Source organism: Acidaminococcales bacterium, assembly GCA_031290885.1.
GTDB lineage: Bacteria > Bacillota > Negativicutes > Acidaminococcales > JAISLQ01 > JAISLQ01.
The window spans coordinates 1-57,671 of sequence record JAISLQ010000075.1 but is presented as its reverse complement, the minus strand read 5'-3'; the positions used below and the strand labels follow the sequence as shown (position 1 = coordinate 57,671).

General features: G+C 56.4%; 52 protein-coding genes. 28 read left to right on the top strand and 24 right to left on the bottom strand.

The window, feature by feature from the left end; all coding sequences use genetic code 11:
- Window positions 1-229 precede the first annotated feature (229 nt).
- The 10 genes from LBO03_09480 to LBO03_09435 all read left to right on the top strand — a co-directional run bounded on the left by LBO03_09480 (window position 230) and on the right by LBO03_09435 (window position 13,822).
- A complete protein-coding gene (locus tag LBO03_09480; GenBank protein MDR3349805.1) occupies window positions 230-817 on the top strand; it encodes a DUF975 family protein in 588 nt (195 codons plus the stop codon).
- A gap of 263 nt (window positions 818-1,080) precedes the next feature.
- On the top strand, window positions 1,081-2,406 hold the full coding sequence (gene tig, locus LBO03_09475) for a trigger factor (protein MDR3349804.1): 1,326 nt from the start codon (window positions 1,081-1,083) through the stop codon (window positions 2,404-2,406).
- A 3-nt stretch (window positions 2,407-2,409) separates the two neighbouring features.
- Entirely contained in the window at window positions 2,410-3,009 is a 600-nt protein-coding gene (clpP, locus tag LBO03_09470; GenBank protein MDR3349803.1) for an ATP-dependent Clp endopeptidase proteolytic subunit ClpP, read from the top strand.
- 22 nt (window positions 3,010-3,031) lie between these two features.
- On the top strand, window positions 3,032-4,330 hold the full coding sequence (clpX, locus tag LBO03_09465) for an ATP-dependent Clp protease ATP-binding subunit ClpX (GenBank protein ID MDR3349802.1): 1,299 nt from the start codon (window positions 3,032-3,034) through the stop codon (window positions 4,328-4,330).
- A gap of 313 nt (window positions 4,331-4,643) precedes the next feature.
- On the top strand, window positions 4,644-6,983 hold the full coding sequence (lon, locus tag LBO03_09460; protein ID MDR3349801.1) for an endopeptidase La: 2,340 nt from the start codon (window positions 4,644-4,646) through the stop codon (window positions 6,981-6,983).
- Window positions 6,976-7,599 (top strand): ribosome biogenesis GTP-binding protein YihA/YsxC, encoded by a 624-nt coding sequence (gene yihA / locus LBO03_09455; GenBank protein ID MDR3349800.1) that lies wholly within the window; start codon window positions 6,976-6,978, stop codon window positions 7,597-7,599. The genes lon and yihA overlap by 8 nt, the downstream gene beginning before the upstream one ends.
- A 92-nt stretch (window positions 7,600-7,691) precedes the next feature.
- Window positions 7,692-8,771, top strand: coding sequence for an AbrB family transcriptional regulator (locus tag LBO03_09450; protein ID MDR3349799.1), 1,080 nt, complete (start codon window positions 7,692-7,694; stop codon window positions 8,769-8,771).
- A 37-nt stretch (window positions 8,772-8,808) separates the two neighbouring features.
- A complete protein-coding gene (locus LBO03_09445) occupies window positions 8,809-11,472 on the top strand; it encodes a valine--tRNA ligase (protein MDR3349798.1) in 2,664 nt (887 codons plus the stop codon).
- Window positions 11,473-11,666: 194 nt separating this feature from the next.
- Window positions 11,667-12,968, top strand: coding sequence for a bifunctional folylpolyglutamate synthase/dihydrofolate synthase (locus tag LBO03_09440; GenBank protein ID MDR3349797.1), 1,302 nt, complete (start codon window positions 11,667-11,669; stop codon window positions 12,966-12,968).
- 221 nt (window positions 12,969-13,189) lie between these two features.
- A complete protein-coding gene (locus LBO03_09435) occupies window positions 13,190-13,822 on the top strand; it encodes a tyrosine-type recombinase/integrase (protein MDR3349796.1) in 633 nt (210 codons plus the stop codon).
- 173 nt (window positions 13,823-13,995) lie between these two features.
- Here LBO03_09435 and LBO03_09430 read toward each other — a convergent pair whose 3' ends face one another.
- The 20 genes from LBO03_09430 to mfd form a co-directional block, all read right to left on the bottom strand.
- The gene (locus LBO03_09430) at window positions 13,996-14,943 is read right to left on the bottom strand and encodes a nitronate monooxygenase (protein ID MDR3349795.1); all 948 of its coding nucleotides are present in this window, start codon (window positions 14,941-14,943) and stop codon (window positions 13,996-13,998) included.
- A 41-nt stretch (window positions 14,944-14,984) separates the two neighbouring features.
- On the bottom strand, window positions 14,985-15,860 hold the full coding sequence (locus LBO03_09425) for an enoyl-CoA hydratase/isomerase family protein (protein ID MDR3349794.1): 876 nt from the start codon (window positions 15,858-15,860) through the stop codon (window positions 14,985-14,987).
- A 16-nt stretch (window positions 15,861-15,876) separates the two neighbouring features.
- A complete protein-coding gene (locus LBO03_09420; protein ID MDR3349793.1) occupies window positions 15,877-17,187 on the bottom strand; it encodes a hypothetical protein in 1,311 nt (436 codons plus the stop codon).
- Between the two features lie 14 nt (window positions 17,188-17,201).
- Complete coding sequence (locus LBO03_09415; GenBank protein ID MDR3349792.1) at window positions 17,202-17,981, bottom strand: enoyl-CoA hydratase/isomerase family protein; 780 nt, start codon at window positions 17,979-17,981, stop codon at window positions 17,202-17,204.
- A gap of 25 nt (window positions 17,982-18,006) precedes the next feature.
- Window positions 18,007-19,212 carry a thiolase family protein gene (locus tag LBO03_09410; protein MDR3349791.1) on the bottom strand — a complete coding sequence of 402 codons (1,206 nt, stop codon included), beginning with the start codon at window positions 19,210-19,212 and terminating at the stop codon, window positions 18,007-18,009.
- Between the two features lie 50 nt (window positions 19,213-19,262).
- Entirely contained in the window at window positions 19,263-20,276 is a 1,014-nt protein-coding gene (locus LBO03_09405; GenBank protein MDR3349790.1) for an electron transfer flavoprotein subunit alpha/FixB family protein, read from the bottom strand.
- 15 nt (window positions 20,277-20,291) lie between these two features.
- Window positions 20,292-21,089 (bottom strand): electron transfer flavoprotein subunit beta/FixA family protein, encoded by a 798-nt coding sequence (locus LBO03_09400; protein MDR3349789.1) that lies wholly within the window; start codon window positions 21,087-21,089, stop codon window positions 20,292-20,294.
- Window positions 21,090-21,244: 155 nt separating this feature from the next.
- Window positions 21,245-22,096, bottom strand: a complete 852-nt coding sequence (locus LBO03_09395; protein ID MDR3349788.1) for a crotonase/enoyl-CoA hydratase family protein — start codon at window positions 22,094-22,096, stop codon at window positions 21,245-21,247.
- A gap of 95 nt (window positions 22,097-22,191) precedes the next feature.
- On the bottom strand, window positions 22,192-23,583 hold the full coding sequence (locus LBO03_09390) for a hypothetical protein (protein ID MDR3349787.1): 1,392 nt from the start codon (window positions 23,581-23,583) through the stop codon (window positions 22,192-22,194).
- 57 nt (window positions 23,584-23,640) lie between these two features.
- A complete protein-coding gene (locus LBO03_09385) occupies window positions 23,641-24,795 on the bottom strand; it encodes an acyl-CoA dehydrogenase family protein (GenBank protein ID MDR3349786.1) in 1,155 nt (384 codons plus the stop codon).
- Between the two features lie 75 nt (window positions 24,796-24,870).
- Window positions 24,871-25,731, bottom strand: coding sequence for a 3-hydroxybutyryl-CoA dehydrogenase (locus LBO03_09380; protein MDR3349785.1), 861 nt, complete (start codon window positions 25,729-25,731; stop codon window positions 24,871-24,873).
- 59 nt (window positions 25,732-25,790) lie between these two features.
- Window positions 25,791-26,798, bottom strand: coding sequence for an electron transfer flavoprotein subunit alpha/FixB family protein (locus LBO03_09375; GenBank protein MDR3349784.1), 1,008 nt, complete (start codon window positions 26,796-26,798; stop codon window positions 25,791-25,793).
- A gap of 112 nt (window positions 26,799-26,910) precedes the next feature.
- Window positions 26,911-27,711, bottom strand: a complete 801-nt coding sequence (locus tag LBO03_09370) for an electron transfer flavoprotein subunit beta/FixA family protein (GenBank protein ID MDR3349783.1) — start codon at window positions 27,709-27,711, stop codon at window positions 26,911-26,913.
- Window positions 27,712-27,750: 39 nt separating this feature from the next.
- Window positions 27,751-28,536: an enoyl-CoA hydratase/isomerase family protein gene (locus LBO03_09365; GenBank protein MDR3349782.1), complete on the bottom strand. Its 786-nt coding sequence runs from the start codon at window positions 28,534-28,536 to the stop codon at window positions 27,751-27,753.
- Between the two features lie 79 nt (window positions 28,537-28,615).
- Window positions 28,616-29,758: an acyl-CoA dehydrogenase family protein gene (locus LBO03_09360; GenBank protein MDR3349781.1), complete on the bottom strand. Its 1,143-nt coding sequence runs from the start codon at window positions 29,756-29,758 to the stop codon at window positions 28,616-28,618.
- A 254-nt stretch (window positions 29,759-30,012) separates the two neighbouring features.
- On the bottom strand, window positions 30,013-31,425 hold the full coding sequence (locus tag LBO03_09355; protein ID MDR3349780.1) for a sigma 54-interacting transcriptional regulator: 1,413 nt from the start codon (window positions 31,423-31,425) through the stop codon (window positions 30,013-30,015).
- Between the two features lie 73 nt (window positions 31,426-31,498).
- Window positions 31,499-32,878 (bottom strand): hypothetical protein, encoded by a 1,380-nt coding sequence (locus LBO03_09350; GenBank protein MDR3349779.1) that lies wholly within the window; start codon window positions 32,876-32,878, stop codon window positions 31,499-31,501.
- A 199-nt stretch (window positions 32,879-33,077) separates the two neighbouring features.
- The gene (locus LBO03_09345; GenBank protein MDR3349778.1) at window positions 33,078-34,205 is read right to left on the bottom strand and encodes an acyl-CoA dehydrogenase family protein; all 1,128 of its coding nucleotides are present in this window, start codon (window positions 34,203-34,205) and stop codon (window positions 33,078-33,080) included.
- A gap of 1,105 nt (window positions 34,206-35,310) precedes the next feature.
- Window positions 35,311-36,255, bottom strand: a complete 945-nt coding sequence (locus LBO03_09340; protein MDR3349777.1) for a tetratricopeptide repeat protein — start codon at window positions 36,253-36,255, stop codon at window positions 35,311-35,313.
- A 228-nt stretch (window positions 36,256-36,483) separates the two neighbouring features.
- Entirely contained in the window at window positions 36,484-39,603 is a 3,120-nt protein-coding gene (mfd, locus tag LBO03_09335) for a transcription-repair coupling factor (protein MDR3349776.1), read from the bottom strand.
- 283 nt (window positions 39,604-39,886) lie between these two features.
- Here mfd and LBO03_09330 point away from each other — a divergent pair, with 283 nt between their 5' ends.
- Complete coding sequence (locus LBO03_09330) at window positions 39,887-41,236, top strand: UbiD family decarboxylase (protein MDR3349775.1); 1,350 nt, start codon at window positions 39,887-39,889, stop codon at window positions 41,234-41,236.
- A gap of 183 nt (window positions 41,237-41,419) precedes the next feature.
- Here the strand turns inward: LBO03_09330 and LBO03_09325 are convergent, their stop codons facing one another.
- From LBO03_09325 to LBO03_09315, 3 genes are read right to left on the bottom strand one after another with little or no spacing between them, the layout of a single operon-like run.
- A complete protein-coding gene (locus LBO03_09325; protein MDR3349774.1) occupies window positions 41,420-41,743 on the bottom strand; it encodes a cation transporter in 324 nt (107 codons plus the stop codon).
- A 30-nt stretch (window positions 41,744-41,773) separates the two neighbouring features.
- On the bottom strand, window positions 41,774-42,283 hold the full coding sequence (locus LBO03_09320) for a hypothetical protein (GenBank protein ID MDR3349773.1): 510 nt from the start codon (window positions 42,281-42,283) through the stop codon (window positions 41,774-41,776).
- 46 nt (window positions 42,284-42,329) lie between these two features.
- The gene (locus tag LBO03_09315; protein ID MDR3349772.1) at window positions 42,330-42,887 is read right to left on the bottom strand and encodes a helix-turn-helix domain-containing protein; all 558 of its coding nucleotides are present in this window, start codon (window positions 42,885-42,887) and stop codon (window positions 42,330-42,332) included.
- A gap of 177 nt (window positions 42,888-43,064) precedes the next feature.
- On the opposite strand from LBO03_09315, the gene LBO03_09310 reads away from it, so the two are divergent.
- The 16 genes from LBO03_09310 (at window position 43,065) to LBO03_09235 (ending at window position 54,793) form a co-directional block, all read left to right on the top strand.
- On the top strand, window positions 43,065-43,268 hold the full coding sequence (locus tag LBO03_09310; GenBank protein ID MDR3349771.1) for a helix-turn-helix domain-containing protein: 204 nt from the start codon (window positions 43,065-43,067) through the stop codon (window positions 43,266-43,268).
- A 76-nt stretch (window positions 43,269-43,344) separates the two neighbouring features.
- Window positions 43,345-43,578 (top strand): hypothetical protein, encoded by a 234-nt coding sequence (locus LBO03_09305; GenBank protein MDR3349770.1) that lies wholly within the window; start codon window positions 43,345-43,347, stop codon window positions 43,576-43,578.
- Between the two features lie 43 nt (window positions 43,579-43,621).
- Window positions 43,622-44,065 carry a hypothetical protein gene (locus LBO03_09300; protein ID MDR3349769.1) on the top strand — a complete coding sequence of 148 codons (444 nt, stop codon included), beginning with the start codon at window positions 43,622-43,624 and terminating at the stop codon, window positions 44,063-44,065.
- A 205-nt stretch (window positions 44,066-44,270) separates the two neighbouring features.
- Complete coding sequence (locus LBO03_09295; GenBank protein ID MDR3349768.1) at window positions 44,271-44,528, top strand: terminase small subunit; 258 nt, start codon at window positions 44,271-44,273, stop codon at window positions 44,526-44,528.
- Entirely contained in the window at window positions 44,518-45,957 is a 1,440-nt protein-coding gene (locus LBO03_09290) for a terminase (protein ID MDR3349767.1), read from the top strand. Before LBO03_09295 ends, LBO03_09290 begins: the two co-directional genes overlap by 11 nt.
- Before the next feature lie 17 nt (window positions 45,958-45,974).
- Entirely contained in the window at window positions 45,975-46,238 is a 264-nt protein-coding gene (locus LBO03_09285) for a hypothetical protein (protein MDR3349766.1), read from the top strand.
- 3 nt (window positions 46,239-46,241) lie between these two features.
- A complete protein-coding gene (locus LBO03_09280) occupies window positions 46,242-48,014 on the top strand; it encodes a head-tail connector protein (GenBank protein MDR3349765.1) in 1,773 nt (590 codons plus the stop codon).
- A complete protein-coding gene (locus LBO03_09275) occupies window positions 48,011-48,373 on the top strand; it encodes a hypothetical protein (GenBank protein ID MDR3349764.1) in 363 nt (120 codons plus the stop codon). Before LBO03_09280 ends, LBO03_09275 begins: the two co-directional genes overlap by 4 nt.
- Window positions 48,360-49,004, top strand: a complete 645-nt coding sequence (locus LBO03_09270; GenBank protein ID MDR3349763.1) for a hypothetical protein — start codon at window positions 48,360-48,362, stop codon at window positions 49,002-49,004. The genes LBO03_09275 and LBO03_09270 overlap by 14 nt, the downstream gene beginning before the upstream one ends.
- A 20-nt stretch (window positions 49,005-49,024) precedes the next feature.
- A complete protein-coding gene (locus LBO03_09265; GenBank protein ID MDR3349762.1) occupies window positions 49,025-49,996 on the top strand; it encodes a hypothetical protein in 972 nt (323 codons plus the stop codon).
- A 57-nt stretch (window positions 49,997-50,053) separates the two neighbouring features.
- The gene (locus LBO03_09260; GenBank protein ID MDR3349761.1) at window positions 50,054-50,437 is read left to right on the top strand and encodes a hypothetical protein; all 384 of its coding nucleotides are present in this window, start codon (window positions 50,054-50,056) and stop codon (window positions 50,435-50,437) included.
- Entirely contained in the window at window positions 50,438-50,737 is a 300-nt protein-coding gene (locus tag LBO03_09255; protein MDR3349760.1) for a hypothetical protein, read from the top strand.
- Between the two features lie 97 nt (window positions 50,738-50,834).
- Window positions 50,835-51,389, top strand: a complete 555-nt coding sequence (locus tag LBO03_09250) for a hypothetical protein (protein MDR3349759.1) — start codon at window positions 50,835-50,837, stop codon at window positions 51,387-51,389.
- Window positions 51,386-53,692, top strand: coding sequence for a hypothetical protein (locus LBO03_09245; protein MDR3349758.1), 2,307 nt, complete (start codon window positions 51,386-51,388; stop codon window positions 53,690-53,692). The genes LBO03_09250 and LBO03_09245 overlap by 4 nt, the downstream gene beginning before the upstream one ends.
- The gene (locus LBO03_09240) at window positions 53,689-54,237 is read left to right on the top strand and encodes a hypothetical protein (protein ID MDR3349757.1); all 549 of its coding nucleotides are present in this window, start codon (window positions 53,689-53,691) and stop codon (window positions 54,235-54,237) included. The genes LBO03_09245 and LBO03_09240 overlap by 4 nt, the downstream gene beginning before the upstream one ends.
- Complete coding sequence (locus tag LBO03_09235; GenBank protein MDR3349756.1) at window positions 54,152-54,793, top strand: hypothetical protein; 642 nt, start codon at window positions 54,152-54,154, stop codon at window positions 54,791-54,793. The genes LBO03_09240 and LBO03_09235 overlap by 86 nt, the downstream gene beginning before the upstream one ends.
- 139 nt (window positions 54,794-54,932) lie before the next feature.
- Here the strand turns inward: LBO03_09235 and LBO03_09230 are convergent, their stop codons facing one another.
- Window positions 54,933-55,205, bottom strand: coding sequence for a hypothetical protein (locus LBO03_09230; protein ID MDR3349755.1), 273 nt, complete (start codon window positions 55,203-55,205; stop codon window positions 54,933-54,935).
- A gap of 52 nt (window positions 55,206-55,257) precedes the next feature.
- Between LBO03_09230 and LBO03_09225 the strand changes: the two genes are divergently transcribed.
- Window positions 55,258-57,543, top strand: coding sequence for a hypothetical protein (locus LBO03_09225; protein MDR3349754.1), 2,286 nt, complete (start codon window positions 55,258-55,260; stop codon window positions 57,541-57,543).
- Window positions 57,544-57,671: the final 128 nt, after the last annotated feature.

Below are 57,671 nucleotides of genomic sequence, written 5' to 3'. Positions count from 1 at the left end.
CCAAAGCGAAATGGATCGGCTCCGAGGTTAAAAACAGGAGGTAAGCGTGATGCAATGTCAGCCGGATTTTAGGTTGAGGACGGCTTATGAATTGCGCCAGGGCGCTTTGGCTAAACTAAGCGGCAAGTGGCCCGGCGCGGCCGCAGTTGTTTTTTTGGCTGCTCTTGCGGGAAATGCCGTTGGAGGCCTGAATTTTGCGGCGAAGTATGCCGCCGGAGAGCCGGATGTTATGCCCCTGCCGACATTTTCTTTTGCGCTTTTTGTTGTGTCTTGGCTGGTTGCCGCTCAATTTAAAGCGGGCGTCTCGCTATATTTCTTGCGCCTGGTCCGGGGCGATGCGCCGGGCGTAGCGGCCATATTTGCCAGTTTCAGGGATTTTGCCGCTTTTCGCCGAAATGTTTGGCTGCTTTTATTGATTAGCGCGTATACTTTCTTTTGGTCGCTGCTTTTGATCATACCCGGGATAGTCAAAGGCCTTGGCTACTCCATGGCTTGGTACGTCAAAGCCGACGCCCCGCACCTTTCCGCCAACCAGGCGATAGATGCCAGCGCGGAGATGATGCGCGGGCATAAAATGCGCCTGTTTTGGCTTGACCTGAGTTTTTTCGGCTGGATGCTGAGCCCTGTGGTTATATTGTTTATATTGCTGCCCTATGCCCCTTTCTTGGCCTTTCTTGCTGCGGGCATCGCCACGGTCTTTGCCAATGTGTATTTGGAAGCGGCCATGGCCCTTTTTTATCAAAATTTGAAGGAATATAGTGCCGCGAGCTTGCCCAGCGCAGAGGCAGAGGCCGCCCCCGGCGCGCTTTTGCGCTAAACGGGCAGAATCCGGCGCCGAAGCCTGGCAAAAATCGGAAAACGCAATGCCCGTCTTGTCATTGACGGGCGTTTGTGCTATGATATTATAAGCAGTCGTGTAATGTCAATCGAAAAAGCCGACATATAAGTTGAATGCGGCTGATATTGAACGGGAGATTTGACCGCCGCCGGACATTGGTTTGCCGCGCGGTCAGGCGCGCGCGCCGGGTTTCCGTCGTTTTTGGCGCACAGTTCAGCAATTGAGGGGGCCGTTTTTATATAATGAATGTGTCAACGGAAAAATTGGAAAACAACCAGGTAGTTTTAACCATCACCGTGCCGCAGGCCGTCGTGGGGAAGGCTTATGACAAAGCCTGGCGCAATATTGCCGGAAAGTTGTCCGTGCCGGGGTTCAGAAAGGGCAAGGCACCGCGCAAAATTGTGGAAAAGCGCGTGGGATTGCCGGCGATCCAGGAAGAAGCCTTTGATATCTTAGCGCAAAAAAGCTATGTTGAGGCGCTGGAGCAAACGGGCGTACAGCCGGTCAGCCGTCCGAGCGTGGACGTTGAGACGCTGGCGGAAGACCGGGACATGGTTTTTAAGGTAACGGTCGCGGTGAAGCCTGAGGTTCAGTTGGGACAATACAAAGGCCTGAGCGCGAAAAAGGCCGTTCGCGAAATCACCGGCGCGGACATTGACGATGCGCTGGAAAAACTGCGCGAGCGAAAATCTTCCATGGTGGTCGTGGAAGGCGCTAAGTTGGGCAAGGGCGATTTCGCCGTAATTGACTTTAAAGGCACGATTGACGGGCAGCCTTTTAATGGCGGCGAGGGCAAGAGTTATCCGCTGGAAATCGGCTCCGGCAGTTTCATCCCCGGGTTCGAGGATCAGCTTTTGGGCGCGGGGGCGGGCGAGGAGCGCGTGATAAAGGTCAATTTTCCGGGCGACTATCCTGCTGCGGAACTGGCCGGCAAAGAGGCGCAGTTCAGCGTAACGGTGCATGACGTGAAACGCCGCCAGGCGCCGGAGGTTACGGATGAATTTATCAAAGACAACAGTGATTTTTTCACCATTGATCAGTGGCGGGAAAATTGCCGGGAAAACTTGGAAAAAGCGGCGCTGCTGTCCGCGCGGAACGAATATGAAAATAATATCCTGAAAGCTGCGGTGGACGGCGCGGTTTTGACGATACCGGACGCGATGGCGCAGGAGCGCGCGTCCGAGATGATCATGGACACGGCCAACAGCTTGAAACGGCGCGGGCTGAATTTTGACGATTATCTTAAGTATATGGGCAAGACTTTGGAAGAGCTGCGCGAAGAAAAAAAAGAGGCCGCGCTGGAAGACATCAAGGCCGAACTGGTCATGGACGCGATCGCCGAAGCGGAAGGCATTGAAGTAAGCGAAGAGGAATTGACAAAAGAGATTGAGCGGATGGCCGCCCAGTACAAACAGCCGTTGGACGAGGTCAAAAAGGCCTTGGTGAAGACCGGCAACATCAAGCAGCTTGCCGCGTCGGTTTTGCGGCGAAAGGCCGCCCGGTTTATAATTGACGCAAGCGCCGAGGACGCCGGGGAACAGGGCGAAGCTACGGAAGAGGGGCGTTAAACAGTGAACTTTGTGCCGATTGTTGTCGAGCAGTCAAACCGCGGCGAACGGGCTTACGATATTTATTCCCGCCTTTTGAAAGACCGCATTGTTTTTATCGGCGGGACAATACACGACATGATGGCCAACCTTGTCATTGCCCAGCTGCTTTTTTTGGAATCGGAGGAGCCGGACAAGGACATACATCTTTATATAAACAGCCCGGGCGGCTCCGTAACGGCCGGCTTGGCGATTTATGACACTATGCAGTATATAAAATCCGATGTTTCCACGATTTGCATCGGCATGGCCGCCAGCATGGGGGCGCTTTTGCTGACGGCGGGCGCGGCCGGCAAGCGTTATTCGCTGCCTTATTCCAGAATAATGATCCACCAGCCGCTGGGCGGCGCGCAGGGCCAGGCGACCGACATAGACATACAGGCGCGGGAAATATTGCGCCTGCGCGAGGTCGGCAACGAGATATTGGTTAAACATACCGGCCAGCCGCTTGAAAAGATCCGGCAGGACACCGAACGCGATTATTTCATGTCGGCGCAGGCGGCCCAGGAATATGGATTGATTGACAAGGTCATTGCCCGGGGCGAAAAGCCGGGCAAAGCGTAAGCTGAAAATGAGGTGATGCAGTATGATTAAGTTTAACGGCGGCGACGACAAAGGGCAGCTTAAATGTTCTTTCTGCGGCAAGCTGCAGGAACAGGTGAAAAAGCTGGTCGCAGGGCCGAACGTCTATATTTGCGACGAATGCATAGATCTGTGCAACGAGATAATCGACGAAGAGCGGAGCGAGCAGTCCAAGTCCGTCGACAGCAGGGCGCTGCCCAAACCGCGGGAAATAAAGGCGATCCTGGATCAGTACGTGGTCGGCCAAGATGAAGCGAAAAAATCGCTGTCGGTCGCCGTCTATAACCACTACAAGCGGATCAGCGGCGGATACGGCGCCGGCGCCGGCAAACGCGACAAGGGCAAGGCGGACGAGGTGGAATTGCAAAAGTCCAATATAATCATGCTCGGGCCTACCGGCAGCGGCAAGACCCTGCTGGCGCAGACCTTGGCCAGGCTGCTCAATGTCCCGTTCGCGATCGCCGATGCCACTTCTTTGACCGAAGCCGGTTACGTGGGCGAGGATGTCGAGAATATATTGCTCAAGTTGATCCAGGCGGCGGATTTTGAAGTCGACAAGGCCGAGCGCGGCATAATCTACATAGACGAAATAGACAAAATAGCCAGGAAATCCGAGAACCCTTCCATTACCCGCGATGTGTCGGGCGAGGGGGTGCAGCAGGCGCTGCTGAAGATATTGGAAGGCACCGTGGCCAGCGTGCCGCCGCAGGGCGGCCGCAAACACCCGCATCAGGAGTTCCTGCAGATGGACACGACCAATATACTGTTCATCTGCGGCGGCGCTTTCGCCGGCATTGAAGGCATCATCAGCAACCGCATCGGCAAGAAGACCATGGGTTTCGGCGCGGATATAAAAAGCAGGAAAGACGGCAACAAGGACGAGCTTTTGAAATATGTGCTGCCCGAGGATCTTTTGAAATACGGCCTGATACCGGAATTCGTCGGCAGGCTGCCGGTAGTGGTTACATTGGACGCGCTGGACGAAGGCTCGTTGATCAGCATACTCAAGGAGCCCAGGAACGCCCTGATCAAGCAATACCAGAAATTTCTCCGCATGGACAAAGTCGATTTGGAATTTAACGAGGACGCGCTGGCCGCCATCGCCCGGGAGGCTTTGCGGCGCAATACGGGGGCGCGCGGGCTAAGGTCGATCATTGAGAGCATAATGCGCAACGTTATGTATGAAGTGCCTTCGCGCAGCGATATAAACAAGTGCATCGTGACCGAAGAGGTCGTGCTCAAACGCGCCGAGCCTGTTTTGCTTTACGAGGGCAGCAAAAAGAAAAAGGAAGCTTCGGCGTAGCCGCTGGCTTTCGGCGCGGGCCGTGCTTTCTCCGGCGCCGGGCCGGTCGCTGCATGGAAGGGGCGTTCAACGCCGAAAATGAAATAGGGGCTGCGGATATGGAAACGGCGGCATTATTGACAAAGGACAGCCGCAGTGAGCCGCTTGGAGATGCCGCATCTTTCAAATATGGCGCATAAATATATGTTTTTCCTGCGGCGCCCGCTGGGGGAATGCGCCAAAATCTGGCTTTATGGCCGGTTCGGGGGAAGGGCTGCGTCCTTTCCCCCCTTTTTCCGCGTTTTCTGCGGCTATGCATTGGAGATGATTGACAATGACCATTATCAATAACGGAGACAATCAACGCGCTTACCCACTCCTGCCCTTGCGCGGAATATTGGTTTTCCCGACCATGATCATTCATTTGGACGTCGGCCGGGACAAATCGATCAAAGCCCTCGAAGCGGCCATGCTCAATGACCGCCTTATCATGCTGGCCACGCAAAAGGAAGCCCATACGGAAAATCCGGGCCTTGCCGACATTTTCCCGGTAGGTACGCTCATGCAGATAAAATTGCTGCAAAAGCTGCCCGGCGGCGGCACGCGGATATTGGTCGAGGGCATGCGCCGGGCCAGCATCAGGGAGTTTGACGACAGCGGCGATTATATAGCGGTAAAGGTTACGGAGCATTTTGAGGAAGATTTTGCCACGCCCGAAATAGAGACATTGAAAAGGCTGGTGGGCGAGCAGTTTGAGCAATGGGTAAAGAACGGCAAGAAAATACCGTCCGACACACTCCTGTCCATTTTGGGCGTGGAGGAGGCGGGGCGGCTGTCCGACATTATCGCCGGGCATCTCGCCATCAACATTGACGACAAGCAAAAACTGCTCAACGCGATAAATGTAAGCGAACGGCTTAATTTGTTGTATGATATTTTGAGCCGCGAACTGGAAATATTGGAAATCGAAAAGAAAATCTCCCAGCGGGTGCGCAAGCAAGTGGGGAAAAATCAGAAGGAGTATTATCTGCGCGAGCAGATAAAGGCGATAAACAAAGAGCTTGGAGACAAGGACGACCGGCTGGCCGAAACGGCGGAATTCCGCCAGCGGCTTAGCGCCGCCGGGCTGCCGGAGGAAGTGCGCGAAAAGATAGGCAAGGAGATAGGCCGCCTGGAAAAAATGCCGGCAATGACTTCCGAAAGCGCGGTAGTCCGCTCTTATATAGACATCCTGCTCTCCCTGCCCTGGACGGCCGTTTCCGAGGACAACTTGGACATGGCCAGGGCGGAGAAGATATTGGACGAGGATCATTATGGCCTGGAAAAGGTCAAGGAACGCATACTTGAATATCTGGCAGTGCGCAGCTTGACCGCCGACATGAAAGGGCCCATTTTGTGCCTGGTCGGGCCGCCCGGCGTCGGCAAGACTTCCATCGCCAAATCGGTGGCGCGGGCCATGGGGCGCAAGTTTACCCGCGCTTCTTTGGGCGGGATAAAGGACGAAGCCGAAATACGCGGCCACCGCCGTACTTATGTGGGTTCTCTGCCCGGCCGCATCATCCAGGGGATGCGCAATTGCGGCTTTAAAAACCCGGTCTTTCTTTTGGATGAGGTGGACAAGTTGAGCAGCGATTTCAGGGGAGATCCGTCCTCCGCCCTCCTCGAAGTGCTGGATCCGGAGCAGAACAACGCTTTCAGCGACCATTATGTGGAACTGCCTTTTGATCTTTCCAAAGTGTTCTGGATAGTAACGGCCAACATTACCCATCCCATACCCAAGCCGCTGCTCGATCGGATGGAGGTCATATCCATTCCCGGGTACACGGAGTTGGAGAAAAAAGAGATCGCTTCGCGCTACCTCATGCCCAAACAGATAAAGCAGCACGGACTTGACGGCGGACTTATCGGCATTTCGGAAAAGGCCGTCATCCGTATCATCCGCGAATATACGCGCGAAGCCGGCGTGCGGGAATTGGAGCGCGGCATCGCTTCCGTCTGCCGCAAGGCCGCGCGCAGGGTTTTGAAGAAAAACAAAAAAAGCGGCGTGTCCGTAACGGCTTCAAACATCCCCCAATATCTCGGCGTGCCCAAATACACGCAAACCGAAAAACGGGCCGAGCCGGAAACCGGCGTGGCCACCGGCCTAGCCTGGACCAGCGTCGGGGGCGAAGTGCTGGAAGTGGAAACGTCGGTAACGCGCGGCAAGGGCGATTTGCTGCTGACCGGGCAGATGGGCGACGTGATGAAAGAATCCGCCCGCGCCGGCTATACTTATATCAGGCGCAAGGCGGATGAATTGAAGATACCGGGCGATTTTTACAAAGAGCTTGACATACATGTGCATCTGCCGGAAGGGGCCATCCCGAAAGACGGGCCTTCCGCCGGCATCACTATGGCGACTTCCATGGCTTCCGCCCTTACCGGGCGCAGGGTATACGCGGACATGGCCATGACGGGCGAAATTACGCTGCGCGGCCGGGTGCTGCCGGTCGGCGGCATCAAGGAAAAAGTGCTGGCCGCCCACCGCTACGGCGTAAAAAAAGTGGTGCTGCCGGTCGCCAACGAAAAAGACCTTGAGGACATACCGCCCACCATAAAAAAGAGCATTGAGTTTGTGCCGGTAAGTCATATGGACGAGGTGCTCGCCCTGGCCCTGGAAGACGCCAATGCCTGAACAAACATGGGACATAGTCAGTGCGCGCTATGTAATTTCGGCCGTAACGCCCGCCCAGTATCCGCCGGACGGTTGGCCGGAGGCGGCTTTTATCGGCAGGTCGAACGTCGGCAAGTCGTCGCTCATCAACTCTCTTTGCCGCCGCAGCCGTTTGGCCAAGGTAAGCGGATCGCCCGGCAAGACGAGGACCATAAATTTTTTTGCCGCGCAAGCTAAAACGACCGGCGGCGACGCCGCCACCAAAGAGTTTTTCCTCGTGGATCTTCCCGGATACGGCTTCGCCAAAGCGTCCAAGGCGGACAAAGCCGCCTGGGCCGGATTTATCAGGCGATATGTTACGTCCTCTCCCTATTTGAGAATTCTTTGCCAGCTTATAGATATAAGGCACGATTTGATGCAGAACGACCGTGAATGTTACGAGTGGCTCGCCGCTGAGGGCATCCCCGTCATAGTGGCGCTGACCAAAGCGGACAAATTGTCCGCCGCCGCCGCCGCCGCGCAGAAGGCGCGGCTTTGCCGGGCGCTTTCTTTGGATCTGGCGCGGGCGGTTATGTACTCTGCGGTAAAAAATACCGGCCGGACGGAACTTATCGGCAATATCGTCAGGGGATTGTAAACCGGGAGCGGCCGCCTGTGCCGGCCGCCGCCCATTACCGCAGTCGATGCGGCAAATATCGGGGCCGCCGCCTCGCCGGGAAGTGTAAAAAGATGGGCAATGTTTATTTGGCGCGTTTGGCGATGGTAATAGGAGGGCTTGGCAGCGCGCTTCTTTTTTTGCAGTTGGGCATCCCTTTGCCTTGGATTTTAGGGCCGATGCTTTGGACGGCCATGCTGAAATTGCGTTACCCGGCGCAGGTATTTTTCCCCCGCGGCCTGCGCAACCTTTTTTTGATCCCCCTGGGCTACAACATCGGCGCCTATGTGACAAACGAAGCCGCACGGGAAATAATGCACCAACTGCCGGGAATCACCTTGGCTACTTTCGCCGCCATAGCGCTGAGCGTTTTTTTGGCTTTCCTGACTACCCGCACTACCGGCGTAAGCTACGCCAGCAGCGTGATCGGCAATATGCCGGGCGGCCTTACCCCCATGATGCTTATTTGCGAAAATATACCGGGCGCGGATATTGGCGTGGTCGCCGTTTTGCAGACGGTGCGGCTGATGATGTCCATCGCCGTGGTTCCCGTTTTGCTGGCCTATGGTTTCGGCGCAAGCGGCCAGGCGGTGGCGGCGGCCAATCTGCATACGGTGTGGGATTTCGCCTTTTCTTATTGGCAGTTGGCGCTGGCCGCCGTCTTTGGCGCGCTGCTTTTTGAGTTTATGCGTTTTCCGTCCTCTTTCTTCGTAGGGCCGATCGTCGCCGCCAGCGCCTTGTCTATCTATGCGAACGTCCCTTTGCCGGCAGCGCCGGTTTGGCTGGTCAATGTCGCCCAGGTTACGACCGGCCTGTATCTGGGCACTTTTATCGATCCTTTCCAGTTGAGCAAAAATCACCGGCTTTTCCCCGTTTGCTTGCTTGGCGCGCTTATGATCGTCGCCGGCAGTTTGGTTATCGGCTATTTTTTGAGTAATTTGCTGGGATTTAGCCTGGCCACCGCCTTTTTGGCCTGCGCGCCGGGCGGGGCCGCCGAAATGAGCATAACCGGCATGGCGCTGGGGGAAAATGTGCCGATAATATTGGCTTATCAGCTTTTCCGTTTGCTTTTTTTGAATTTTGTCATGCCGCTTTGCCTGAAGTGGTATTTTACCCGTCCGCACGGCCAGGGGCCGCCGCCGCTTTCCCTTTGACGAAGACTTTCCATGGCATTTTTGCAGGAGGCTGCCAATGATAAAAAATATACCCACAGTATACGATCCGCAGTCGGTAGAGGGGAAATGGTACGGGTTCTGGGAAGAAAACCGATTGTTTCACGTGGAGCCGTCGCAAGCTAAAAAACCTTTTTGCATAGTCATACCGCCGCCCAATGTTACCGGGCAGCTGCACATGGGGCACGCCGCCGATGGCACCTTCCAGGACATTTTGATCCGCTGGCGGCGGATGCAGGGCTATAGCGCGCTTTGGCTGCCGGGGACCGATCATGCCGGCATCGCCACCCAGGCAAAATTGGAAGAAACTTTGCGGAAAGAGGAAAATTTGAGCCGTTACGACCTGGGGCGGGAAAAGTTCATCGAGCGGGTCTGGCAATGGAAACAAAAATACGGCGGGCGGATTGCCAATCAGCTCCGCCGGCTGGGTTCTTCCTGCGACTGGGAGCGGGAGCGGTTCACCTTGGACGAGGGGTGTTCCCGCGCCGTGCGCGAGGTATTCGTCCGCCTGTATGAAAAAGGCCTTGTCTATCGCGGCCTGCGCATGACCAACTGGTGCGTGAACTGCCATACCGCTTTGAGCGACATAGAAGTGGAACACGAGGAGCAGGACGGTTTTCTCTGGCAGGTGCGCTACCCGCTGGCCGACGGCGAAGATTCTTTTGTCACGGTCGCGACCACCCGGCCGGAAACCATCCCGGGCGACACGGCGGTGGCCGTGCATCCGGGCGATGGCCGCTACGGGCGCTTCGTCGGCCGGAAATTGCGCGTGCCCGCCTGCGGGCGAATAGTGCCGGTGATCGCCGACGAATATGTCGACCCGGCTTTCGGCACCGGCGCGGTCAAGGTAACGCCCGCCCATGACCCTAACGATTTTGCCATAGGCGAGCGGCATGCCCTTGCGCAAATCGTGGTCATAGACAAAGAAGGTTTCATGACGGCCGCCGCCGGGGAATTCGTGGGCATGGACCGTTACGCCTGCCGCGAAGCCATCGTGCGCAAAATCGAAGCAGAAGGGCTCTTGGCCGGGGTCGAGAAGCACGCGCACGCGGTGGGCCATTGCCAGCGCTGCGGCACGGTGACGGAGCCTTTGGTCTCCTTGCAGTGGTTTGTCAAAATGGCGCCGCTGGCCGCCGAGCCGCTGGCGGCGGTAAAAGACGGGCGAACCCGTTTTGTTCCCGGGCGCTTTGCCAAAATTTACGAAAACTGGCTGGAAAACATCCGCGATTGGTGCATTTCCCGGCAGATTTGGTGGGGACACCGCATACCCGCCTGGTATTGCGAAAAATGCGGGCAGACGGTCGTTTCGGCGTGGGATGTCGCCGCCTGCCCTGAATGCGGCGGCCATACGCGCCAGGACGAGGACGTGCTTGACACTTGGTTCAGTTCCGCCCTGTGGCCTTTTTCTACCTTGGGCTGGCCTGACCGGACCGAAGACTTGTCGTTTTTTTATCCGACCAGCGTGTTGGTTACCGCTTATGACATAATTTTTTTCTGGGTGGCGCGCATGATGGTCATGGGGCTGGAATTCCAGCAAGCCCCGCCTTTCCGCCATGTATTCATCCACGGCCTTGTCCGCGACGGCCAGGGCAGGAAGATGAGCAAATCCCTGGGCAACGGCATAGACCCCTTGGAAGTAATTGAAAAATACGGCGCCGACAGCCTGCGCTTTACTTTGGTTACCGGCAGCGCGCCGGGCAACGATATGCGGTTTTATTGGGAAAAGGCGGAGGCCAGCCGCAACTTTGCCAACAAAATATGGAACGCCGCGCGCTTTGTCCTTATGAACCTGGAAGATTACAAGGCGGGGCAGGGCATCCCCTCTCCCTGCCGGCTGGCGGATCGCTGGATACTTTCGCGTTTTGCCCGCGCGGCAAAGGAAACCACCGCTTTGCTGGAAAAATATGAAATAGGCGAAGCGGCGCGGCTCGTCTATGAATTTATCTGGGACGAGTTTTGCGGCTGGTACATTGAACTGTCCAAACCGGCGCTTTACGACAAAGAAGCCGCAGGTGAACGCCAACGCGCGCAGGATACCTTGCGCGAGGTATGGGAAGGCGCGCTGAAGCTTTTGCATCCTTTCATGCCTTTCATTACGGAAGAAATCTGGCAGGCGCTGCCGCGCAAAGAAGAGGGCGTGAGCATAATGACGGCGGCCTGGCCCCAAGGGGGGGGCGCCGGCCTTGTAGACGAAGGCGCGGAAAGCGATATGCGGCTGATTATGGACAGTGTACGGGCAATACGCAACATGCGGGCGCAGATGGACGTTGCGCCCGGGAAAAAAATCAGCGTCATATTGCAGTCGCCGGACAGTGGGCTGCGGCGTGTTTTGCGGGAGCAGGCCGGTTATATTGAAACTTTGGCGATGGCGGAACAGGTGGAAATATCCCCTGGCGACGCCCCTAAGCCGGAAAACGCCGTAACTTCGGTAATTTCCGGCGCGGAGATATATCTGCCTTTGCGCGGCCTTATTGATGTAGAAAAAGAGGCCGGCCGGCTGGGCAAAGAGAAGGAGGCGCTGGAGAAAGAATTGAGCCGCCTTGTCGACAAACTGGCCAACCGGGAATTTTTGGCGAAGGCGCCAGCTGCGGTGGTGGCCAAAGAAGAGGAAAAACGCCGGGAATGTGGAGAGAGGCTGGCGGCGCTCAAAGAGCGGATGGCATATCTTGCCGGCCTTGCCTGACGGTCGCGGCGGCTTCCAGGGATTGCCGCCCCGGCTGACAAAGCGGCAATTTGCCTTGCCGCTTTGCCCGAAATCGTCGCCAGGCCTTTCCTGAGCGCTTTTTGCGCTTGATGGGGCGAAAAGTTTGCCCGCGCAGCTTGGGTTTAATCGGGGAACGGCGTAAAGGCCATTAATTTTGTTACCGGGGTGAAAACATGAATTACCAGGAAACTTTAAACTATCTGACAGGGAAAGGCAACCACGGGATAAAACCTGGGCTGGAGCGGATAAAGATCTTGCTGGACAAGCTCGGCCGGCCGCAGGAAGGGATCTTTTATGTGCATGTGACCGGCACCAACGGCAAAGGATCGGTAACCAGCATGCTGACCAGCATATTTGAGGCGTCCGGGCTCAAGGTGGGCAAGTTCACTTCCCCGCACTTGGAGAAGTGGAACGAACGCATAAACATCTGCGGGCGCGACGTTACCGACGAGGAATTCGGCGAAGCCGTCGGCGCGGTGGCGCAAGCGGCGAAGGAGGCCGGCGAGGAGCTTGAGGAACCCAGCCAGTTTGAACTGGTTACCGCCGCCGCCTTCCGGCTTTTCCAAAAGGCCGGGATTGCCGCCGCCGTGCTGGAAGTAGGCATGGGCGGCCGGTGGGACGCGACCAACGTGATAACGCCCGAGTGTTCCGTTATTACCAATGTGGCGATTGACCATATAGAATATTTGGGCGAAACGATAGAAAACGTCGCGCAGGAAAAAGCCGGCATCATCAAACCCGGCGTGCCGGTCGTAACCGCGGCGGAAAGCGTCGCGCTCAATACGCTGATAGACAAGGCGGCCTCCCTGCGCTGCCCCATTCATATATTCCGCTCGGATTTTACGGCGATCGGGCTGGGCGGCGACTTGACGCAACAGCGCTTCATTTTCCGAAGCGGCGATTTTGTGGCCAATTTTAAATTGGCACTGGGCGGCGACCACCAAGTGACCAACGCCGCCCTGGCGGTTATGGCGGCAAGGCTTTTGTGCGCCAAACATCCGGAAATAACCGTCGCTTCCATGCAAAAGGGGCTCGAGACGGTAAAATGGCCCGGGCGGTTGGAGCTTTATTCCAAAGCGCCCTGCGTAATATTGGACGGCGCGCATAACCTCAGCGGCGCGATCGCGCTGCGGGCGGCGCTCAACAAATACTGCCCGGGCAAAAGGATTTCTTTCGTGCTGGGCATAATGAAAGACAAAGATATAAAAGGCATAGTCGAAGAACTGGTGGGCGAAGAAGACTCCTTGATCGCGGTGCCGGCGGACAGCAGCGCGCGGGCGGCCAGCCCGGACGAAATCGTAAAATACAGCCGGGGCAAAAATTCGGTAGCCGATGACTTGGAAAACGCCCTTAGGCAAGCGGAAGCCGACGCGGGGGAGGACGGGGCGGTCTGTATCGCCGGCTCTTTGTATCTGGCCGGCCAGGCCAAAAGCATTTGGAAAAGCCAGTCGGCAAGAGGGGATGCGGCGCCCTGAGAAACGCCTCGCAAAAAATCCTCCGGCAGGGGAACAAAGGAAAAGCCAACGCGACACAATGGCCATTGTGTCGCGTTGGCTTTTCCGCGAAAACCGCACTATAATCTAATTTGTTATGTTTGTTATGTTTGTTATGTCGCCGCAGAACTCGCAGCCAATACGCCGTCCTGACTATTTTTTATAATGACATAGTAAAAAAAGAAAAGGATGTGTTTGTCAAAATGAACAAGGCCGACCCAATCAGAAAAAAGCGCGACATACGCAAAATAGCCCTTTATTGCCTGAATAAAGGGCAGCGCCGCAATTATCTCCTCATCGTGCTGGGGATCGCTACCGCGCTCCGCGTCAGCGACCTGCTTTCCCTCACCTGGGAACAGGTCTATGATTTTGCCGGGAAAAGGTTCAGGAGCCACCTTGCCGTAAAAGAAAGCAAAACCGGCAAAGAAAGGCTCATCGCTTTGAACCGGGACGCCAAAGAGGCGCTGAAAACCTGTTTCGCCGGCGGCCGGGCGCATAGCGGAAATTATCTTTTTCCCGGCGGCAGAAGCAAAGAAAAACCGCTCAGCCGCAGCCAGGCCTGGCGGATAATAAAAGACACGGCTTTATATCTTAATATTGCCGGGCGCATTTGCCCCCATTCTTTGCGCAAGACCTTGGGTTATCACGCTTGGCGGGCGCAAAAATCGCCGGTTCTCATTATGGACGTCTACAACCATTCTTCCTATGAGGTAACCAAGCGTTATCTCGCCATAGATCAGGATGACAGGGACAATCTGTACAAGGGCATGGACTTTTTGCGCGCCGGCAGGGAAAGGGAACGAGGCAGGGGCAAGGACAAGAAAGCGTCTGATTGATGCCGGCCCCGGGACACGGATAAGATTCGCAAGAAAAATTGCCGCCCTGCGATAGGCAAAACATAGGGATGATTCTTTCCTCGCCTTCGCGCTTTTCGCGGCTTTTGAGCGAATTGTTTTTAAACAAGACGTAAGCCCCGCGTGTAAAAGCAGGGCTTATGTCTTGCCGCTCTTTAATATAGCGCTATTTTAGGGGCGTCGGAGAGGATTTTGCGCGCGTCGCTCATGATTTCCGCGATGATTTCCGCGCAAGGCTGTATTTTGGTCAAAAGGTTGAGGCTTTGCCCGGCTTGCACGAAACCGTTGTCAACGTCGCCTTCAATAAGCGCCAGGCGGTTCGTTCCTGTGGACAGGGCGTTGAGTTCCTCGATGGGGGCGCCGGATGTTTCCAGCCGCAGGAATTTTTCCGTGAAAGCGTTTTTTAGGCCGCGTACGCCCGCTTTGCGGGAAAACCCCGTAACTGCGCTGTCCGTGTCCGTGGCACCGATAATTTTTTCTTTGGCTTTGGGATGGGCGGGGCTTTCGGCGCTGATGAGAAAACGCGACCCTATCTGCACGCCCGCCGCGCCCATGACTAACGCCGCGGCGAGGGCTCGGCCGTCGGCGATGCCGCCGCCGGCGACGACCGGTATTTTCGTTATTTGCGGTATGACGTTGCTCATCAGGGCCATGGTCGTCAGCGTACCGATATGCCCTCCCGCTTCCATCCCTTCTATGACCAGGGCGTCCGCTCCCGCGTCTTCCACCCGCCTGGCCAGCTTTACGCTCGGGACGACCGGCATGACTTTGATCCCCGCCCGATGGAACGCGTCTATCCAGGGAACGGGGTTGCCCGCGCCGGTAGCCGCGAAAGCCGGTTTTTCCTCACATACGGCTTGGACGAGTTCTTTGACGTTAGGTTCTATCAAGGCGATATTGACGCCAAAGGTTTTGTCGGTCAGGGACTTAGCTTTTCTGATTTGCGCGCGCGCCCAATCGGCATCGCGCCCGCCCAGCGCTATGACGCCCGCGCCGCCGGCGTTGGAGACGGCCGCCGCCAGCGCCGCGTCCGAAACATAAGCCATGCCGCCCTGGATGATGGGACATTTAATGCCCAATAGTTCCGTAAGTTTGTTTGTCATTGACGCCTCGGCTCCCTTTCGCCCGGATACAGAGGCTGAAACTATACCGATTGTATGTTTTTGGGAAATTCCGGCTCGTCAAACCAAGGATATACGGCCGGCATATCATTAAATACGCTGTTTTTGAACGCGGGCGGGCGCTTTTCCAAGAAAGAATTGGCGCCTTCTTCCGCGTCGCTCAACTGCCCGATATGGTAATAGCAGGCGGACTCGATCTTGTGGGCGGTCATGGGATGCCTTGTCCCGGCCATCTGATAAATCATTTGCCGGCAAAGGGCAACCGATACCGGCGCCGCGTTGTCGCGGATTTCAGCGGCAATTTCCACGGCGCGTTCATAGACGCGCTCCGGCGCCACGACGTCATTGACCAGGCCGCATCTGTAAGCTTCGTCCGCTTTGATTAAACGGCCGCTTAACACCCATTCCATGGCCTTGGCCAACCCGACTATTTTTGATAGGTACCAGCTGGAACAAGCTTCGTTTACAAAACCTCTCCGAACGAAAACAAATCCCATTTTTGCCGTTTCGGACATGACCCTTATGTCCATCGAAAGCGGCAATGTCGCGCCAATTCCCACGGCGGCGCCGTTGATGGCGGCAATGACGGGCTTTCGCATTTTATATAAGCTGAGGGCGTTGGTGCCGCCTGTGTCCCTCATAGTGAAAAAATCCGTTTCGGAAAAATTGAACGGATTGCCTTCCGACAGATCCGAGCCGGCGCAAAAAGCGGGTATCTTTGTGTTGGCCGCACCTGTGAAAATTACCGCGCGGATGTTGTCGTCACGATTGGCCACGTCAAGCGCGGCGTTTATATCGGCAGCCATCTGCGGGGTGTAGGAATTCAGTTTTTCCGGCCTGTTCAACGTAATGGTGCAAATCCGATCTTTTACTTCGTACTTAATCGTTGCGTATGCCATAATAAATTCATCCTTCCTATATTATTATATTGAGTTTTTTTCCTTCAAAAATCAGGTTTTCCCGAAATTTCGGGTGGGCAATGGCAATCAGCGCTTTTGCCCGCTGCGACCAAGTTTTCCCTTTCAGGCGCGCTATGCCGTATTCCGTGACGATGCAATCGACTTCGTTTTTGCCGGTGGTAACGACAGAGCCTTTGCCAAGCGTTGCTTTTATGCGGCTTAGTTCCCCGCCTTTCGCGGTGGACGGCATGGTAATGAAGGAACGCCCGCCTTTGGACATTTGCGCGCCGCGCACGAAGTCCACCTGCCCGCCGGTAGAGCTGTACGGACGGCCGTTCAAGGTTTCGGCGCAAACTTGGCCCAAAAAGTCGATTTCCAGGCCCGCGTTTACGGAAACGGCTTTGTCGTTCAGCGCGATTACGCCCGGATCGTTTACATAGTCAACCGCACGGATTTCCACTGCCTGGTTGTCGTCCATGAAATCATACAACTTACGGCTGCCCAAGGCGAAAGCCGTAATGTTTTTGTAGCGGTCAATGTTCTTGCGGCTGTTGGTTACCGCGCCACATTCGATCAGCGAAAGCATGCTGTCGGTAAACAGTTCCGTATGGATGCCGAGATCCTGTTTGTCCGCCAGGGCTTGCCCTGCCGCGCTGGGCACGTTGCCCCAGCCCAGTTGCAGCGTTGAGCCGTTTTCTATTTCCGCGGCGACATATTTGCCGATGCTTAGGCTATCCGCGTCCATCTCGCCCGGCTCCGGCAAAGTCATGACCGCCTCGTCGCTTTCGCAGAGGCCCGTTATTTGCGAAATGTGTATGAAGGCGCTGCCGTGCGTGCGCGGGACGGTGGAGTTTACTTCCAGAAAGCGCAAATCCGCCCTTTCCATTTGCGCTACGGCTTCGCTGCCGGTAAGTCCAAAACTGAAATAGCCGTGTTTGTCCATCGGCGAAACCGCAGCGTAAAAAACATCCGCTTTTACAGTATTTTGCCATAAGCCGGGAATGTCTTTATAATAGCAAGGCATCATGTCCGCCCGGCCTTCATTTACGGCTTTGCGCGAAACGGCTCCGACGAACCAAAGCACGCCGCGCACGTGGCCGCTTATTGTTTCGTCGTCGTAAAGGGGCAGGGGATATTGCGGAAAGGTTATGTTATGCCGAACGTCTTTAAGGTTGGCGCGCAAAGCATGGGCGCAGACAGCCCTTACGATGGAGCGCGGTTCGCCGAGGGCGGAAGGGCAGGCGCAAACAAAACCGGACTTTACATAAGAGGCGATTTCCGCGGGCGTCATTTTTTTGTTTAGGTATTCTTTCTTGTATTTGTCCATAAATTCCGCCTATGTTACTTATTCTTGAATACGGCCGGCCGTTTTTCCAAAAAAGCGGACGAGCCTTCCGTTTTGTCTTCCGTGTCGGCAAGTTCGCCCACGGACTGTATTTCAAATTTAATGCCGTCCTCTAAGGATTCTTCCATGGCGAAGTCCACGCATCTTTTCCCGGCGGAGATGGCCAGGGGAGCTTGCGCGCTTATCCTTTCCGCCATTTTCCTCGCTTCGGCCAGACATTCCCCCGCTTCGGCGAGCACCTCCGCGATCCCTATTCTATAAGCTTCTTCCGCGCCGATGGCTTGTGCCGTGAGAATCAATTTTTTGGCCATGCCCGGGCCAACCAGCCGCGGCAGCCTTTGTGTTCCGCCGTAGCCGGGCACGACGCCCAATCCTGTTTCCGGAAGGCCGACCTGCGCCTTTTTGTCGATTACCCTTATATCGCAAGCCAAGGCTATTTCCAGGCCGCCGCCAAAAGCAACGCCGTTGATGGCGCAGATGACGGGTTTGCTGAAATGCGCGATTTTTCTTAATACCTCGTGCCCCCTGCTGGTAACCATGATGCCGTCTTTTTTCTTCCAAGCGATAAATTGGTTTATATCCGCGCCCGCGATGAAAACTTTTTTTAACGCGCTGGCCAGTATCACGGCGCGCAAATTTTCCCTATTGGCCAGTTCGGAGAAAGCCGCGTCCAAATCTTCGACAGCCCTTGCGTCAATGGCGTTGATCGGCGGATTGTCAATGGTGACCGTGGATATAAAATCGTCATGGGAAAGTTTAAGCGTTTCAAATTCCATAGGCTGCAATACCCCTCACATTCTTTTAATTTATAACTTCATATACGGCCGCCATCGCCGGGCCGCCGCCCGCGCAAAGCGAAGCGCAGCCGATTTTCATCCCCCGGCGCTTCAGTTCATAATAACCGCTGATGATCAGGCGCAAGCCGGTCATGCCTACGGGATGCCCCAGCGCGATGCCGGATCCGTTCGCGTTTACCTGCCCGAGAGGTATTTCCAGTATTTTAAGGCACGGCACTACCTGCGCGGCGAAAGCTTCGTTTATTTCATAATAGTCGATGTCGCCCTTTTGCAGCCCGGCCAATTCAATGGCTTTGGGAATGGCGTAAATAGGGCCTATTCCCATTAGTTCCGGCGCGCAGCCAGCCGTTGCCGTTGACAGGATGCGCGCCAGCGGCTTGAGGCCAAGGCTTTTGGCTTTGTCTTCGGACATTATCACCGCCGCGCTGGCGCCGTCGTTGATGCCGGAGGCGTTGCCCGCCGTTACCGTGCCGTCTTTCATGAAGGCCGGTTTAAGCGCGGAAAGTTCTTGGAGGGTGACGGCGCGCGGATGCTCGTCGGTATCAAAAACGACCGTGCCTTTGCGCGTTTTTATTTCAACAGGTATGATCTCTTCTTTGAAAACGCCTGCCTTTATGGCGGCATCGGCTCTTTGCTGGCTTAACAGGGCGTATTCATCCTGTTCTTTGCGGCTGGCGTTGTATTTTTGCGCAACGTTTTCGGCTGTCCGCATGATGCTTTCGCCGGAGAAGGCATCCGTCAAAGCGTCGTACTGCATGGCGTCCTCCGCCCGCGACGGGCCGATGACAAATCCTTTGCGCGCGTTCAGCAACATATAGGGGACATTGGACATGCTTTCCACGCCGCAAACCAGGGCGGCTTCCGTTTTGCCCAGTTGTATTTGCTGGCAGGCTATTTCCAAGGCGCGCATGCTGGAAGCGCATTGCTGCTCGACCGTTACCGCCGCGCCCGCTATCGGTATGCCCAAGGCCAGTTGCACTTGCCGCGCGGGGTTTCCTTTCATGCCGTGTTTATAAACGGTGCCAAGCACGACTTCATCGATGTTTTCAGGGGCGGCGCCCGCCCTTTTAATAGCCGCCGCCGAAACTGTTTTGGCCAGCTCCACGGCCGGCACGGAAGACAAAGAACCTTGAAATTTACCGATGGCCGTCCGGCACATTCCTACGATAACAACATCTTTAATAATGTTTTTTGTTTTTTCGGCGCCCATAATTTACCCATCCTTTGCGTTTATAATATGGCTCTCTATCCATACTTTTTTTATTGCTTTGCTTGTTTTGCTTTTTTGTATTCGGCGACCAGCGCCGGAATGACGTCAAACAGATTGCCGACGATGCCGTAGTCGGCGCAAGAAAATATAGGCGCTTGCGGGTCTTTGTTGATGGCAATGACCCTGTCGGCGCCGGAGATGCCGGCCAAATGCTGTATGGCGCCGGAAATGCCGCACGCTATGTAAAGTTTCGGGCCTACTGTCTTGCCGGTTTGCCCGACTTGATGGACATGCGGTATCCAGCCCGCGTCAACCGCCGCCCTGGACGCGCCGACCGCGCCGCCTAAAACATCGGCCAATTCGCGTATATAGGAAAAGTTTTCCGCTTTGCCGAGGCCCCGGCCGCCGGAGACGATGATTTCGGCTTCCTCGATATTCGCCAAATCCCGGCCGGCTTCTTTGACGTTCAGGATTTTTTTCGTGCGCGCGGTTGTGTCAATTTTTTCGGCAAAGCGAATAATTTCCGCCGCTTTTTTGCCGCCGGCCGCCGCTTTTTTGAAAACGCCCGGGCGCACGGTGCCGATTTGCGGCCTAGTGTCGGGGCACATGATGGTAGCCATCAGGTTGCCGCCAAAAGCCGGGCGGGTCCACGCCACATGCCCGGCAATATCGTCAATGGCAAGCCCGGTGCAATCCGCCGTCAGGCCGGTTTTCAAGCGGCAAGCCAAGCGCGGCCCCATGTCCCGTCCGTTGTTGGTCGCGCCGATCAAAATCGCCGACGGCTTGTATTTTTCAACTAACTTATAAAGGGCGTTTGTATAAGGCTCGGTATGATAATCTGCGTACGCCCGGTTTTCTGCCGTGTAAATTTTATCCACGCCGTAATTTTCCACTATTTGGCATATTTCAGCGCAATTGTCGGCAATCACGACGGCGCATAGCATCTCGCCCATAGAATCGGCCAGCTTTCGGCCGGGATTTAACAATTCCAGGCTGACCGGCTTAATTTTGCCGTCTTTTGCTTCAATGAATACCCACAGGTCCTTGTAATCTGTAATTGCCATAATGCTCAGCCCTTCTTACAATACTGCCGCGTCCGACAAAAGCTTCATTAATTTGGCGGCGGACGCCGCGGCGGTTTGTTCTTCTATTTTGACGCAATGCTTTTGCGTTGACGGGGTGAAAGTCTTTTTTACTTTGGTGGGCGAACCTTTCAGGCCGATCCGGTTTTGATCCAGTTTTATTTCGTTAAGCGTCAGTTTAACGATTTCGGATTGTTTGGCTTTTATTTTATCTTTAATGGAAGCGATCCTTGGCCCAAAAGACGGTTTTGTAACCGTTATAACGGCCGGGCAGGAAGTTTCGACTACTTCATAGCCTTCGTCGGACTCTCTTTTGACCTGAACCTTGCCGTCAGACAAAATCACGTCCAAGGCGCAAGTGATTTGCGGCAAGTCAAGCCATTCGGCCAATTCCGGCCCTACTTGGGCGGTATCGCCGTCTATCGCCTGTTTGCCGCAAAAAATAAGATCAAACGCGCCTTCCCTTTTTTCCATTTCCGAAACAGCCCCGGACAAAATATAGCTGGTGGCCAATGTATCCGAGCCGCCAAATTTTCCGTCGCTAACTAAATAGGCTTTTTGCGCGCCCAAGGCCAAACAGCTTCTAAGCGCTTCTTTGGCTTGTTCCGGCCCCATGCTGACGACGGCTACCCGGCCGCCGCTCGCTTGCGCCAACCTTGCCGCCATTTCTAGGGCAAAACCGTCAAAAGTGTTCACGATGCTGGGCACGCCTGCCCGAATGAGCGTATTTGTTGCCGGATCAATTTTGATTTCCGTCGTGTCAGGCACTTGCTTTACGCAGACCAATATGTTCATGGCATTATTCATCCTTAACGTGTTTTATTGCCGGGCCGGGCCGCCCCTAAGGCCGCCGCCCGTATCCGGGAAGCGGACGTCTCAAGGGCGGCGGGGCGCGGCGCGAAATTATTCAGCGGGAGATTTGACGCGCGCTGAATGAAGCCTTGGCCAGATCAAAGCATTTTGGGAAATCCTTTCGCGTCCCACCACGGATAATAAGGCGGCATTTCTTTCGACGGTTTCATGGAGTAATTCGGGGGGCGCTTCTCAAGGAAGGATTTTACGCCTTCAAGGGCATCCGGGGAAGTCCCTATCCATTGCAGGGTCATGGACTCAAGTTTGTGCGATGCCATGGGATGCGACTCGCCCAGCATTTTCCACATCAACTGTCTGGCCATGGCCACCGACACGGGCGCCGTGTTGTTGACGATTTCGTGCGCTATGACCAGCGCTTTCGCGTATACTTCTTCGGGCGGCACCATATAGGTGGCCAGGCCGGAATCGAGCACTTCGGCGCCGCTGATGATGCGCCCGGTCGCCACCCATTCCACCGCTTTGCCCGCGCCGACCAGCCTTGGCAAAAACCAGCCGCTGCAGCCTTCGTTGATAATGCCCCGGCTGGCGAAAACAAACCCTATTTTTGCTTTTTCCGATATGACGCGGATGTCCATGGGCAGGGTCATGGTTATGCCCACGCCGACCGCGGCGCCGTTAATCGCGCCGATGACCGGTTTTTTCATGTCGTATATTCGGAGGGAAACCTGTCCGCCGGTGTCCCGGTGCGCGAAGATGTTCGTCTTGGAATAGTCAAACGGGTCGCCGCTCAAATCGCTGCCGGCGCAAAACGCTTTGCCCGCGCCGGTAACGATTACCACCCGGACATTGTCGTTTTCGTCCGCCTTGTTGAAAGCGTCCAGCAGTTCGTCGCACATCAGGGGGTTGAAGGAGTTCATGTTGTTGGGCCGGTTCAAGGTAATGGTCGCGACTTTGTCGGCGACTTCGGACTTGATCGTTTCGTAGCTCATAATTAAAGCCTCCTTAATTAATGGGATAATTGCTTTGCCTTGCCGCCTGGGCGCTGCCCGTTTGTCCGGGGCTTTGCCGCCGGTGGCCTAAGGGCCTATTCGATATTTCTGTCTTGCGCGCCGCTGGCAAACGCCAATTTTGCCTCCCGCCGGCGTTCGTCTTCTTCCGCGCCCAAAATCAGGTACATAAGGATGCCTACGAACAAGCCGACGGCGGTGGATTGCAGATTCATCGCCATGCCCATGCTGATGGCGATGCCGGTTTCAATTTTCCCCTTCACATAGCCGTTGGCGATGATCCCGGTCGCGAAACCCTGCACGGCCAAAAGCAAGGCGGCGCCCAGGGAGCCAATGGGCCTGAAGAAAGAGGTGCACGGCCGCAGGAAGTTAAATATCGTGGGGCCGATAATCAGGCTGAACATGCCGTCGTAGATGCCGTCCATCCGCGACCGGCCTTCTTTGTAAAGCTCGCCGATGGTTATGCAGCCGCCCGCCCAGATGGGGCCGGCCATGGTCGGCGAAGGGACGGTGAAGGCCATCAAAGCATTGCGGATGCCGCAGATAATGCTGGAACGGTTGGGGCTGTACTCAATTTTCTCGTCGGTGCGGACTTTGTTGCATTCGTTAAAGACAGAGTCGGCCAGTATGAAGTCGCCGAACGCGATGATGTATTCCACGCACAATGTCGGTATGGCGGCGATCCAAAATTCGAGGGGCGGTACGCCGTGAGTAAAGATGGACGCTTTCTCCATGGCGCTGATCAGCGGAACCAGGGAATTGATCCCCCATTCAATTTCCGCCACTTTCAGCTCGCCGGTAAAGTGGCCGATCACGATGCCCACGACACAGCCAATGACGACGCCTTGCGCGCAAATGGTGGAGATGGTTTTGCTCTGCTGCTTTTTCTTGGCGATATGGACGGAATAGGTTACGAACAGCAAGACGAGGCAGGCGGCCGCGCCGCAATACCACTGCCCCGCCAGTCTCCCCGTCGGGGAAAACACGGTGGTCAGCGCCGAGAAACAAGCGCCGTACATGACGCCGCCTTTAAACCAGTCGGGAATTTTCGCCATGATTTTGTTCGCCAGGCCGGTGGCGCCCAGAAAGGCAAACACTACGGTCAGCTCCACGGCCAGCGCCGTGATGGCGTAAATGCGCTCGTCCGTCGTCGGATAGCTGGTTACGAAGGCGATGACCAATGGTATGCCCGGCGTGATGTAGCCCGAATAGGTGGGATTGCCGAACATGACTTCCAAGGTGATCATGATGTCGAAGGTCAGCATCATGGCAACGTATTCTTCGTATTCCAGCCCGGGGATGCACTGCTGCATGAACGGGATGGAAGCCACGTTCAAAGCCACTATGAACAAACCTTGCAAAATGATGGCCGGCATGAGGTTGAAATGCAGGAAGGGCAAACGCAGTTTGAAAGGGCCGCAAGGGATATACGGAGCCTCTTCGCCGTCTTTGCGTTTGATTATAGGCATGGGTATCATCTCCTTCTCACAATAATTACAAGGGCAATTGCAACAAGCGAAGGCAGATCAAATCAACAAATCATCGGAATTGAGGATGTAGCCCGCAGCGATTACCCGCTGCATGTCCGACACGCCTTCGATATTGGGGGCGATCAAAGCGTCCCGCATATACTTTTCCACTAAAAATTCTTCCGTAACGCCGTAAGGGCCGAGCACTTTCATGACCATGGAGTTACATTCAACCGCGATGTCCGACACATAAGCTTTTGCCAGCCCCACCCACGCCTTCATCCGGGCAATGTTTGATCTGTTTTCGGATTCTTCGGCGAGTTTGTAGGTCATCAGCCGGGCGCTTTCCACCATGGCCGCGATGGTGGCGATTTTTAATTGTATGGATTGAAATTTGGCGATAGGGGCGCCGCGATGCGTTTTTTCCTTGGCGTATTTTACCGCCGCCTCATAACCTGCCGCCATAATGCCGACGAAGGTCGCGCAAAGGGCTACTTTGCTATGGGCGACGCTGCTCAGCAGTATTTTGTGCCCATCGGCTTCTTTGCCCAGCAAGGCGGATGCGGGTATGCGCACGTCGTCCAAAAATATGTCGTAAATCGCGCTTCCCCGGCAGCCAACCGTGTCCCACGGCGTTGACAGCGAATAGCCTTCGGTGAATTTTTCAAACATGAAGGCGGACACCAGCAGGGTTTGTTCGTTTTTGGCGAAAAGCAGAATGGGGCCTTTGTAGGCGGCATTGGTGATGAATCGTTTTGCGCCGTTTATTACGAACCCGCTGCCCTCCTTTCGGTAAGTGGTGAGAATCTGTTTCGGGTCGGAACCCGTGCCGGCTTCCGTAAATGCCAGCGATGCGCGGAACTCCCCTTCAATGCCGGCTTTTAAGTATTTTTCTTTTTGCTCGGCGCTGCCGTAATGCCTTACGGCCTCCAGACAGGTAACGCTGACCAAAAGCGACAAGGAGACGCTTGGCGATACTTTGGCGATTTCTTCGAAGGCGAGGGCTTGGGCGATATAACCGGCATCGATGCCGCCATATTCTTCCGGGAAAGGGATCCCTAAAATGCCCGCGTCCGCTACGGCCTTGGCAATGCCGTCGGAGATATGCCTTTCTTTTTCAATTTGCGCCACTTGCCCCCAAATAACTTTTTGGGCGACTTCTCTCGCGGTTTCCTGTACCATTTCTTGTATGTCGGTCAACTTGAACTCCATTTTCGCGTTACTTCTCCTTTTGTCTTTGCGGATACGGAAAGCCGCGCCATATTATTGTTTGCCGCCCTTTGCGCATTAGTTATAGGCGTAGAATCCTTTGCCGTTTTTTCGGCCGTATTTACCGGCCCGTACCATTTTTACCAGCAGGGGGCAGGGGCGGTATTTGCTGTCGCCGGTTTCTTCGTAGAGAGTTTTTATTACCTGCAGCAAGGTGTCCAGCCCGACCAAATCGGCCAGCGCCAAAGGCCCGATGGGGTGATTGGCGCCAAGCGCCATGCCCTTGTCTATGTCTTCTTTGGTGGCGATTCCTTCCGATAGGACGAACATGGCTTCGTTAAGCATCGGCACCAGTATCCTGTTGACGCAAAACAGCGGCGCTTCCGCAACGGTAATGATTTCTTTGCCGATAGACTTGCCGACGGCAACGGCTGTTTCATAAGTGGCGTCAGAGGTATCGTAGCCGCGGATGATTTCCAGCAGTTTCATCACGGGCACGGGGTTGAAAAAGTGCGTGCCGATAAATTTGTCGGGACGGTCGGTAACGGAAGCTATTTCCGAAATGCTCAGCCCGGACGTGTTTGTGGAAAAAATACAAGCAGGTTGGCATATTTTGCTTATTTTTCCATACAGTTCCTTTTTTGTCCGTATTTCTTCAAATACCGCTTCATACAGATAGTCGATGTCCGCCAAATCTTCATAATTTACCGTGGCCTTAATCTTGGACAGAAGTTCCTCTTTCGAGGCGCTTGACCGTTTGCCGTTTTTGACTTCCTTTTCCAATCTCGCGGCGATTGCTTTGTAGCCTTTGTCCAGGTTTTGTTGCGATATATCGCAAAACACGACGCCGTAGCCTGCGGCAGCGACAATCTGCGCTATTCCGTTGCCCATCAGTCCGCTTCCGACAACACCGATTTTCTTTATAGCGAGCAAGTCCATCCCGTCTCCTTTTTGTTGAATATGGTCAGGGGGCAGGCAGTTGTTTGCCCCCGGCGTTGTTATTGGTTCTTTTCTTTAATTTCTTTGACAACTTTGGTAAGTTCCGGCACGACTTTCGTCAAATCCCCCACAACGCCGTAGTCGGTTATTTTGAAAATGGCCGCTTCTTCGTCCGTATTGATGGCGACGACATTGTGGGATCCGGACATGCCGGCCAAATGCTGTATGGCGCCGGAAACGCCGCAGGCGATGTACAATTGCGGCTGTACGGTTTTGCCGGTTTGGCCGACCTGATGATCGTGCGATATCCAGCCGGAGTCCACGGCGGACCTTGACGCGCCGACCGTCGCGCCGAGCGCGCTTGCCAGTTCCCTGATTATGGAAAAATTGTCCGCGTTGCCAAGGCCGCGCCCTCCGGTCACGATGATTTCCGCCGTTTCCAGATCGACGGTTTCGGAAGTTTCGGGCGCTATTTTTTCCACGAGCCTGGTTCTGATTAAATTTGCCGGAATGTCAATATCTTCTTTGGTTACGTTGCCTTTCAGCGTTTCATCAGGTTCGTTTCTTTTAAAGACGCCCGGGCGCACGGTGCCTATTTGCGGGCGGCATTTACGGCAAACGGCCTCGGCCTTGATTTTGCCGTTGAAGCTCAGCCGCGTCCAGAGGACGTTGCCGCCTTCGTCAAGGGCCAGGCCGGTACAGTCGGCCGCGATGCCGGTATTTAGCCTCGCCGCCAGCCGCGGCGCCAGATCGAGGCCGTTGTTGGTCGCGCCGACAAGCAACGCGGCAGGCTTGTACTTTTGCGCAAGTTTTTCCAATGCGTATGTGTAGCCGTCCGTGGAATATTCGTCGAGTTTTTCGTTCTCAACCACAATAACCTCGCCGGCGCCGTACGCTATGGCCTGGTTCGCGCTGGCGCCGGCGTTTTTGCCGATTATCACCGCGACGATTTTCTCGTTTTTTTGTTCTGCCAGCTGTTTGCCGGGATTTAACAGTTCAAAACCGACGCCTTTAGGCTTTCCATCGGCCAGTTCAACTATTACCCAGAAGTTTTTATATTCTTCCATATTCCTGCATGCTCCCATCTTTCTTTGCCCCAAAAGCGTTTTGTGAAACAGAGGCCGGCGGGGAAAGGCACCGTCCTTTCCCCCGTCATCTCCCAGAAGATAGGCCGGCCTGTTATATCAGGTTCTTTTCGTTTAAAATTTTGCCTAACTGCGCCGCGGCTGCGCCGGGATCCTCTACGGTAATGATTATGCCGGCCCTCTTTTGTTCGGGCTCGGATACGTTCGTCACTTCCACTTTGGCGCCTTTCAGCCCTACCAGGTCCGCGTCGATGCCAAGTCCCGCCAAATCCATATTGTGAATGGGCGCTTTAAGCGACGCCAGCCTTGACCTTACGGTAGGAAAGCGCGGCTCATAGTCGGTTTTCGTTACGGTGAACAAAGCCGGCATGGCGGTTTCGATGATTTCAAAGCCGTTGTTGTTTTCCCGTTTCGCTTTAAGAAGCTGCCCCTGCGCCGATATGTCGGTTACGAAAGTAACTTGCGCAAGGTTCAGCCTTTCGGCCAGCTCCGGGCCGACAAAGCCGGTATAGCCGTCGGTGGCCTGCCGGCCGCAGAAGATGGCGTCAAAAGGCCCGTCTTCCTCTTCTATTTTGCGAATGGCGCGAGAGAGGACGAGGCTTGTCCCCATCGTATCGGACCCGGCCGCCCCCGTTACTAAGAAAGCCTTGTCGGCGCCTACCGACAAACATATTTGCAGCATGCTTTTGGCATTGGGCGCGCTCATGGCGAGGACGGCGACGGTAGAGCCTTCAACGCTTTCTTTGAGCCTTACGGCCATTTCCAAAGCGTAGCCGTCAAAAGAATTGATGACGCCGGAAAAGCCTTCGCGGATCAACGTTTTTGTTTCCGGATTGATTTTCGCGACGAATTGTTCCGGATCGGGTATTTGTTTAACGCATACTATTATTTTCATTAAGATACGTTCCTCTCAGCGCATATATCCTTTTTTATTTTATTCGCCGGTGAATTTCGTCGGCCGTTTTTCAAAGAAAGCGTTGGTCCCTTCCTTGTGGTCGTGGGAAACTCCGGCAATGGACTGCGACAGGCTTTCCAGGTCGAGCATGGTACGGATGTCGGTTTCAAAGGAGCGGTTGATCAATTTTTTGCCGAGGGCAAAAGCAAGCGTCGGCCCCTGCGCGATTTTCGCGGCCAGTTTGTTGACTTCGCCCATCAGTTCTTCCAGCGGCACGACTTTGGTCACCAAACCGAGCTGCAACGCTTCGGCGGCATCGATCATGCGGAAGGAGAAAACGATTTCTTTGGCTTTCTGCCTGCCGACCAGGCGCGGCAGAAGATAGGTGCCGCCAACGTCCGGCGCCAGCCCTACGTTGCCGAAAATCTCCGAGAACTTGGCTTTGTCGGAGGCAATGGCGATATCGGCCGCCAAGGCGATATTCATGCCGGCGCCGGTAGCCACGCCGTTTACCGCCGCGATGACCGGTTTGGACAATTCGGTCAAAGCAATGACGGATTTGTTGACCAGTTCCATGTGCCGGTAAAAACCGGTCGCCCCGCCGTAGCCCTCTTTCATTTCGGCGACGTCGCCGCCCGCGCAGAAAGCCCGTCCTTCCCCGGTGAGGATCACGACTCTTACGTTAGGGTCAAGATCCACTTTGGGGAACAAATCAAGCAGTTCTTCAAACATAGGCGTGGACATGGCGTTCAATTCTTTGGGCCGGTTCATTTTGATGGTCGCGATCCCGTCTTTCAGTTCGCAACTAAGACATTTGTAATCCATACTAAATAACCTCCTCGTATTTTGCTATATTTCGGCCTGTGCCGTTTTGAACGTATTGCGCCGCCGGGCAGTTCCCTGTTCAATTTCGCAGGAGGTAATTGCCGGCGATAATCCTTTGTATATCGGAAGCCCCTTCGATATGCGGCCCAATCAGCGAATCCCTGAGGCAGCGCTCCACGTTGTACTCTTTCATGACGCCGTATGAACCCATAAGGTTCATCGCCAACACGCAGCACTCAACGCCGAGGTCGGAAATATAGCCTTTCAGCAAAGCCGATTGCGCTTGATACTTCTTCATGTCCGCGTGGGCATTGTTGGCGTCCTCGCTTGTTTTGTAAAGAAAATAGCGGGCGCTCTCCACTTTTGCCGCCAAATTCGCCGTTTTGAGCTGAATGGCCTGAAACTTCATGATCGATTGGCCTCTGTGCATTTTTTCTTTGACATATTTGACTGCGGCATCGTAAGCGCCGCCCATTACGCCGACAAAGGATGCGCTGAAGCCGAGTTTGCCAAAAGCAGTGGTGGCAAGCAGGATGTTGTAGCCATCGCCCGCTTTGCCAAGTATCTGGCTTTCGTCCACCGTTACGCCGTCAAGAAAGATGTCGTAAACGGCGCTGCCGGTCATGCCGATCTTTTCCCAGTGCGTCGATATGGAGTAGCCTTTGCAAAATTTGTCAAAAATAAAAGCCGTGCAGGTATCGGCGCCCTCGTCCCTGGCAAACAGCACGATCGGCCCTTCATACGCCGAGTTGGAAATAAAGCGCTTTGTGCCGCTTATTACGTATTGGCCGCCTTTCTTTTTGGCGACGGTTACTAATTGTTTGGGATCGGAACCTGTCCCCGGTTCCGTGAAAGCGAAAGACCCCCTGGTCTTGCCGGCAATCCCTTCCCGCAGATATTTTTGCTTTTGCGCTTCCGTTCCGAATAGATTGATAGCTTCCAAAGGCAAAACGTCGATCAAAAGCGCTTTGGCCGTACTGCCGGATACTTTGGCGATTTGCTCCACAACTAACGAGAAACTATCGTAGCCAACTTCCATGCCGCCGTATTTTTCCGAAAACGTCAGTCCCGTAAAACCCACTTCCGCCATTTTATCGTGTATTTCTTTGGGAAAATTGTCGGCTGATTCGAGCTCTTCAACCCGCCCGGCCAAATACTTTTCGGCAAAATCTTTTGCCTGTTTTTGCATGGCTTCCTGAACTTCGTTCAATTTGAAATCCATGTAAGCAACCTCCTTGAATTAATAAGCCGCTTTAAATTAGATAGCCGGGCAAAGGCTACGATAACCGTTAAATGCCCTCCATTGCCGGCAAATATTGATAGACGCGCCGCCTGATTTGAGCTGCATCTTCATCGCCCGCTTTCCTGGCGTTCTTTTGTTATTTAAAGCGGCTTTTTTGCTCCAAACCGCCAAGCCCCGGCATAAAACCGGCCAATATTCAATGGCGCCAAGTCCTTTGCCGAACGAAGCTACGTTTAGTCAATATTGTATTTGTTTAATTTTTTGTAAAGGGTGCGCCGCGAAACGCCAAGCATTTTCATCGCGTTTGTACGGTTGTTGTTGGCCAGTTTCAGGACTGACTTTAAGACTTCTTTTTCTGTTTCTTCCATGATGGTTTCCAGCGTTTTCCCGGCGCTGATTTTCAGCCGCGAGGATTTGTCCCATTTGTTCAGGGGGTCGGGCAGGTCGCGCGGGCAGATAACTTCGCCGCTGCAAAGTACAAACGCGCGTTCCAACACATTTTGCAATTCCCGGACGTTTCCCCGCCAAAAATAGCTCAATAAAATATTAACGGCATCCTTGGTGCAGGCAATGTTTTTGTTATGGGTCAGGTTAAGCCTTTTCAGGAAATAGTCGACCAACAGCAAGATGTCTTCTTTGCGTTCCCGCAGCGGCGGTATTTTTAAGCTGACCACCGCCAGCCGGTAATAAAGATCTTCGCGGAATTCTTCCTCTTTGACCATCTGGCAGATGTTTTTATTGGTAGCCGCGACGATCCGCACGTCAATTTTTTTTGTCCGCGCGCCGCCGACGCGTTCTATTTCTTTTTCCTGCAATACCCTTAGCAACTTTGTTTGCATGGACATACCCATGTCGCCTATTTCGTCCAGGAAGAGCGTCCCGCCGTCGGCCAATTCAAATTTCCCTTTTTTGCCGTCCGCTTTCGCGCCGGTAAAAGCGCCGCCGTCATAGCCAAATAGTTCGCTTTCCAGCAAAGGCTCGGGGATCGCGGCGCAATTTGTTTTGACGAGCGGCCCGTTGCGCCGATTGCTGCAATTGTGGATGGCCTCGGCGAAAAGTTCCTTGCCTACGCCGCTTTCGCCCGTCAGCAGCACGGTAATGTCGGAGCCGGCTATTTTGGCGGCGGTATATTTGGCCTCGTACATTTTGCGGCAATTGCCAATGATGTTTTGAAAGGGCGCCGGCAACGGATCCCTGCTTTGCGTATCTTCCGCGAAAATATCTTTGTAATATTCCGCGTTGCTGGTTAGGTTGCTGAATTCATTGATGTTTATGTAACTGACAATAAAACCGACGGTTTTGCCGCCGCCCGTCAGGGGGTACATATTCACAAGCGCGTCCATATTGAAGGATTTCAGGCGGCAGAGCCGCCCCTCGACGCGCTTTTGCTCTTTTAGGATTTTTGTGAACTGCTCCTCCCGAAACAGCGCCTCAAAAGGACACCCCATCGGCCGCTGCGCCTTCGGCGCGCCAATGTTCGCCGCTGCCGCGCGCGGTTTGTTTATATAAAGGATCCGCCCGGCGGCGTCGGTGATGATGATTGTCGGCTGAAGGGCGCCCAAGACGCTGAGCGGCAAAGATACTTCAGGGCTGCTTTCGGTTTTTTTGAATATTTCGCTTAATTTGGAATAATTGTTTGCGTCCATAATTTGGCTGCCTTTATTTTTTTTTGCCGTATGGCGGGCGGGACAAAAAATAGTGCGGCTGACGGGTTTCAGTTCAGGAATAAAAGCCGAGTTTTTTCGCCTGTTGAGCCAATTCGTCCCTAAATTCCGGATGCGCTATGCTGATCAGCAGTTTCGCCCTGTCTTTTACGGACTTGTATTTTAAATCCACCATGCCGTATTCGGTAACGACATAATTGACAAACGTCCTGGGAGTAGTAACTACGGATCCCAGAGGCAGGGTAGGCACTATTTTACTTTTGAGCGCGCCGCTTTTGTCTGTGAAAGAAGAGTTTAAGGCAATGACGCTCCGGCCGCCTTTGCTCCACTGCGACCCGGTTACGAATTCCATCTGCCCGCCTGTCGCCGAATATTGCGCAGGGCCTATGCTTTCGGCGTTTATCTGTCCTACGAGGTCAATTTCCATGCAATTGTTGACCGAAAGGACATTGTCGTTTTGGCAGATAACTCTCGGGTCGTTGACAAAATCAACGTTGAGCAGCAGATAGTCCGTATTTTTTTCGGCGTAGTCGCGCAGGCCATAATCGCCGACGAAGGCCGATATTACGGTTTTTCCCGGGTATACGCGTTTTTTGGTGTTATTGACGCAGCCGGCCTTGATAAGATCCAACAATCCGTTGGTCAATAGCTCCGTATGGATTCCCAAGTCTTTAAACCCGCCGCTCAGCATGTTTTTGGAGACAGTGTCGGCCAACCCGCCCAAGCCGATTTGCAGGCAATCGCCGTTTTTTACAAGCTCGGTAACATAATTGCCTATTTTGGTATCGACCGCGTTAGCGGGAGGGGTTTTGACTTCCGGCCACCAAGAGTCGTATTCGATCAGGTGATCGATCTCGGATATGTGAAGCAGGGTGTGATGTTTGCCTTCCGTGTAGCAAAACGGCAGGTTTTTGTTGATTTCCACAATCAAAATGTCCAAATCGTCATCAAGCAGGTTGCTGTCATAATGGTGGCACCAGATGCTGCGGGAAAGCCAGCCATCTTCGTTGGGCGGGCTGCAGGTCAGTACGGCGATGCGCGGGCGCCAAGCCTTGACGCCTTTTCCGCCCTGCCCCAATTGGGTGGGGACGAAGGAAATGTTCCCCTGCTTTTGCATGCTGCGTTCGCCGGCCAAAAAATGGCTGTAAAGGAAAATATTGTCCTTGAATTCGGGTTTTATGATTTCCGAGGCGTGAATGACGAAAATCGTGTAAATCTCCACAGTTAAGCCTTCGGCCCGGATCCTTTTGGCCAGCGCTTTCTCAAAACCCTGTGGGAAATTGGCCGCGCCGGGAAAATACAATCTGTCGCCTTTGTTGACAATCTTCGCGGCATCGTCGCAGGAGATAGTTTTTTGTTTTACTTGTTCGCGCCAGGGCAAGTCCGACAGGCGGCCTTTTCTTTTAGGCTTGATGTTTGTATAGTCTATTTTCATTCTGCTTTCTCCTGAAAAAATCAAATTTCTTTATTGATATCCTGAATTTAAAGCGTGCATTTGAGTTTTAAAAACAAACCTTGATTAGTGGCGCCATAAACAGTTGGCGTTAGGACGGCTGCGTAAACTAAAACCGCTTTACGGCGCCACTAATTTTTTAAAAGGCGCTAACAGGATTAAACGGCAAACGCCAAATATTTTATCTGAGCAGGCTGCCGCCGATGATGCCGCGCTGGATTTGGTTCGTGCCTTCGTAAATCTTGACTATCCGCACGTCCCGGTAGAGTTTTTCAATCGGATATTCGCGCATGTAGCCATAGCCGCCGTGGATCTGCAAGGCCAAGTCAACAGCCTCCCAGCCCGCTTCCGCGCCAACGGTCTTGGCTATGCAGGATTCGATGGTATGCGGCAAGCCTCTGTCATACAAGTCGCAGGCGTGATATATCATCTGGCGCGCCGTCTCGATTTTTATGGCCATGTCGGCGACCATTATCTGCACGGCGGGAATCGCCGCGATCGGCTTGCCAAACTGGATTCTTTGTTTTGCGTACTTGATCGCTTCCTCAAGGGCCCTTTGCGCTACGCCGACGCCGTGCGCGCCCACGGACGGCCTGGAGGCGTCAAGGGTTTTCATGATGATGCCGAACCCCTTGCCTTCCTCTCCTACTCGGTTGGCGGCCGGTATCCTGACGTTGTCGAAGATGACGTCGGCGGTGTTGGAGTTGCGTATGCCCATTTTGTCTTCTTCTTTGCCGATGGAAATGCCGGGCCGGCTTCTTTCAACGATGAAACAGGTGAGGCCTTTTATTCCTTTGGAACGGTCAATGGAGGCCATGACGAGATATTCGCCGGCGTTGCTGCCATTGGTGATGAAACATTTGCGGCCATTGATGATATAGTCGTTCCCGTCCTTGGTGGCGGTGGTCTTTGCGCCGGCGGCGTCAGAACCCGCTTCCGGTTCGGTAAGCGCAAACGCGGCGTATTTGGTTTCCAGCAGCAGCTCGGTCCACTGTTTCTTCTGTTCTTCCGTGCCGGCGATCAATATCGGCAATGTCGCGAGCGTACTGGCGCTGACGTAGTTGGCAAACCCCAAATCTCCCCGCGCCAACTCTTCCATGACTACGGTAAGGGCCAATTCGCTCATGCCGCCGCCGCCGTATTGTGTCGGAAGGCAAAGAACGGGCAGTCCCATGTCAAAAGCCATCATATCCAACTCTTTCGGATACTCGCCTCTTTTTTCGTAATCGGCGGCTTTGGGGATGACCTCCTTATTGACAAAATCCCTCACCATTTTTTGTAGAGCTACTACTTCTTCCGGTAACTGCATTTTTCAAATCCTCCCTTGTTTTTATTTATTATCCAAATTTTTGGATAATTGCGGGCGTGTTTGTGCGTCCGTTGCGGCAAGGCGCATGGGCAGGTTAATTTCGCGTAAAAAACCCGCAAATTATATTATGCAATTGTTGTGCCAATTTAAAAATTTTTCAGCGGCGCGATCGGAAACAATAAGTCAGGGAAAAACAGGATTTATGACGCTTGCGAATAAATAGTTGTAAACTTGGCGCAGTAGAAGCAAAACAAGATTGGCCTTTTGTAATATCCGCGCCGGCCAGCGGCAAAACGGGGAAAGGCTTGCGGCAAGCGGACATCGGAATTTCATGTATACCAAGCGGCCGAGTGTATACTTTTGCGTCCTGACAGGCAAAAATGGCTGACGTGCCGGAACGCGCTTTTTTGCTGACGGCCGAGTCCGTTTTTTCGGACTGTTTACTTTGGTAAACAAATACGGGAAAGATAGGCACTGAAAAGCCGGGTTGAGAAATAAATATTTTTTTGGCGCCAGGCGTCCGCGCCGGGTGCGACACAATTTCAATTGTGTCGCGTTGGCTTTTCTATTGTCCCCTTGTCAGGGGATTTTTTCTTTTGCTCCGTAAATTCCCCAAAAATTAATTTTTGGGGAAGGCTATTTAATCAGGTTTTTACCCGGGCAAAACTCAACTCAATTGAAATTGTGTCGCGTTGGCTTTGCCGTACGAGCCGCACTATGACCTGATTTGTTATGTTTATTATATTCGCCGCAAAGCTTGCAGTCAATATGCCATCCTGACTGTTTTTTGTGATGGCATATAGAAAAAGGATGTGTTTAGCAAAATGAGCAGGGCCGGCCGGGCCAGAAAAAGCGCGACATGCAAAAAACAGCCCCTTATTGGCTGAATAAGGGGCTGCGCCGCAATATCTCCTCGCCGCGCCGGGAATCGCTGCCGCGCTCCGCGGCAGCGGCCTTCTTTTGATCGATTGAAAAAGGGTCCATGATTTTGCCGGTAAAAAGTTTGGCGTTTAATTTGCCGCAAAAGTATCGTGGCAATTTAAACGCAGCGCGCCATGGTTTCAGCCGGAAGGCGGCACGTCGCGGCCGGGCCAACGAAGTTTTGTCAGGCGTTGTTTTTGGCGGCTTTTTTTTCCAGATGGTCAAGATATTTTCGCGCCCCCGGCGTGAAGGGGCCGTCAGGGCCATAGACGGCGGCGAAACAGTCCCTGGCTTCCTTGGCGTAGTGGACGGCTTTGTCCAGTTCGCCCCGGGCTTCGCAGCAGGCGGCGTAGTTGCCGGCGGCTATGGCGTAGTCCCGGGTTTTTTTGCTGTTGTGGCGAAGCAAGAGCTGCATTACCTTGTCATAGTATTCCGCCGCCTTGTCAAGATCGCCCATGGTATGCCAAAGCGATCCGATGCCGTTTAAAACGGCGCTGTAATGTTGGTCGTTGGCGCCTAATTTCTCCTCGTGCAGCTTTTTGGCGTCTTCCAAGTATTTTACGGCCTCGGGGTAGCGTTTCAGGGAACGCAGCGCACCGGCCACGTTGCCGTAAGCGGTGGCCAAAAGGGCGTGGTTCTCTGGCATCTCGGACACTATTTTCAGGGATTCTTCATAAAGATCCAATGCTTCCTGGGCTTGGCCGCCCTCATGGCGAAAGTGCCCCAAATAGTTAAGGGCGCTGGCGTAGAGGAAATGCCGCTCGCCCACCGACTCGCGGAAGATGCCGATAACCTGGTTGAGGATTTCTTCGGCTTTGTCCCGGTTGCCGGCCAGCCGGTAAAGCTCGGCCAGGTTGTTCAGGGCGGTGGCGTATTCCGCGCTGTTTTTCCCTTGCAGTTTTGCCAGGATTTCCGCGGCTTCCAGAAAAAGCTGCTCGCCTTCCTCGTAGCGGCTCTGGTTGCGGTAGAAAGCGCCAAACTCATTGGCCAGGGAAGCGTAGCCCGGACTGTCCCGGCCGTGCTCGTCCTTGTAAAATTCCAAGGTTTTTTTGAAAAATTCTTCCATATCGGCCGGTCCCAGCACTTGATACTGTCTGTCGATTTCCCGCAGGATTTCTTTGATTTCCATTATGCGCGCACCTCCGGTTTTATGTCCGCCCGGCGTCAGCGGGCGGCAAGTCTTTATATTAATAAGTATAGCAGGCAATAAAAATTTTTTCATTGAAAGTTCCCAATAAAGTTTGTTGTCGGGAATCATTTGTTTAATGATGCATTTTGCGCCGCGGGCTGCGATGATGTGGGCAACAGGCCGCATTTGACCATCGCCAGGCTTTCAGACGGCGGCATCGGGGCATTTTCAGCTTTTTTGCAGCAAAAATTCTATCGCTTCTTCGATCCAATCTAAGGGAGGGCGTTTTTTTGGCCGTTTAATTTTTACGCTGATCGGCGGCCCTTGTCTTAGGACGGCCGCGTAACGGGCAGATACGGCCATGGCCAGCAGGGTTTCGGGGTTTACGGATGCTTTTTCGGCAAAAATTATTTTCGTCTCCATGGCCTTCGTGTTTATGGATTTTACGCCCAATTTGCGGCAATGGCCGCGCAAAAGGGCAAGGCGCAGGAGGTTTTTCGCGGGCGGCGGCGGCTCGCCGAAACGGTCGGACATCTCGGCGAGCAGTTCCAGAAAGTCCGGGCGTTCGTTTATGTATTGCAAGCGCCGGTAGATGTCCAGTTTGTGCCCGGGATCGTCAATGTAGTCATCGGGGAGGTAGGCGTCCGCCGCCACGTCAAGGGACGGTTCGGCGGACGGTTCGGCCCGCGCCGGCGCTTGCGCCAGTTCGTTTATGCTTTCCTCCAGCAGGCGGCAGTAGGTTTCAAAACCGACGCTGATGATGTGCCCGTGTTGCTGCGGACCCAGTATGTTGCCCGCGCCGCGTATTTCAAGGTCGCGCATGGCAATGCGCAGACCGGCGCCCAAGTCGCTGAAGTCGCGTATCGCTTGCAGGCGTTTTTCCGCTATTTCGCTTAAGATCCTGTCCGGGGGATAAAAAAACCAGGCGTAGGCCAGCCGGCTGGAGCGGCCTACCCGGCCGCGCATTTGGTAAAGCTGCGACAGGCCGAAATTTTCCGCGCCGTGGACGATGATCGTATTGGCCAGCGGTATGTCCAGGCCGTTTTCGATGATGGATGTGCACAGGAGAACGTCGAAACCGCCTTGGTAAAATTCCAGCATGACTGTTTCCAGCAGGTCTTCCGGCATTTGCCCGTGCGCTATTTTTATTGATATGCCGGGGACGAGTTTTCTCAATGTTTCCGCAACGCGCTCAATATCCGCGACACGGTTGTATACGTAGTAGACGTAGCCGCCGCGCCGGACTTCGCGCAGTATGGCTTGGCGCACAAGTTCGTCGCTGTATTCGGCTACGTAGCTTTCCACCGGCAGGCGCTCTTCCGGCGCGGTTTCGATGATGCTCATGTCGCGCGCGCTGACCAGCCCCATGTGGAGGGTGCGCGGGATCGGCGTCGCCGACATGGACAGGACGTCGACGTTTTTGCTCCAGAGTTTGATTTTTTCTTTCTGCCCCACGCCGAAACGTTGTTCTTCGTCTATTACTAAAAGGCCGAGGTTTTTAAAATTTATGTCGTTTTGCAGCAGGCGATGGGTGCCGATGACGATGTCCACTTCGCCCCCGGCGGCGCCGGCCAATGCCGCGCGTTGTTCTTTGGGCGAGCGGAAGCGGCTTATCATTTCAATGTTGATGCCAAACGGGCGCATACGCTCGCTGAAGGTGAGCAGGTGCTGCTGGGCCAGCACGGTGGTCGGGACTAAAACGGCCACCTGCTTGCTGTCCATTACCGCTTTGAAGGCCGCCCGCAAGGCTACTTCCGTTTTCCCGTAGCCAACGTCGCCGCACAGGATGCGATCCATTGGGTAGGGCCGTTCCATGTCGCGTTTGATTTCTTCGATGGCGCGCAGTTGGTCCGGGGTTTCTTCGTAGGGAAAGGCTTCTTCAAATTCTTGCTGCCAGACGGTGTCGGGGGAAAAGGCATGGCCTGGCAGCAGTTTGCGTTCGGCTTGCAGGCGCAGGAGTTCCGCCGCCATTTCCGTTACGGCCGCCCGGGCGCGCCCGCGGACGCGGCCCCAGTCGGCTCCGCCCATGCGCGACAGGCGCGGCGGCTGCCCTTCCGCGCCGATGTATTTTTGCAGCGTTTGCACTTGGTCCACGGGGACATAGAGTTTGTCGTCGCCGGCGTAACGGATTAAAAGGTAGTCGCGGGTCGCGCCGCCGGCGGCAAGGGATTCGCTGCCCACATAGCGGCCGATGCCGTGTACGGAATGGACTACGTAATCGCCCGCTTTTATTTCGGAAAAATAGCGGATGGCCTGCCCCGGCGGTTTTTTTGTCAAGCGGCGCTGTTTCATCGCGCCAAAGATGTCCTGCTCGGTGATCAGCAGCCAGTTTTCGCCCACGAATTCCATGCCCGCGGCCAGTCCGCCGACTATGGCGAGGGCTTTGTTTTTTGGCCGGGGTTCGCCGTCCGGCCAAAGTGCGGACGGTATTTTCAGGCCGGATAGGGTCTTGATCATCCCGGCGGCCTTGTTGTCGCTGCTCATGCTGATGACGGGCTGTATGTTTTTGTCCAAGTATTTTTTCAGGTCTTCGGCCAGGAGGCCCCATTGCCGGTGATAGGGCGGGATGGCGCGTATATCGGCGCGGACGGGGCGGGCATGCGGAAACATTTGCAAAGGCAGGGCGGAGAGGCACAGAAAGTTTGGCAAGCCGCCAATTATGTCTGTGAGCTGCCGCCAGGAGAATGTCCGCGCGCAGGAGGGGGAATCGCCGAGCGGAGGGGCAAGCCTTTCTTTGAGCCTGGCCGGTTCGTCAATGACAAAAAGAGCCGAAGCCGGCAGGTAATCGAGCAGGCTGGCGGTCAAAGGGACGCCGTCCGGCCGGGCGAGGGCGGGTATTACGGTTTCTTTCAGCCCTTCCAGGGAACGCTGGGTTTCGGCGGAGAAGGAGCGGATGCTTTCTATTTCGCCGCCAAGCCATTCAATGCGCAGGGGCAGGGAGTGGGTGGGCGGGAAGATGTCGATTATGCCGCCGCGCACGGAAAATTGTCCCGGCGCGTCCACCAGGGAGGAGCGTTCGTAGCCGGCGGCAATAAAAGCGGCGGCGGCCTCGCCCATGCCGCAGGCGGCGCCGGCGGACAGGGCGAGGCCGCTGCCGAGAAGTTCCTGCGGCTGTTCCAGCGGCTGCGCAAGGGCTTCCGCAGTAACGATTACTATACGGCGCTGCCCGGCGCAGAGTTGGCGCAGGACAGACAGCCTGGCCGCAGTTATTTCCAGGCTTTTGTGGTTGGCCGCGATGTCTTGGCGGTCGGCCGGGTAGAATTCTTCAATGGCCGCGTCAGGCAAGAGCGCGTTCAGTCCGCGCCTCATTTCCCGCAATTCTTCGCGGCCGGGCGCGGCTATCAGCAACGGGCCCGAACGCGCCGCGAACAAAGCCGCCGCTAGGGCCGCTTTTTGCGCGCCGTCGATGCCGGAGGCTTTTGTTTGTTGTGTTGGGAGGGCGGCCAAAGTTTGGAAGATTTTGCTTGAGGCGATAAGTTGTAAAAGGTTATGCAAAAGTTTTTACCCGTTGCGAATATTTTTTGCGGTTTGCCGCGAGCAAAGAAGGGGTTGCGATTTTTATAGCGAATTGAACTTAAATGTTGATGAGCGGACAGGCGCGGCAAGAAAAATGGGAAAGAGGGGGCAAGAGATGGATTTCAAAGGATGCATAGAGAAACTGGCGGCCGCCGGCCGGCTGGCGCGCGTGCGCAGCGCCGTGGATTTGCGCTATGAGCTGGCGGGCGTGGCCAAACGGTTCGAGGGCGGCAAGGCCGTTGTTTTCGACAATCCGAAGGGCGGCAGGTTCCCGCTGGCGATCGGCATTTGGTGGAACCGTGAGAACTTGGCTTGCTTGTTTGGCGTTGAGGCGCCGAAACTGCCTTTTTTGTTTTCCGATGCGGTCAAAAGCCTCCATAGTTCGCCGGTGGGGCCGATTACGGTGAAAGACGCGCCCGCGCAAAAGGTGGCAATGGAAAATCCTGACTTGGCCGATTTATCTGTCCCGACTTTCGCCCTCAAAGACGGCGGGCCGTATTTTTCCAGTTGCGTGGTCATCGCCAGGGACCCTGACACCGGCGTGCGCAACGCTTCCGTGCACAGGCTGATGGTGGCCGGGAAAAGGCGGCTTGGGATATTGCTGGATGTCGGCCGGCATTTGCGCGATTATTATGAACGGGCCGAGGCGAAAGGCCGGCCGCTGGACATTACGATCAACAACGGCGTACATCCCGCCTATTATGTGGCGGCAATCACTCCCAGCGCGGCGGCGCCCATTGACAAGGACGAGCTGGCGGTAGCTTCCGCGTTGCTCGGCGAGCCGGCGCGCCTGTGCGAGGGCAAGGCCGTCGCGGCGGATGGGATTGCCGATGCCCAGCTTATCATCGAGGGGCAAATGCTGCCGGCTTTGCGCGAGCCGGAAGGCCCTTTCGGCGAGGTGACGGGTTATTATAGTTCCCGTGCCGATCGCTGGGTGGTGGATGTGAAAGCGATAACTCACGCCGAAAATCCGCTGCTGCATTCCCTGCTGCCCGGGGCGGAGGTTTGGAATTCGGTGGGGCTTACCGCCGAGGCCAGTATTTTTGAAACAGTTTCCAAACAGGTGAAAGGGCTGAAAGCCGTGTACTTGACGCACGGCGGCTGCGGTTTTTATCATGCGGTCATTCAGATTGACCCGCCGCTCAACGGCATGAGCAAAAACGCCATAATCGCCACTTTCGCCGCTTTCCCGCCGCTGCAGGCGGTAACCGCCGTGAACGGCGACGTTGACATCACGGACGCCGTGGACGTGGAGCGCGCGCTGATCACCCGCTGCGATCCCGCCGCCGACATTGTCGTTGTGCCGGGCATGCTGGGGCATGAGCTTAACCCGGCCATTGACAATGGGTTGGGCGCAAAGGTGGGTTTTGACTGCACTTATCCCGTGCCCCGGGAGAGCAAGTTTGAAAAGATAAAATTCATGGACGTGAAGTTGGAGGACTACGATATAGGGAACATCCGATAATCGCTTGCGAGCCGCGCAAGCGCCGGATTTGCCCCGGAAGGCAAAAAATCCGGCGCAGCGCCGCAATGGATTGTTGGCGGCCGCCTATAGTTCAACAAGCCGCCGGCAGCAGCGCGCGCCTTTCGCTCGCGTTTGTCGCTTCGGCGCTTTCTTTGGCCGAAAGGCCGTTTTTCGGCTCTGCTTTCATGGCGGACAGCAGGCTGCCGCCGCTTTAGCTTTTGCCGTTTCTTTATAAGGCTGCGAAAAAGGAGCAACATTCCAATAGGAAGGAAAAGGCGAGCATGGGCAAAGCCGGCCACAAAGGGCCGGGAGAAGCGGCGGCGAGGACATTTTCTCCGCAGCTTCCGTGACGGCGAAGCAGCCGCCAAGCAAAAACAGCGCTGCCGGTACCATGAAAGCGCAAAAATATTGTTCCCGCCCATAGCCAAACGGATGCAGGTTGTCGGCGGGTTTTTTGACTGCTTTTGGCCAAGCGGCAGGAGCAGTTGGTTGTCGGCGGCGGCACAAGAAGGGATTGCTTCCGCCGCCGCGCTATTTTTAACAGCCGCTGTCCGTAAGTGTTTCCGCCAATTTCAGGACATGGCGCTCTTCGCTTTGCAGAAGGAGATCCAAGTCGGGAAAATCCAGCTTTTTCGCATAGCGCAGCCGGAAAAGCAACAATTCGTGGGTAACCTCAAAGTAATCTTCAAGTTCTTCTACGGTGCACAGGCGTTCGGCGTGAACGGCATGCAGCAGGTTGCTGTCGGGCATGAGGTAAAAGCAGGACCATTTTAGCGCCCGAAGTTCGGTTTTTATGTGGTTGAGTTTCCAGAAGCGGCAGTTGGCCGCTTTGTAAAAACTGGTGCCGACCGAAGTGAAATGATGCCCGAGTTCTTCGGACAATATACATTTATGCAGGCGCGGATAGTTCTTTAGTTCCGTGTGCAAGATGATTTGCCTGTTCACGCCGTCGCTGTCGTAAAGGCCGAGAGTTTTGAAGCGCTTGGCGATATTGTCATATGCTATAATTATTTGTTCCCGCTCGGCAAGGTTAAGTAGAGATTGCATGGCCGCCTCGTGTCAAAAAGGTTACAAAAGAAGGTTCGGCGGCGGGTTATGTGCCGCGCTTTTTTCTGGCGGTTTTCTCCCGCATGAATTTCAAGTATTCGGTCAGTTCTTCTTCTTCTTCAGAGGTGAGTTCGCCCCGGGGATTGATCATGTGCGCGGCGATGGTGGCAATCGGGGCGCGCACGCTGGTGCGGTCAAGCAGAAAGTCAATGGAGACGCCGAAGTGTTCGGCAACCATGACTAACGCCGCGTGGTCAGGCTCGGCCCGGCCCGTTTCCCAATCGCTTATGGTTTGCTGTTCGGTTTTCAGGGCGATGGCCAGATCTTTTTGCGTCAGGCTTTTTTCCGCGCGCAGCCCGGCCAGTTTTTTGCCAAAAGCGCCGCCTTGCGCCGGCTGCCGGCCGCCCTCCCAGCCCATGAGCCAAGCGGGGCTGGTGCGCAGGGCTTTGGCCAACAGTTCTATCTTGTCAAGCTTCATGTTGTCGATTTCGCCCGTTTCCCATTTGCGGACCGTGCTTTTTCCTACGCCGGCCACTTGCGCCACTTCTTCCAACGTCAAATCCAGTTGTTTTCTTCTGCTGTATATCCGATGTTTAATGTCCATATTTTTCCCCTGAATACTGATGCAACTTACCTGCCATTATGTATTATAGTATGTTTGTTGCTTTTAGGCAACATAAATTTGCAAAAAATAAAAAAAGTGTCGCAAAGGAGTTGACAGGTTGCAGGTTTTTTGTTATGATTTAAGTGTCGTAAAGGACACAAAAGGAGGGGACATGCTTTGGACGGGGATTTTTTGCGCAAGTTTATGGCATCTAAAGGTTACGGCATGACAAAGTTGGCGCGGGCCTGCAAAATCAGCAGAAGCGCTTTGTACCGCAAGGTCGGCGGCAAAACATCTTTTACGGTCAGGGAGGCCGGCATGTTGGCGCGGGTGCTGGCTATGTCGGCTGAAGAGGTGGCGAGGATTTTTTTTGCCCGTTAAGTGTCGCAAAGGATACAAAAAGGTTTCCGCCGGCCATCCGGCGGAAAGAAAAATTTTTGATTGGGGGCGTTTAGTTATGGATAGGCAATGTAGTGGCACAAGCAGGCAATATTGGCGTGATTTTTTGCAAGGGCCGCTTTGCCGCTGCGTTATTTGTGAAAAGGATATCTATGACGGGGACCGAGTGCTGCGGGACAACCGTTTCCGGGCAGCGCGGGCGTACATTTGCATGGATTGTTATGAAACGCTGAAAAACGAGGGGGACGAGGTAGCGCTGTTTTTGGGCGCGACTTTTGAAGAGGCTTTTTAAGCGGCGCGGCGCGCGGGAACAAAGCAAAAGGGAGGGAAACAGGTTGAAAGCCAAGGATTATTTGCGTCAGCTTGACCGAATACATAAGTTGATAAAAGCCAAGGAAGAGAAGATAAGGGAATTGCGGGCGCGCGCGGTTTACCGGCCGAACCGCATAAGTTATGAGGGGCGGGGAAACTCGCCCGGCGACAGGGTGAGCGAAATGGTGGCAAGCATCTGTTCTGTCGAGGATTTATTGGTTTTGGACAAACTGCGGCTGAGCAAGATGGAAAAGTTGACGTTGGATAAGCTGCGGGCGCTTGCCGACGAGGGCGACCGCCAGTTGCTGGAGCTGCGTTATGTCAATCGCAAACATTGGGATGAAATCGCCGACATTATGGGTTATTCGTCAATCCATGTTCGCGGCAGCCTGCACAATCGCGCGCTGCGGGCTTTTGAAAAAGCGGCGGAAGCTACGGTGGAAATATGGCCGCTGACCTTGGCATGACAGGCGCAGCATTTGCAAGGGGATGCCCCGGGAGCGGCGCCAACTTTTCTTGCTTGGACAAAGTCCCGTTCAATACAAATGATACATTGGCCTGTGCTATAATATAAACTGTGCATGAGAGCGTTCGCCGCAAGGCGGGCGCTCTTGCCGTTTGCGCGGCGTACGCGCGGCACGGGAACGAAGCGAAAGGAAGGAGGGGGATAGGTTGGCTGATTGTTTGGCGGGGATGCCGCAACGCGCCCATAACGGCGCAGATGGCCTTATTGCCGGCGAAGACGGTGTTTTGATGGTTGTAACAGAAATTTTGCGCAATGAGGACGCCAATATCCGGGACAGGTTAAAAGCGGCGGAACTTTTAGGCAAACATTTGGGCCTTTTTGCGGACAAGCCGGATTTGTCCGGTGCGGAAGCCTTTGCCGATGAACTGATGAAAGCGCGCGAGAGGATAAAAGATGCAAAATGAGGATTTGCGCGCCTTGATCCGTGATTTGGGAGCGATGGCGCACGATCCTTTAAAGTTCGTGCATTATGCTTTCCCTTGGGGCGAGGGGCCGCTGGCAGGCTTTGACGGGCCGGACGGGTGGCAAAGGGATGTTTTGCGTTCAGTCCGGGACAAGCTTTTGACGCCTTTTGAGGCGGTGCGCGAGGCAGTGGCGTCCGGGCACGGCATTGGCAAGTCCGCCTTGGTTTCCTGGCTTATCCTTTGGGCGCTTTCTACGCACGAGGAGACTAAAGGGGTAGTTACGGCCAACACGGAAACGCAGCTTAAAACAAAGACCTGGTCGGAACTGGCGAAATGGCACCGGCTGTTCATTGGCCGCAGACTTTTTGCTTTCACCGCGACGGCGCTGTTTTCTTCCCAGCCGGGATACGACAAGACTTGGCGGGTGGACATGGTGGCGTGGTCGGAGCGCAACACGGAGGCTTTCGCCGGACTGCATAACAAAGGGAAGCGGATTCTGGTCGTGTTCGACGAGGCTTCCGCCATCCCTGACGTTATCTGGGATGTTACGGAGGGGGCGCTGACGGACGAGGGCACACAGATATTTTTCTTTGCTTTCGGCAACCCGACGCGCGGACAGGGGCGCTTTTTCGATTGTTTCCATCGGTTGCGGCATCGCTGGACGACCCGCCAGATTGACAGCCGCAAGGTGGGCATGACCAACAAGAAGCAGCTTAAGCAATGGGTCGAGGATTACGGCGAGGACAGCGATTTTGTGAAGGTGCGCGTCCGGGGGGTGTTCCCGAGCGCCGGGGAAAACCAGTTTATTTCCACGGAGATTGTTGACAGGGCGCAAAAGGTGTCACTGCGCGAGGGACAGATAAAATTTGCCCCGGTGGTCATCGGGGTGGATCCGTCTTGGACGGGGGCGGACGAATTTGTAATTTTCCTCCGGCAGGGGCTTTTTTGCGAACTTCTGGCGCGGTTTGCGAAAAACGACGACGACTCCCGCATGGCCGGGATAATCGCGCGTTTCGAGGACGAGCGCAAGGCGGCGGCGGTCAACGTCGACGCGGGGTTCGGGACGGGGGTGTATTCGGCGGGCAAGGGGATGGGACGCCGGTGGACGCTGGTCAATTTCGCCGGCAAGCCTTTTGACGATTGTTATGCCAACCGCCGCGCCGAGATGTGGGGCGAGATGAAGCGGTGGCTGCTCGACGGAGGGGCGCTGCCGGCAGATGATCAGGTGTTGCGAGATGAGCTTGTCGGCCCGGAGGCGTTCATCAACCATTCGGGCAAGTTGCAGCTTGAGTCCAAGGATGACATGAAAAAACGCGGCCTGGCGTCGCCCAACCGGGCGGACGCGCTGGCCTTGACTTTCGCCGCGCCGGTGAGGCCGGGCGGGGCAAGGGCTCGGGGTGCCGATTACAGCGCTTTAAAGGGTATGTGAGAGGAGGATGTTTCGGGATGAGGTTACAAAAGGTTTTGAGGTTGGCGCGGCTGGCTTTTCTGCTGCTGGTTTACGCGGGGCTGGCCAAGGGCAAGGGGGGCGGCGAAAGTTACACGCCGCCCGCGCCCGCGCCGGCGGTGGCGCAGAACGTTTCCACGGATTCGGATCCGGAGTCGGAGGTCGCCAAGCTCGCGTCGAACGCGAAGAAGCGGGGCTGGTGGTGGACGCAGACGCAGGAGCGCCGCGCCAATTCGGGGCAGACGCTGGGAACGGGTATTTGAGCGATGGCGGGAAAAGAACATGTGCGTTGCACGGGCGTGTCGGCGCTCGGCGGGGGCGGCGGCGCGGATTTCAAGCGGGCGCCTGCGCGTCCGGGCGTTTTCGAGCGGGTGGCGCAGAGGTTCCATTGGCTGTTCGGCAACCCGGCTTACCAAAACTGCCGGACGGAGTGGCTGCGCATCCGCGACAAGCAGCTGCCTTTCGCCGGGGAGTTCGTCGACCATGACGAGGGGCGGCAGGGAACCAAGCGCGACCGGGAGGCGCTGGACGGGGAGGCGTGGCGCGCCTGCCTGGTCTTTGCCGGCGGCATGGCGTCGAACGCGACGCCGCAGAGCATCGAGTGGTTCCGCCTGGCGTTCGCCGACGCCGATTTGGAAAGCGACTGGGCGGCGCGCGCCAACTTGGACGCGCGGATGGGCATCCTGAACAAGGCGCTGAACGGGAGCAATTTTTATAACGCCGCGCACGGGGCGTTCATGGATTTGCCTTTCGGGCAGGCGCCGGTGGGGATGTTCGAGGACGCGTTCCGGGGGGTGCGTTTCGAGAACTACCCGGTGGGCTGCTACGCCTACGAGGTGGACCACACGGGGCTGCCCAATTGTTTCGCGGTGCGCCGCCGCATGACGGGCTACCAGCTTTGCCAGCGCTTCGGCATGGATTCTTTGCCCGAGAACGCGCAAAACGTCGTGAAAAGCGGCGGCGGCCTCAGGCAGTCCTGGGACGTGTGCTGGCTGGTGGAGAAGAACGCGGACTACGATCTTAATAAATTGGGCAGCGGCTTTCAGGAGTGGGCGTCCTATTATTGGCTGGACAAGTCCGGCAATGAGTTCGTCCGGGTGTCGGGCTTTCGGGATTTCCCGGTGGCGATCGCGCGCTACCAGGTGATAGGCCAGCAGGCTTACGGCTTGGGGCCGGGCTGGTACGCGGATTCGGACGCCCGCATGCTCTACAAGATAATCGACGACGCGTTCAAGAACGCGGAGCTTTTCGTGAAGCCCCCCCTGCAGGTGCCGGCGGGCATGGAGGTGGACTTTGAGCCGGGCAGGGTGTCGACGCAGTCCGCGCCGGGCATGAAGGCGGAGACGCTGTTTTCCTTGGCGCCGGTGTTCAGGGAGCTTTTCGAGATCGGCGAGGGGGTCAGGGACAAAATAAATCGGGCCTACAATGTGAATCTTTTCACGATGCTGGATCAGGAGGCGTTGCGCTCCGGGCAGCGGACGGCGTACGAACTGAGCCTGCGCAACCAGGAGCGGCTGCAGCAGCTGGGGCCGGTGGCGGAGCGGCTGAACACGGAGTTTTTGGGCGCGGTCATTGAAAGGGCCTACGCCATTTTGGAGCGGCACGGGGCTTTCCCGCCCTTTGAGCTTGACGGGGCGTATCAGGATTCGGAAATCGCCATCGAGTACACCAGCCCTCTGGCGCAGGCGCAGAAGATGTCGGGAATTGACAATATGAACCTCTTGCTTTCCATGGTGGCCAACATGGCGCAGTTCATGCCGGAGACGTTCCGTCTCTTGGACGCGGAGGCGTTCGTGCGGGCGTTCGCGGAAAAGACGGGGGTGGAGACGAAGCTCTTGAAGTCCCCGGACGCTTACCGGGCGGAGCTTGAGGCGCTGGCCAAACAGGCCGAGGCGCAGGCGGCCGCCGAGCGGGAGGCCAAGGCCGCCCCGGCGGTGGAGAGCTACACCAACGCGGCGAGGAACGTCATGGAACTGGGGCAGGGCGGCAACCCGGCGCTCGCCAACCTCATGTCCGCGATTGGGGGCGGCGGGGGATGAGCGAGATAGACAACCGCCGCCTGGCCATGTCGGATGCCGGCGTTGCCCGGTACGAAGCGAAAATGCGGGAAAAAGATTTGGAGGCGTTCGCCTTTGTCTTGGAGGACAGGCGGGGGCGCTGGCTCGTTGCCCGCTTCGCCCAGGAGAATTTCCGGGACAGGACGACTTTCAGGGCGGACGCCGAGGCGGGGTTTCGCGAGGGCAAGCGCGCCGCCGCGCTGGTGCTGTTTCAGCGGATGCGCGCGGCGAAGGAGCGCTTCGGGCAGCTTTTGCTGCTCGCCGAGGCCGAGCTTTGGGCGGCGGCAGAAGAAGCTATAAGACAAGCACAGAAGGAGGATGAGGACAGTGGCAGAGGATAACGCGGCAATTCAGTGGCAGGGGGCGCAGGGCGCTGTCGGCGACCCGGGCGCGCCGGGTACGCAGGGGGTTCCGGCGGCGGCGGCCATATCGGCGGCAGCGCAGCCGGCGGAGCCGGCGGCCGGGCAGCCGGCGGCCGGGCAGCCGCCCGCAGGGGAAAAGCCGGCGGACAAGCCGGTGGATTTCAACCTGGCGCAGGCCTTCGCCGAGGCGCGGGTGGCTTTCGACCCGGCGGTGGCAAAGGAGTACGAGAAGGTGCTTGCCGAAGCCGGGGTCAAGGACAACCAGGTGGCCAACAAGCTGGCCGGGTATGTTTTGGCGCAGGAGGGCAAGGCTTTGGGCGCCCTTTACGAGGAGGCGGTGAAGGAGTACGGCGGCACGCCCCAAGAGCCGGGGGAGAAGTTCAAGGAGGCGCAGGCCAAGGCCGGGCGGGCGATGGAGGCCTTGGAGAAGAAAGTGCCGGGGCTCAGGGAGGCTCTGTCCAAAAGCCCGCTCGACTACGACGTCCGGGTGCTGAAAGCTTTGGCGGCGGTCGGGGAGGTGGTGGGCGAGGACGGCAATTTCATGGGCGGCGGAGGCTCGTCCGGCGCGGGGGTTACGGCCCGCGATTATTTTCCGAACAGCAAGTATTGATTTTTAAGGAGGGTTCTTAAATGCCGGAGTTTTTGAAAGGCACGATTACGGACATAGGCATCGCGCAGAATGTGGACAAGCTGCACAGGGACATCATCGAGTTCCAGAAGCAGACCAACCCGATTTTGGAGGAGATGGTTCTCCAGCAGTGCAACAGCGGGACGGTGCACAAGGCGGCGCTAAGGACGGCGCTGCCGGCGGTGGCCTGGCGGATGCTCAACAAGGGGATTAAACCCGGCAAGTCCGGCAAGCGGCAGGAGACTTTCACCTGCGGGCAGATGATGGCGATGGCGCAGATAGACGAGGACGAGGTTGTCTTGAACGGCGGCGACGAGTACCGCCTGGCGGAAAACCGCGCTTTCCAGATCCAGATGAACAACACCATGGCCAGGACGCTTTTTTACGGGGACGAGAAGGTAAACCCCGCCGGCTTCACGGGACTGGGCGCGTATTATTACAGCCTGGTCAAGGCCAACTGCGAGGCGGCCGATTATGTGTTCGACGCCGGCGGCACGGGGAGTTCCCTGACTTCTTTGTGGTTCGTGGTGTGGGACGCGGCGACCATCCACGGCATTTTCCCGCAAAATACCAAGGCGGGTTTTGAGTACCGCGACAACGGGCGGGTCAAGGCGTACGACGACGCGGGCGCGGAGTATTACGTGCTGGAGGCGCAGTACAAGTGGTACTTGGGGCTGGCGGTCAAGGACTACCGCTACGCCTCCCGGGTGGCCAACATCGACGTGACGGCCGCCAACGCGGGGTTCTTGGATTTGTTGATTGCGGCCTACAACCGGCTGGAGAACGTCAGTCTCGGCAAGGCGGCGATTTATTGCAACCGCTCGGTCAAGACGCTCCTCGATAAGCTCGCGCAAAGCAAGGCGAACGTCAACCTGTCGGTGGAGACGTACGCCGGAAAGCCCACCACGCAGTTCTGGGGGATTCCCGTCCGGGTGTGCGACGGCATTTTGAACGCGGAGTCGCAGGTAGTTTAAAGGCAAGGCGGGGCGGTTCTTTGCCGCCCCTAATTTTAGGCGGGGGGATGTTGAAAGATGATTATTGAGGGCGCGCAGGTTACGGCGCAGAATTTGGCGATTTCGGCGGCGTCCACCAACACTACGCCGGTGGACTTGGGACTCAACGGGGACTATTACGACGCGCAGCCCTGGCTGTTCGTCAACTTGACGGCCGGGTTCACCGCCGGCGCGATTGCGAGCGTGAAGGTGCAGACGGCGGATGCGGAGGCTTTTGCCGCGGCGGTGGACGTCATGACGGTTACGGTGCCGACGACCATAGCGCAGACGGCGCCGGCCAAGCTTATCGTTATGAAGCTGCCGCGCGGGATGAAACGGTGGATGCGCCTGGTTGTCGCGGCGTCCGGCACGCCGGCGGGGGGCGCGGTGTTCGCCGGGCTGTCGACGGGGGCGCCGACTTAAATGGCAAGGCATAGGTGCATACGCGATTGTTATTGGAACCGCCGGCTTTACGAGGCGGGCGAGACGGTGGAGCTGGCGCAGGGCGCGCCGGATCATTTTGTTTTGCTGGACAAGCCGGCCAAGGCGCCGGCCAAGGAGCCAGGCAAGGAGCCGGCCAAGGAGCCAGGCAAGGAGCCGGCCAAGGAGCCGGCCAAGGAGCCAGGCAAGGAGCCGGCCAAGGAGCCGGCCAAAGCGCCAGGCAAGGAGCCGGCTAAAGAGCCGGCCAAGGCGCCGGCCAAACCGACGCCGGGCAAAAAATGACAAGGGGGAAAGGGGCGCGTTGAGCGCCCCTTAGCTATCAATGGACGCTATCGGCATTTGCAACATGGCCTTGAGCCAAATAAAGGCGCGCGGGATTTTGTCCTTCGACGACAACACGGAGGAGGCCTACCAGTGCCGGCGGATGTACGACTTTTGCCGCGAGGCGCTCCTTCGCCAATGCCCCTGGGCTTTCGCGCGCCGGATCGCGCCTTTGGCCCTGACTAATCACACAAGCCCTCTGTGGGGCTTTTTGTACGCGTATCCCGCCGACTGCGTTTTTGTCCGGCGGGTCTTCGGCGGCAAGGGGCCGGCGGCAGTTTTTGAAAGCCGGCAGGAAGGTTCTATGGGCAGGGGCTGGGACGTTTTCAGCGTGTCGGAGGCCGAGAAGGTGATCGCGGCCAACATCCCCGCCGCGCATCTTGACTACACGCACGACGTGAAGGACGCCGGGCTTTTCCCGCCGGACTTCGTTGCCGCCCTCTACTACTATCTGGCGGCGGAGCTGTCCATGTCGCTGGCCGCCGACGCGAATTTGAAACAGCTTAATTTTCAGCTCATGCAAAGCGCCTTGCGCGAGGGCATGAAGCAGAACGGCAACGAGAGCAAGGGGTGGCTGGAAAGGCGCAGCGCCGTTTTGGAGGCGAGATTGTGACGGTCAACGTTTTGCAGTGTTCGTTCACGGGCGGCGAGGTGGCGGAGGACGTGGCCGCCCGCGTGGATTTGGAGAAGTATCAGGAATCGCTTTTACGTGCGAAGAATGTTTTTATCCGCCCTTACGGCGGGGTATATAAAAGGCCGGGGACGGCGTTCGTCAAGGCTTTCCCGCCCGGTACCGGCGCGGTCAGGCTGCACCGGTTTTCTGCGGGCGGGGGAAAGAACTTTCTTTTGGTCTTTACGCAGGGCCTTATCGAGGTTTATCTTGACGATGTTTTGGCGGCGGCGCTTGACTCACCTTTCGGGGACGCGGACCTGCCGCGCCTTGATTTCGCCCAGAGCGCCAACACGCTTTTCATCGCGTCCGGGCGGCTTTCGGTCAAGCAGCTTTTCTACGACGGCGCGGGCGGTTTTTCGCTTTCGGATTTCCCGGTGGCCGTCCCGCCTTTCGACGAGGCGAGGACGGACATTGCGCTTACCGTTTCCGCCGCGGTCGGCACGTTCAACATCACCGCTTCCGCCGCGCTGTTCGACGCCGGCTGGATGGGCGATTTCTTGAAGGTCTACCAGGCGGCGCCGGCCAAGACGGTGGACGTGGGAACGACTTCTGACGTCCTGTGCGGGGCGGGCTGGAGCTTCGTGACGCGCGGCAACTGGACGGGGACGATAACGATTGAGCGCAGGGACACGGAGGAAGGGCAGGCGGCCGGGGCGTGGTACAAGTTCAAGGAGTACAAGAGCGTTTATTCGACGGACCAGGCGAAGAACGGCGGGATGAACTACACGGATTCGGGCGCGGCGACGAACGAGCCGTTTTTCCTGCGCCTCAAGACGAGCGCGGATTTTGCGCTGACCTCGGACGGCACGGCCGGGACTTTGACATCCAACAGCTACGTGGCGCAGGGGGTGGCGAAGATAACCGCCGTAAACAGCGCGACGCAGGCGCAGGGCAAGGCGGTGAGGCCCCTGGGGCAGGCCGGCGCGGCCAAGTCTTTCGCGCGCGGGCTGTGGAATTTCGGGAACGGCTATCCGAAAAACGTGTGCTTCTTTCAGGACAGGCTCTGTTTCGGCGGCAGCGACCGGCGGCCCAACGGGCTGTGGATGTCGAGGACGTCCGACTATACCAATTTCGACGTTACGGAGGCGGCCGGCAAGCTCACCGACGACAGCGCGATAAACACCAACATTGTCGCCCGTGAGTTTGTGGACATAAAGGCCTTGGTGAACGTTTCGGATCTGCTCATTTTCACTTCCGGCGATATTTGGCTGGTTTCCGGCGCGTCCGTGGCCAAGCCGTCGGAGCTCAACATCAGGGCGCAGTCGGGTTTCGGGGCGTCCGACATCCCGCCCCTGGTCGTGGGCCCTCGGGTGATTTACGCGCAGGCGGGCAACACTAAGATAAGGGACGCGGGGTATACTTTTGAGAGCGACGGCTACTCGACGGACGAGCTGACGGTTTTCATCCCGCATTTGGCGGGGGAGTTTCTCCCGATAGTTGACCTGCAGCAGACGCGCGAGCCGGAGCAGAAGGTTTTCGCGCTGCGCGGCGACGGGGCGCTGCTTTGCTTGACGTATCTTCGGGAACAGAAGGTTTTCGCCTGGTCGACGATCGAGACGCAAGGCAAGTTCATGGCCATCGGGTCGGTGCGCTCGGAAAGGCGGGACGTCCTTTACGCGGCGGTGGAACGGGACGCCCCGGGCGGCGGCAAGGCCCTTTATTTGGAGCGGTTCACGGCGCCGGCCGCCGGCGGCAATCTTGCGGATTACTGCCTGGTCGACTGCGCCCAGTTCGTGGAGGGCGAAGGCGTTTCCACGGTTGCCGGCCTTGGGCGTTTCGCCGGGCAAAAGGTGCAGGTTATAGGGGACAGCCACCTTTTCGACGAAGCGGGCTATCTGGTGGCGGACGACGGGGCGCTGGCGCTTCCCTACGCCTGCGACAGGCTGGCGGTCGGCCTCCCTTACGAGCTGGAAATAGCTTTGCCTGACCTTCACGCGAGCCTCCCCAACACGGGCAGCTCCATGGGCCACCGTCGGGTGGTGGACAAGGCGCTGCTCCGTTTGGAGAGTTCTTTCGGCGGGGTGGTGTTTACGGACGCGGGCGTTTCCGGCAGAGATATTTTCACGCTGCGCGACGTGGGGAGGAACGTTCTGTGGCCGGATTTGAAGGCGGAGCTTTTTACCGGGGTAATGCCGGTTACGCTTTCGCAGGATACCAACTACCACGGGCGGGTTGTGATAAGGCAGGGGGCGGCGCTGCCTTTCAAGCTCTCGGCCGTGGGGCGCGAGGTGAAGTTTACGTGATTGAGCTAACCAGCTCCCCGACCCGCGCGGAGCTTGAGTATATAGTGGAAAACTTGCCGGACAATACTTTGAGGGAGCTCGGCGGGCAGGACGCGGCGAAAATGGCGGCGGAATATGTGGCGGAGGCGGAAGCGGCCTACGTCGTTTATTTCGATGGGCTGCCGGCGGTGCTCATGGGGGTCACGGACAAGCACTTTGTTTTCGTGGTGGCGACCAAGGCGGCGCAAAAGCGGAAAAAGGATTTTATGCTGGCGACAAGGGAGATGCTGGCGCGGACGCTTGACCCCGGGCGGCACTCCTATGTGTGGGCGCTCATCCCAAAGTGGTACAAGGAAACGGTGCGCTGGTGCCGCTGGCTGGGGGCGCGCTTCGGGGAGCGGGTGACCGACCCGGCGATGGGCGAGTGTTTTGTGATAACTTTTACTTTGGCGGACGTGGTTCTGGGAAGGGGGAGGAGACATGGGGATAGGGCTGGCGATAGTGGGGGCGCTGTTTCAGACCTACAGCACGATAGCTGGGGCGAGGGCCGAGGCGGACGCCTATAACGCCCAGGCGCGGCGGGCGGACTACGAGGCGGCCACGGCGCGTATGCAGTCCGGCCAACTCAACGTAAAGCGCGGGGAGGAGGCGAAGGCATCGAGCTTTCGCCAGCAGGATTTGGCAAGCCGGGCGCGGTACGTGGCGGGGCAGAACACGGCGGCCTTGGGCGGCGCGGGGCTTGACGCGTCAACCGGCCTCGGGTTCGACGCCGGGGTCGCCAATTGGTCACAGTGGCTCAACGACAGCAACAAGGAGCTTATGAACCTTTACGCGTCCGACCGCAACGTGAGGCAGGACCAGAACAATTTGCAGGCCGAGGCGCTGGGGCTCGGCCAGCAGGCCAGCATGTACAGGAAACAGGCGAAAAGCGCCAAGCGCGCCGGGATGTGGAGCGCCCTCGGCGGCCTCGCCCTCAACTTCGCCACGATGAAGGCGGGCGGCCTGTTCGACAAGGCGGGCAAGGCGAACACAAACGCGATGACGACTGCATTCAACCCCGCGACCGGCAGCTATGAGTTTGCCGGGTACAAGGCCGTCAACATGCCGGCCAGGGTGAAATGACGTTGACAAAGGCGGGCGGCGGGGGTATGCTAAAGGCAAGGGAAGGGCGCGCTAACGCCCTTCCCCGACATATGCCGCCGGAAACGGCTGGCTCAGAATAAGGGTTACACGGAGTAACCGCCGACCTTAGCCGGGGCGGTTACTTGCCGTTTATGATGAGAACCACGAGGGTTGCCAATGCAATAGCGAGTGACAACGCTTCATAGACTTTCACAAACACCACCTCTTTTCTCGACCCTAAGTTGAGAATGAGCGTGGCCAACCGTTCTGTCCATGGATGGACAAATGCCGCGCCGCCATGGAAGGCGGGGAGCGGCCCCCTGATGTCTGCAATAATATTATATCGTTTAATCAGCCGCTTATCAACCGAACACTTCGCCATCCATGGCGCGTTCGGCACTTGCTCGTCCATGAGCTTCGATGGTAAGCGGCTTTCTCATGCCCAAAAACAGGAGGGAGCAAACATGCCGAAGGTCAGTTTGGAATCCAATGCGCCGGCCATTGAGTACCGGCCGCCCAACATGGCATTGGCCAAAGGCGCGCCGGAAGGTTTCGCCGTGGAAGCGCAGGGCCACAAGCAGGCGGCCTCGGAGTGGGGGGACATGGCGCGGCTCGGGGCGAAGGCGTTCCAGGCCGGGCTTGCGATGGAAAGGGAACGGGAAAGCCAGCGGGCAATTGAGGCCGACAATGCGTATATTTTGCGCATGGACAAGGTGCGGCGGGAGATATTCGATACCATGAAGGGCTCCAAGTCCGAGGGCGCGCTGGCGGTTTACGAGACCAAGGAACGGGAGGCCTTTCGGGAGACTTACGGCGCGTCCGGCATAAAATACAAGGCGGGGCAGCTGATGTTCGAGAACCTGCGCATGCGTTCTTTTATCCAGAACCGTCAGGCAATCGACCGTTGGCGCTCCGGGCAGCTTGACGAGGCGGCTTTGGCGAATGTGGACAACAGCGTTTCCAACGCGCTCAATTTCGCTATGGAAACGGGAACGGCAGATGGTTTTCGGGCTTTTGTCGCGCAAACGCGGATGGTAACGGCGGAGGGGCTGCTGCGCTTCGCGCCGGAAAAACAGGAGGCTTTGTCGCGGGATTTGATGACGAAAGCCGTTGCCGGCTACGTGACGGGGCGCGTCCGGGGCGGGGATTGGTCGGGCGCGCGCGCGGCGCTGGCCGAGGCCGCCCCCTTTGTCGACCGAGGGGCGCTGGCCAATCTGGGCGGACTGGTCGATGCTTACGAGAAAGCGAACAATGACCAGGCGGAAAACGCCCGGATCTATGTTAAGTATAACGGCAACCTTGCGGCGGCGCTGGCGGACATTGGGCAAGGGGATGCCGTGGGCGAACCCGAAGCGGGTTGGGCAGTTGCGCCCACCGCAAAAGTGGACAACCTCAAACTGCAGGCCAAAGCGGGGCTGGGGGCGGTGGCGAGGCTGCTCAAAAACTTGGGCGCCCCGGGGGTGTATGTCACGTCCGGCACGGATTCGTCCCACGCCGAAGGGCAGTACAGCCACAAGAACGGCTACAAGGTGGACATCGGAACGACTGGCCCCGGCCAGGCGGACTGGTTCGACGACCCGGCCAATCGTAAGCGGTTCGTTGAGGCTGCGGCGCAGGATGGCATTGCCGTCCGCGACGAGTGGGAGGACACGGGCGATGCCAACTGGACCGGCCCTCACATGGACGTTTCTTTCGCTGGGTACAAGGGCGGCGGCTCTTCGTTTTCCGCCGCGCGGCGCGAGGAAAGAGTTGATTCCATAGTCGCCTATTTCGAGGGGCGCAGCAGGCTAAAGGCGATTGTCATGGGCGACGTCAAGAACAAGGCGCTCAATCGTTTCTTTGAGCTTAGAAAAAGCGGGGGGCTTAACGACGTGTCGGTGCTGGATGTGGTGTCGTCGCTTGTCTCTTCCGCCAACCTTCCCGGCGAGGACAAAACGATGTTGGAAAGGGAACTTACGGGCTTGGCGGCAAGCGCGGCCAAAACGCCGGACACGAGCAACACGAATGTCTGGTATCGCTTGCAGGCACTTTCTTTGCAAGGCCTTCTGGGGGTGGGCGATGTCGAGGAGGAGATTGCGTTGGGAAACCTCAGCGAGTTCGACGCGAAGAAATTCCTGGGCGAGGCGCTAAAGATAAGGCTCGACGAGGAGGACAAGCCGGACAAGCTGGCGGACGCGGCGTGGCAAGAGTACGCGAAGCTAAAAATCACAAGCGGCTACGAGCTGGAAAGGTTCACCCAAAACATGACCTACCTGCTGGACAGCGAAGGGGCAAGGGGCGACGCCCGCCGGGAAAGGGCGGTAAAGGCGCTTGACTACAGGGACAGCCGGTCGGCTGTTGTTGATTACATGTCCGAGGGCGCGGCGCAAAGGAAGGCGGCCGTGGAGCTTTTCGGGCAACAGGGCGGGCTGATTTCGGATTTGGTAAGCGGACGACTGGCAGACATGAGCTTGGCGCAGGGCAGGCGGCGAAGTTATGTGTCCGATTACGACGCTGCGCGGGAGTTGCAAAAGATAAAGGATTTGCTGGACGAGGGCGCGAGAGGCAACGACCCGTTTTACCAGGAGGCGCTGGACGGTTTTCTGGAGAAAGGCATACCTTTTTCCGCCGCCGGCCTGAAAGCGGCGCGAGACATCCTTGCCGGCGAAAGGGAAGATTATATTGTGCCAAGCGCGGGATACGGAGGCGTGCCCAGGCCGCGTGAGGCGCAGGAGACATATCCTGGGACGGATTATCCGGGCGATTGGTGATTGCGGCGTTTTTGCCACGGGCAAAAGCGAAAGGGGAATTTACATGGCGTGGACGGAAAGGGAAAGGGAGCGTATTTTCAAGGAACTTGGGGTGCGTCCCCGCCCGGAACATCAGTATCTGCAAAAGG

Bases quoted from the DNA above. Each gene is read 5' to 3' on its own strand.
- LBO03_09440 (MDR3349797.1), top strand. From the start codon at position 11,667: ATGAATTACCAGGAAACTTTAAACTATCTGACAGGGAAAGGCAACCAC.
- LBO03_09415 (MDR3349792.1), bottom strand. From the start codon at position 17,981: ATGGAATTTGAAACGCTTAAACTTTCCCATGACGATTTTATATCCACG.
- LBO03_09380 (MDR3349785.1), bottom strand. From the start codon at position 25,731: ATGGACTTGCTCGCTATAAAGAAAATCGGTGTTGTCGGAAGCGGACTG.
- LBO03_09260 (MDR3349761.1), top strand. From the start codon at position 50,054: ATGATTATTGAGGGCGCGCAGGTTACGGCGCAGAATTTGGCGATTTCG.
- LBO03_09355 (MDR3349780.1), bottom strand. From the start codon at position 31,425: ATGGACGCAAACAATTATTCCAAATTAAGCGAAATATTCAAAAAAACC.
- LBO03_09275 (MDR3349764.1), top strand. From the start codon at position 48,011: ATGAGCGAGATAGACAACCGCCGCCTGGCCATGTCGGATGCCGGCGTT.
- clpX (MDR3349802.1), top strand. From the start codon at position 3,032: ATGATTAAGTTTAACGGCGGCGACGACAAAGGGCAGCTTAAATGTTCT.
- LBO03_09230 (MDR3349755.1), bottom strand. From the start codon at position 55,205: ATGGACGAGCAAGTGCCGAACGCGCCATGGATGGCGAAGTGTTCGGTT.
- LBO03_09285 (MDR3349766.1), top strand. From the start codon at position 45,975: ATGAGGTTACAAAAGGTTTTGAGGTTGGCGCGGCTGGCTTTTCTGCTG.
- LBO03_09225 (MDR3349754.1), top strand. From the start codon at position 55,258: ATGCCGAAGGTCAGTTTGGAATCCAATGCGCCGGCCATTGAGTACCGG.
- LBO03_09290 (MDR3349767.1), top strand. From the start codon at position 44,518: ATGCAAAATGAGGATTTGCGCGCCTTGATCCGTGATTTGGGAGCGATG.
- LBO03_09350 (MDR3349779.1), bottom strand. From the start codon at position 32,878: ATGAAAATAGACTATACAAACATCAAGCCTAAAAGAAAAGGCCGCCTG.
- LBO03_09360 (MDR3349781.1), bottom strand. From the start codon at position 29,758: ATGGATTTCAAATTGAACGAAGTTCAGGAAGCCATGCAAAAACAGGCA.
- LBO03_09395 (MDR3349788.1), bottom strand. From the start codon at position 22,096: ATGAGCTACGAAACGATCAAGTCCGAAGTCGCCGACAAAGTCGCGACC.
- tig (MDR3349804.1), top strand. From the start codon at position 1,081: ATGAATGTGTCAACGGAAAAATTGGAAAACAACCAGGTAGTTTTAACC.
- yihA (MDR3349800.1), top strand. From the start codon at position 6,976: ATGCCTGAACAAACATGGGACATAGTCAGTGCGCGCTATGTAATTTCG.
- LBO03_09425 (MDR3349794.1), bottom strand. From the start codon at position 15,860: ATGGCATACGCAACGATTAAGTACGAAGTAAAAGATCGGATTTGCACC.
- LBO03_09265 (MDR3349762.1), top strand. From the start codon at position 49,025: ATGCCGGAGTTTTTGAAAGGCACGATTACGGACATAGGCATCGCGCAG.
- LBO03_09385 (MDR3349786.1), bottom strand. From the start codon at position 24,795: ATGGAGTTCAAGTTGACCGACATACAAGAAATGGTACAGGAAACCGCG.
- LBO03_09375 (MDR3349784.1), bottom strand. From the start codon at position 26,798: ATGGAAGAATATAAAAACTTCTGGGTAATAGTTGAACTGGCCGATGGA.
- LBO03_09330 (MDR3349775.1), top strand. From the start codon at position 39,887: ATGGATTTCAAAGGATGCATAGAGAAACTGGCGGCCGCCGGCCGGCTG.
- LBO03_09435 (MDR3349796.1), top strand. From the start codon at position 13,190: ATGAACAAGGCCGACCCAATCAGAAAAAAGCGCGACATACGCAAAATA.
- LBO03_09400 (MDR3349789.1), bottom strand. From the start codon at position 21,089: ATGAACATATTGGTCTGCGTAAAGCAAGTGCCTGACACGACGGAAATC.
- LBO03_09410 (MDR3349791.1), bottom strand. From the start codon at position 19,212: ATGGGCGCCGAAAAAACAAAAAACATTATTAAAGATGTTGTTATCGTA.
- LBO03_09450 (MDR3349799.1), top strand. From the start codon at position 7,692: ATGGGCAATGTTTATTTGGCGCGTTTGGCGATGGTAATAGGAGGGCTT.
- LBO03_09235 (MDR3349756.1), top strand. From the start codon at position 54,152: ATGGGGATAGGGCTGGCGATAGTGGGGGCGCTGTTTCAGACCTACAGC.
- LBO03_09390 (MDR3349787.1), bottom strand. From the start codon at position 23,583: ATGCCTATAATCAAACGCAAAGACGGCGAAGAGGCTCCGTATATCCCT.
- LBO03_09255 (MDR3349760.1), top strand. From the start codon at position 50,438: ATGGCAAGGCATAGGTGCATACGCGATTGTTATTGGAACCGCCGGCTT.
- lon (MDR3349801.1), top strand. From the start codon at position 4,644: ATGACCATTATCAATAACGGAGACAATCAACGCGCTTACCCACTCCTG.
- LBO03_09315 (MDR3349772.1), bottom strand. From the start codon at position 42,887: ATGGACATTAAACATCGGATATACAGCAGAAGAAAACAACTGGATTTG.
- LBO03_09305 (MDR3349770.1), top strand. From the start codon at position 43,345: ATGGATAGGCAATGTAGTGGCACAAGCAGGCAATATTGGCGTGATTTT.
- LBO03_09365 (MDR3349782.1), bottom strand. From the start codon at position 28,536: ATGGATTACAAATGTCTTAGTTGCGAACTGAAAGACGGGATCGCGACC.
- LBO03_09445 (MDR3349798.1), top strand. From the start codon at position 8,809: ATGATAAAAAATATACCCACAGTATACGATCCGCAGTCGGTAGAGGGG.
- LBO03_09340 (MDR3349777.1), bottom strand. From the start codon at position 36,255: ATGGAAATCAAAGAAATCCTGCGGGAAATCGACAGACAGTATCAAGTG.
- LBO03_09345 (MDR3349778.1), bottom strand. From the start codon at position 34,205: ATGCAGTTACCGGAAGAAGTAGTAGCTCTACAAAAAATGGTGAGGGAT.
- LBO03_09420 (MDR3349793.1), bottom strand. From the start codon at position 17,187: ATGGACAAATACAAGAAAGAATACCTAAACAAAAAAATGACGCCCGCG.
- LBO03_09320 (MDR3349773.1), bottom strand. From the start codon at position 42,283: ATGCAATCTCTACTTAACCTTGCCGAGCGGGAACAAATAATTATAGCA.
- LBO03_09405 (MDR3349790.1), bottom strand. From the start codon at position 20,276: ATGGCAATTACAGATTACAAGGACCTGTGGGTATTCATTGAAGCAAAA.
- LBO03_09480 (MDR3349805.1), top strand. From the start codon at position 230: ATGCCCCTGCCGACATTTTCTTTTGCGCTTTTTGTTGTGTCTTGGCTG.
- LBO03_09280 (MDR3349765.1), top strand. From the start codon at position 46,242: ATGGCGGGAAAAGAACATGTGCGTTGCACGGGCGTGTCGGCGCTCGGC.
- LBO03_09430 (MDR3349795.1), bottom strand. From the start codon at position 14,943: ATGACAAACAAACTTACGGAACTATTGGGCATTAAATGTCCCATCATC.
- LBO03_09370 (MDR3349783.1), bottom strand. From the start codon at position 27,711: ATGAAAATAATAGTATGCGTTAAACAAATACCCGATCCGGAACAATTC.